Raw genomic sequence first — 57,671 nt, forward strand, 5'->3', positions numbered from 1 at the left:
GGAGCCTGAAACGCCGCGGCAGTCTTTTGCGCCCGTGGCCCCAACGGCGGTAATGACGCCGCCGCAGGTGCAGCAGCAGTCGGCGCCCGCGCCGCAGACATCGCCAGCGCCGCTGCCGGCATCTACCAGTCAGGTGCTGGCGGCGCGCAATCAGCTACAGCGCTCGCAGGGAGTAACCAAAACAAAAAAGAGTGAACCGGCAGCCGCATCCCGCGCGCGGCCGGTGAATAACTCTGCGCTGGAGCGGCTGGCCTCGGTTTCGGAGCGCGTACAGGCGCGCCCGGCGCCGTCTGCGCTGGAAACGGCGCCAGTAAAGAAAGAGGCTTATCGCTGGAAGGCCACCACGCCGGTAGTGCAAACCAAAGAAGTGGTGGCTACGCCAAAAGCGCTTAAGAAAGCTCTGGAGCATGAAAAAACGCCGGAGCTGGCGGCTAAACTGGCGGCGGAAGCGATTGAGCGCGATCCGTGGGCGGCGCAGGTAAGCCAGCTTTCTTTGCCTAAGCTGGTGGAGCAGGTGGCGCTTAATGCCTGGAAGGAGCAGAACGGCAACGCGGTTTGTCTGCATCTGCGCTCGACGCAGCGGCACCTCAATTCCAGCGGCGCGCAGCAAAAGCTGGCGCAAGCGCTCAGCGATCTGACGGGAACGACGGTTGAACTGACCATCGTTGAAGATGATAATCCCGCGGTGCGTACGCCGCTGGAATGGCGTCAGGCCATTTATGAAGAGAAACTCGCGCAAGCGCGTGAGTCAATTATTGCGGATAATAACATTCAGACGCTGCGTCGATTCTTCGACGCCGAGCTGGATGAAGAGAGTATCCGCCCCATTTGATCGTAAGCCCGGCTTGCGATTGTGAACCATCAAGAGAGAGAGCTTATGTTTGGAAAAGGCGGTCTGGGCAATCTGATGAAGCAGGCCCAGCAGATGCAGGAAAAAATGCAGAAAATGCAGGAAGAGATTGCGCAGCTGGAAGTGACCGGCGAATCCGGCGCGGGTCTGGTGAAGGTTACCATCAACGGCGCGCATAACTGCCGCCGCGTGGAAATTGACCCAAGCCTGCTGGAAGATGACAAAGAGATGCTGGAAGATCTGGTCGCTGCGGCCTTTAACGATGCGGCGCGCCGCATTGAAGAGACGCAAAAAGAGAAGATGGCCTCCGTCTCTTCCGGTATGCAACTGCCGCCAGGCTTTAAGATGCCATTCTGATGCAAACCAGTCCGCTGTTAACTCAGCTTATGGAAGCGTTGCGCTGCCTTCCGGGCGTCGGCCCTAAGTCGGCGCAGCGGATGGCGTTTACCCTGTTGCAGCGCGATCGCAGCGGCGGAATGCGCCTGGCGCAGGCGCTGACCCGGGCGATGTCGGAAATCGGCCACTGCGCCGACTGCCGCACCTTTACCGAGCAGGATGTCTGTAATATCTGCTCGAACCCGCGGCGTCAGGAAAACGGCCAGATTTGCGTGGTGGAGAGTCCTGCGGATATCTACGCCATTGAGCAGACCGGGCAATTTTCCGGGCGGTATTTCGTGCTGATGGGCCACCTGTCGCCGCTGGACGGCATCGGGCCGGATGATATCGGTCTCGATCGTCTGGAACAGCGGCTGGCGTCAGAAAAAATCAGCGAGCTGATCCTCGCGACCAACCCGACGGTTGAAGGGGAGGCTACCGCGAACTATATTGCCGAGCTGTGCGCGGAGGCCGGCGTCGAAGCCAGTCGTATCGCCCACGGCGTGCCGGTTGGCGGCGAACTGGAGATGGTCGACGGTACGACGCTGTCCCACTCGCTGGCGGGACGCCATAAGATTATTTTCTGAACAAACGGAGGCGGCATTCGCGGCCTCCGCTTGAAATCACACCCGCTTGTCCCCATCTCACCCTCAACGTATTTTTACCATTAAAAATGGCATTGTTGAGGTCTATCCACATGAAAGGACAAGAAACGCGTGGTTTTCAGTCAGAAGTTAAACAGCTTCTGCACCTGATGATCCATTCTCTTTATTCCAATAAAGAAATCTTCCTGCGTGAACTCATCTCTAACGCCTCAGATGCGGCGGACAAGCTGCGTTTCCGCGCTCTGTCAAACCCGGATCTGTATGAAGGAGATGGCGAGCTGCGTGTGCGCGTCTCTTTCGATAAAGATAAGCGTACGTTGACCATTGCCGATAACGGCGTGGGGATGAATCGTGATGAGGTGATTGACCACTTAGGCACCATTGCCAAGTCCGGCACCAAATCTTTCCTCGAATCAATGGGGTCCGATCAGGCGAAAGATAGCCAGCTCATTGGTCAGTTTGGCGTAGGCTTCTACTCCGCGTTTATTGTGGCCGATAAAGTGACCGTACGTACCCGTGCGGCAGGCGACAAGCCGGAAAATGGCGTGTTCTGGGAATCGGCAGGTGAAGGCGAATACACCGTTGCCGATATCACCAAAAATGACCGTGGTACGGAAATCACCTTACACCTGCGTGAAGGCGAAGATGAATTCCTTGATGACTGGCGCGTACGCTCGATTATCAGCAAATATTCCGATCACATCGCATTGCCGGTAGAGATTGAAAAACGGGAAGAAAAAGACGGCGAAACCGTGATTTCCTGGGAGAAAATCAACAAGGCCCAGGCGTTGTGGACCCGTAACAAGTCGGAAATTAAAGACGACGAGTACAACGAGTTTTACAAGCACATCGCGCATGATTTCACCGATCCGCTGACCTGGAGCCACAACCGCGTGGAAGGTAAGCAGGAGTACACCAGCCTGCTGTATATCCCGTCGCAGGCGCCGTGGGATCTGTGGAACCGCGATCACAAACATGGTCTGAAGCTGTACGTACAGCGCGTGTTCATTATGGACGATGCCGAGCAGTTCATGCCGAACTATCTGCGTTTCGTGCGCGGCCTGATTGATTCTAATGACCTGCCGTTGAACGTCTCCCGTGAAATCCTGCAGGACAGCACGGTAACGCGTAATCTGCGTAGCGCTCTGACCAAACGCGTTCTGCAAATGTTGGAAAAACTGGCGAAAGACGACGCGGAAAAATACCAAACCTTCTGGAAACAGTTCGGTCTGGTGCTGAAAGAAGGCCCGGCGGAAGATCACGCCAACCAGGAAGCTATCGCTAAACTGTTGCGCTTTGCCTCCACCCATACCGACTCTTCCGCCCAGACCGTGTCGCTGGAAGATTACGTCTCCCGGATGAAAGAAGGGCAGGAAAAAATCTACTACATCACCGCAGACAGCTATGCGGCGGCGAAAAACAGCCCGCACCTGGAACTGCTGCGTAAGAAAGGCATCGAAGTGCTGCTGCTCTCCGATCGCATCGACGAGTGGATGATGAACTACCTGACCGAGTTTGACGGTAAAGCATTCCAGTCGGTCGCTAAAGCCGATGAGTCCATCGAAAAACTGGCGGATGAAGTCGACGAAAATACGAAAGAAGCGGAAAAGGCGCTTGAGCCGTTCGTGGAGCGTGTCAAAACCCTGCTGGGCGATCGCGTGAAAGAGGTGCGTCTGACGCATCGTTTAACCGACACGCCGGCGATTGTCACCACCGATGCGGATGAAATGAGCACCCAGATGGCGAAACTGTTCGCCGCGGCCGGTCAGTCCGTGCCGGAAGTGAAATATATCTTTGAGCTCAACCCGGATCATGTGCTGGTCAAACGCACTGCCGATACCGAGGATGAAGCGCAGTTTAAAGAGTGGGTCGAGCTGCTGCTGGATCAGGCGCTGTTCGCTGAACGCGGTACGCTGGAAGATCCGAACCAGTTTATCCGCCGTATGAACCAGTTGCTGGTATCCTGATAACGCTCATCTGATTGCCGGATAGCGACGCGAAGCATCTTATCCGGCCTACGGACGGGTACTGTTTTGTGACTGCCGGATAGCGACGCGAAGCATCTTATCCGGCCTACGGGCGGGTACTGTTTTGTGACTGCCGGATGGCGACGCGAAGCATCTTATCCGGCCTACGGGCGAGTACTGTTTGTAGGCCGGATAAGCGCCAGCGCCATCCGGCATTTTTTATAATACCTTCTCTTTTCTGGATTTCTCTTCGTTAACCGTTTCAGCATCAGGCGGCTTCCTTGAGCGAAATGCGTGATGGTGGTATCGTTTAGCGCTTTTTAAAAAATATCGACAACCTTTGAGGGGATTTTCGTAATGCGTATTATTCTGCTTGGCGCTCCGGGCGCGGGTAAAGGAACTCAGGCTCAGTTCATCATGGAGAAATATGGTATTCCGCAAATCTCCACTGGCGATATGCTGCGCGCCGCAGTGAAATCAGGCTCCGAGTTGGGCAAACAGGCGAAAGATATCATGGACGCCGGTAAACTGGTGACCGATGAACTGGTGATTGCGCTGGTTAAAGAGCGTATCGCCCAGGAAGACTGCCGTAACGGTTTTCTGCTGGACGGTTTCCCGCGCACGATCCCGCAGGCTGACGCGATGAAAGAAGCGGGTATTGTGGTGGATTACGTGCTGGAATTCGACGTACCGGACGAACTGATCGTTGACCGTATTGTGGGTCGTCGCGTGCACGCCGCCTCTGGCCGCGTTTACCACGTTAAGTTTAATCCGCCGAAAGTAGAAGGCAAAGATGACGTCACCGGTGAAGATCTGACCACCCGTAAAGACGATCAGGAAGAGACCGTTCGCAAACGTCTGGTGGAATATCATCAGATGACCGCGCCGCTGATTGGCTACTACCAGAAAGAAGCGGAAGCGGGCAACACCAAATACGCTAAAGTTGACGGTACGCAGGCCGTTGCCGACGTGCGCGCAGCGCTGGAAAAAATCCTCGGTTAATTTTTTCGCGTAGTGAACCGCTTATCAGGCCTGCCATTATCCCGCAAGCCTGATAAGCGTAGCGCCATCAGGCAATCGGTGCCGGATGGCGGCCTGAACGCCTTATCCGGCCTGCTGGTATCGTTAGCGCCATTCGGCAAATTCTCGTCTTACCTCTCGCAGCAATTAGTTCTTCTTTATCGCTTTTCCGCTACAATTATCAACAATTTGAATAGATAAGAGGCGGCAATGCGTCAGACGAAAACCGGTATCCTGCTGGCTAACCTTGGCACGCCAGATGCCCCAACTCCCGAAGCGGTAAAGCGCTACCTGAAACAATTTTTAAGCGACAGACGCGTGGTGGATACTCCTCGTCTGCTGTGGTGGCCGCTGCTGCGTGGCGTTATTTTACCGCTGCGTTCGCCGCGCGTCGCGAAACTCTATCAATCTATCTGGATGGATGGCGGTTCGCCGCTCATGGTATATAGCCGCGAACAGCAACAGGCGCTGGCCGCGCGGTTGCCAGACACGCCCGTCGCGCTGGGGATGAGCTACGGCTCGCCCTCGCTGGAAAGCGCTGTCGATGAACTGTTAGCAAGCGACGTCGACCATATCGTCGTGCTGCCGTTGTACCCGCAATACTCTTGCTCAACGGTGGGCGCAGTCTGGGATGAACTGGGGCGGATACTGGCGCGTAAACGTCGTATTCCCGGTATCTCATTTATTCGCGATTACGCGGATGACGGCGCTTATATCGATGCGCTGGCGAAAAGCGCGCGTGAGTCGTTCGCCAGGCACGGCGAGCCCGATGTGCTTCTGCTCTCCTATCACGGCATTCCACAACGTTATGCGGATGAAGGCGATGACTACCCGCAGCGCTGCCGCGATACCACGCGCGAACTGGTTTCCGCATTGGGGCTGCCGCCGGAAAAGGTAATGATGACGTTCCAGTCGCGCTTTGGCCGTGAACCGTGGCTGACGCCGTACACCGATGAAACGCTAAAAATGTTGGGTGAAAAGGGGACTGGCCATATTCAGGTTATGTGTCCGGGATTTGCCGCGGATTGTCTGGAGACGCTGGAAGAGATAGCGGAACAGAACCGCGAGATTTTCCTTGAAGCGGGCGGTAAAAAATATGCGTACATTCCGGCGCTGAACGCGACGCCGGAACATATTGATATGATGCTGAAACTCACGGCGCCGTACCGTTAACGCGGCGTCTTCATCCTCGCCATAAAGAAGCGTGCGCCGTCCTGCAAGGCATCGTCGGCGATTGTCATCATTCGCGAATAGTGCAGAAAGGCGTGCAGCGTGCCGGGATACATTTTGTATTCGCAGGGCTGCTGGTGCGCCTGTAATGTCTGGTGCAGCAAGCGGCTGTCATCAATGAGCGGATCAAACTCCGCGCTGGCAATAAAGCAGGGCGGCACATCGCGCGTGAGATCGTTATTAAACAGACAATACCAGGGCGATTCCCGATCGTCTTCGTTACGCAGATAGGCCTTTTCGTACATGTCCAGATCTTCACGCGTCAGGCCGTCCCACGCGCCGCCGAACAGACGGCGGCTTACCGAATCCTGCAACCCATACAGCCCATACCACAACAGAATCGCGATAACGTTACCGCAGCGAATGTGCTTATCACGTAGCCAGAGCGCGCTGGCAAGCGCCAGCATGGCGCCTGTGGAATCTCCGGCGAAACCGATTTTCTCCACGTTGAGCGAGTATTCATCGGCATGTTGAGAGAAGTAGCTGCATACCGCGACGGTTTCTTCAATGGCCTGTGGATAACGCGCTTGCGGCGACAGCGAATAATCAATACCGATCACGGTGCAGCCGGTATAACGCGCCAGCAGACGCATTATCCGGTCATGCGTATCCAGGTTACCGAGGATAAATCCGCCGCCGTGCAGATAGTATAAGGTGGCCTGGCTGGTCGGCTGCGGCGAGTAGAGCCGGGTTGTTACATCGCCATAAGGCGTAGGGACGACGCAGGTGCTGGTGGTCATGGACGGCGCGTCGGCATTCCAGAAACGGCGCTCAAGAAGATAATACTGACGCTGGGTCTCAATATCGCCATCGGCAGGCCAGGGGGGAAGGCCTGGTTGCTGGAAGTTTACGACGGCTGTCATTTCGTCAGACAGTCGGGTGAGTACGGGAATTTTATTTTCCGGCTTCATAAAACGCTCCTTGTGAAAGTGAACCATTGTAAAAAACGCGGCTGGAGAAACTGCGATCTCGTCGTCCGATATTGAAACGCCATCGTCCGTCGCGCGCAGCAGGGGGAATGTGCTACCATGCAGCGCTCCGTTATTCATCCGTAAGCACAATCATGAAATTTCCCGGTAAACGTAAATCCAAACACTATTTTCCCGTCAATGCGCGTGACCCGTTGTTGCAACAAATTCAGCCAGAACAGGAAACCAACGCCTCCTGGGTCGTCGGTATCGACCAGACGTTGGTGGATATTGAGGCGAAAGTGGATGACGATTTTATTACACGCTATGGATTAAGCGCCGGGCATTCTCTGGTGATAGAAGACGAGGTGGCGGAGAAGCTGTATCAGGAACTGACGCGGGAAAATTTGATCACCCATCAGTTTGCTGGCGGCACTATAGGCAATACGATGCATAATTACTCGGTACTGGCGGATGACCGTTCGGTGTTACTGGGCGTGATGTGCAGCAACATTGAGATTGGCAGCTACGCTTATCGCTACCTGTGTAATACTTCCAGCCGTACCGACCTGAATTATCTGCAAGCGGTAGATGGCCCGATTGGCCGCTGTTTCACGCTGATTGGCGAATCCGGCGAGCGTACCTTCGCTATCAGCCCCGGCCATATGAATCAGTTACGGGCGGAAAGTATTCCGGAAGCGGTGATCGCTGGCGCTTCCGCGCTGGTGTTGACCTCATATCTGGTGCGCTGTAAGCCTGGCGAACCGATGCCTGACGCGACGATGAAAGCGATCGAATACGCGAAAAAGCATAACGTGCCGGTTGTCATGACGCTGGGCACCAAATTTGTGATCGCCGATAATCCGCAGTGGTGGCAGGCGTTTCTCAAAGAGAATGTCTCGATTCTGGCAATGAATGAAGAAGAAGCGGAAGCGCTGACCGGCGAAAACGACCCGCTGCTGGCGGCGGATAAGGCGCTGGACTGGGTCGACCTGGTGTTATGCACCGCCGGGCCGATAGGGTTATATATGGCGGGCTTCACCGAAGAGGAAGCAAAACGTAAAACCCAGCATCCGCTGCTACCGGGAGCTATTGCTGAATTTAACCAGTATGAATTTAGCCGGGCAATGCGCCATAAAGATTGTATTAATCCGCTGCGCGTTTATTCGCATATTGCGCCGTATATGGGCGGGCCGGAAAAAATCATGAACACCAACGGCGCGGGCGATGGCGCGCTGGCGGCGCTGCTGCACGATATTACGGCGAACAGTTACCATCGTAGCAACGTACCGAACTCCAGTAAGCACAAATTTACCTGGCTGACCTATTCGTCGCTGGCGCAGGTGTGTAAATATGCTAACCGTGTCAGTTATCAGGTACTGAACCAGCATTCTCCGCGTCTGACACGCGGGCTGCCGGAACGTGAGGACAGCCTGGAAGAGTCGTACTGGGATCGCTAATCTGGCTTGCCCGATGGCGCTGCGCGCATCGGGCCGTCCGGCAAACCCTTAACTGGCGACGACTTCACCCGCGGGCGGCGTTTCAAGCAGTTCCAGCATCGCCCGGGCAATTTCTCGCTCGCCCATCACTACCTGATTGGCTCCCCGCTCGGTAATATATTTCACTTCATCATCATAGTGCGCGCGGGCGATTATCTCGATATCAGGACTTTTTTCCCGCGCTGAGGCGACAATCTCACCGGCTTCGTAACCGTTGGGGATGGTCAATAACAGCCAGCGGGCGCAGTCCAGATGCGCCAGATTCATGATTTCTTCGTTAGCGGCGTTGCCCAGTACGGCGCGAATCCCGCGTTCGCGCAGTTCATCCACGCGGGTACGGGACGTTTCGATAACCACCAGCGGAATCCCCGCCGCCAGTAATTTTTCTCCCAGCAGACTGCCTACGCGGCCAAAACCCACCAGCAGGGCATGATTACAGATATCCACAGGAATTTGCTTCTCTTCTTCGATAGCCTCTTCCAGCGTTTGCTCTTCCAGCGTTTCGGTTTTCGCCAGATACTTCTCCAGCAGGGTAAACAGTACGGGATTAAGCATAATCGACAAAATAGCACCTGCCAGCACCAGGTTCTGTCCCGCTTGCGGCAGCAGGTTGAGCGCCATGCCGAGTCCGGCGAGAATAAAGGCGAACTCGCCGATTTGCGCCAGGCTGGCGGCAATGGTCAGCGCGGTTCGCGGCGAGTGGCCGAACATACGCACCAGGAAAAACGCAGCGATCGATTTGCCAAAGACGATAATGGCAAGCGTCGCCAGCACCGCCAGCGGCTGTTGAATCAAGACTAACGGATCGAACAACATGCCGACGGAAACAAAAAACAGGACGGCAAAGGCGTCGCGCAGCGGCAACGTATCGTGCGCCGCCCGGTGACTCAGTTCCGACTCATTAAGCACCATTCCAGCGAAGAACGCGCCCAGCGCAAAAGAGACGTCAAACAGTTCTACCGCGCCAAACGCAATGCCTAACGCCAGCGCCAGTACGGAAAGGGTAAATAATTCGCGCGAGCCGGTGGCGGCGCTGCGGGCCATAATCCACGGCACCAGGCGGCGTCCGACCAGCATCATGATGGCGATAAACGCCACCACTTTACCAATGGTTATCCCCATATCGACTGCCAGCGAGGCTATGCCGACATCGCCTTTTTCCACCATGCCGGCAACGGCGGGCAGCAAGACCAGCGTCAGCACCATCACCAGATCTTCGACAATCAGCCAGCCGATGGCGATTTGCCCGCGCTGACTATCAAGGAGTTGTCGCTCCTCAAGCGCGCGCAGCAGGACGACGGTACTGGCGGTAGACAGACAGAGCCCAAAAACGATGCCGGTCATTAATGACCATCCCAGCACGGCGGAAAGCGCCATACCCAGCAGCGTCGCCACCGCTATCTGAGCGACAGCGCCGGGAATGGCGATAGACTTTACCGCCATCAAATCCTTCAGCGAAAAATGCAGCCCGACGCCGAACATCAATAGAATCACGCCGAGCTCCGCCAGCTCCGGCGCCAGTTTGGTATCCGCAACAAAACCCGGGGTAAAAGGTCCCGCCAGAACGCCCGCTAACAGATATCCCACCAGTGGAGAAATACGCAATTTGTTGGCAATCATGCCGAGAATAAAAGCGAGCACAAGGCCGCCGACAATGGTGGTGATAAGCGGGGTAGCGTGATGCATTCCGTCTCCTTTGGTTGCTGGACTCCAAAACTCCGGGTAATAGTTTATGACAATTTCAATCAGGATGTTTATAAAAAATGGTTGTGTTTTATAAAAAGATACGATCTGAAGGTAAAAAGAGCACGGAACGTAAAAGTGATAAGTATGGGATGGACAAAGCATGATGGCATCGGGATGTACAGGCGGTTAAAGCGTACCTTTAACCGCCATAAAATCACGCTTTATGTCGATTATCAGGTAAGAATATGGTCAGTATCCCCAGAAGCGGCAGGAAAGCACATATTTTATAAACTAAATAGATACTGGTATGGTCGGCAATCAGCCCCAGCACCGCTGCGCCCAGGCCTCCCATCCCGAATGCAAACCCGAAAAACAGGCCGGAAACCATACCGATGCGTCCTGGCAGCAGCTCCTGGGCATACACCAGAATGGCGGAAAACGCCGACGCGAGAATAAAGCCGATAATCACCGTTAAAATCCCCGTCCAGTACAGCGTGGCGTAGGGTAAAACAAGGGTAAACGGCGCGACGCCGAGAATAGAGCCCCAAATCACATATTTCCTGCCGATTTTGTCGCCCACCGGCCCGCCGATAACCGTCCCGGCAGCCACCGCAAACAGGAAGGCAAACAGATGGAGCTGCGCGTTTTGTATTGATAATCCGAATTTTTGCATCAGATAAAAGGTGTAATAGCTACTGATGCTCGCCATATAGAAATATTTCGAGAAAATGAGTAGCAATAATACGCTGACCGCCAGCACGACTTTATTGCGCGGCAGCGGGTTAGCGATTATCGCTTTTGGCTTGCCTTTCGCTATCCGGTGCTGGGCTGCATACCAGCGGCTGATCTGCGCCAGCACCACGATCGCCAGCAGCGCGGCCAGCACAAACCAGGCGACATTCCCTTTGCCATAGGGCGCGATAATCACGGCGGCCAGCAGCGGACCCAACGAACTGCCGAAGTTACCGCCGACCTGGAAGATAGACTGCGCCAGACCATGACGTCCGCCGGAGGCCATGCGCGCCACGCGGGATGATTCCGGGTGAAAAACGGACGAGCCGGTACCCACCAGCGCCGCAGCGAGCAATACGCCGCCAAAACTTCCCGCCATTGCCAGCAGTACCAGCCCGCTCAGGGTAAAACACATGCCGACAGGCAGCGACCACGGCATGGGATACTTATCCGTCCAGTAGCCGACGACCGGTTGCAGCAGCGATGAGGCGAGCTGGAACGTCAGGGTGATCAAACCTATCTGGACGAAGGTCAGCGAGAACTCCGCCTGCAACAGGGGATAAATGGCTAAGATTAGCGACTGGATCATATCGTTCAGCAGATGGGAAAGACTGATCGCGCCCAAAATACCAAACGAAGTACGTGCTTTAGCGGCCGCTGCGGGCGCGCCGGCTAACGGCTGGGTTGGTTCACTCATGGCCATAGAAAGTCACTTAAAATTTATGCAATGTTGGAGATAGTAGGATGTGTAATTATTACTTGCCTAACATACCTGTGAAATGTGTTTGAAGGAAGTCTCAATTCTGAAAACATATTTGTCTATTATTGCAAGGAAAGGTAATTTCTGCGGTTGATATTGAGTCAGGGAGAGAAAGATGAAATTTTTGAAACGGGGTGTGGCGCTGGCGTTACTGGCGGCGTTCGCGCTGACGACTCAGCCTGCACAGGCTTACGAAAAAGATAAAACCTATAAAATTACTATCCTGCATACCAACGATCACCACGGTCACTTCTGGCGCAGCGAATATGGCGAATATGGTCTGGCGGCGCAAAAAACGCTGGTGGACAGTATCCGTAAAGAGGTGGCGCAAGTGGGGGGAAGCGTCCTGTTGTTATCCGGCGGCGACATTAATACCGGAGTGCCGGAATCCGATCTCCAGGATGCGGAGCCCGATTTCCGCGGGATGAATCTGATTGGCTACGACGCTATGGCCGTCGGTAATCATGAATTTGATAATCCGCTCACCGTATTGCGCCAGCAGGAAAAGTGGGCGAAGTTTCCCTTTCTTTCCGCCAATATTTATCAAAAAAGTACCGGCGAGCGTCTGTTTAAGCCGTGGGCTATTTTTACACGCCAGGATATAAAAATCGCGGTAATCGGCTTAACCACCGATGACACGGCGAAAATAGGCAACCCGGAATATTTCACCGATATTGAGTTTCGTAAACCTGCTGAAGAAGCAAAGGTGGTGATTCAGGAACTTAATATGAATGAAAAACCGGACGTGATTATCGCGACCACGCATATGGGACATTATGACAACGGCGATCACGGTTCGAACGTGCCGGGCGATGTTGAGATGGCGCGTAGTCTGCCTGCCGGTTCGCTGGCGATGATTGTGGGCGGTCACTCACAAGACCCGGTATGCATGGCGTCGGAAAATAAAAAACAGGTGAATTACGTACCGGGAACGCCCTGCGCGCCGGATAAGCAAAATGGCATCTGGATCGTGCAGGCGCATGAGTGGGGTAAATATGTGGGCCGCGCGGATTTCGAATTCCGTAACGGCGAGATGAAAATGGTTAACTACCAGCTTATTCCGGTAAATCTCAAGAAAAAAGTGACCTGGGATAACGGGAAAAGCGAGCGTGTACTTTACACGCCGGAAATCGCAGAAAATCCGCAAATGCTCTCGTTATTAACGCCGTTCCAGAATAAAGGTAAAGCGCAACTGGAGGTGAAAATTGGTAGCGTGAATGGCCTTCTTGAAGGCGATCGCAGTAAGGTCAGATTTGTCCAGACCAATATGGGACGCGTGATTCTGGCTGCGCAGATCGCGCGCACCGGCGCCGATTTTGGCGTGATGAGCGGCGGCGGTATTCGCGACTCGATTGAGGCGGGAGATATTACCTATAAAAGCGTGCTCAAGGTACAGCCGTTCGGCAACATTGTGGTGTATGCCGATATGAGCGGCAAAGAGGTGGTTGATTATCTCACCGCCGTAGCGCAGATGAAACCGGACTCCGGCGCCTATCCACAGTTCGCCAATGTGAGCTTTGTCGCCAAAGAGGGCAAGCTCACCGAGCTGAAAATCAAAGGCGAGCCTGTTGATCCGGCCAAAACCTACCGCATGGCGACGCTGAGTTTCAACGCCACGGGCGGCGATGGTTATCCGCGCATCGATAACAAACCGGGATACGTGAATACCGGGTTTATTGACGCGGAAGTGCTGAAAGAGTTTATTCAGCAGAATTCACCGCTGGATGCGGCGGCGTTTACGCCAAAAGGCGAGGTGAGCTGGCTGTAGCGGTACGGATAGCCATCACTGCCTGATGGCGCGCAGCCTTAAGGCCTACGGATTATGTCTGCTGTAGGCCGGATAAGGCGTTTGCGCCGCTATCCGGCAATGTATTTTACGCAGGCTTAATCCCGACGCGCGATATCAGCGAATTTAGCCCCCAGGATGGCGGCCAAATCGTCAGCCGCCAGTTCAATATCCAGCCCGCGTTTACCACCGGAAACATAAATAGTGGCAAACGTGCGGGCAGGCGCGTCAATCAGCGTGGGCAGCCGTTTCTTCTGTCCCAGCGGACTGATCCCGCCGACCAGATATCCCGTGGTGCGTTGCGCCACCATCGGGTCGGCCATATCGACCTTTTTCGCGCCCAGAGCTTTGGCGACTTTTTTCAAATCCAGCTGCCCGGCTACAGGCGTCACGGCGACGGCCAGTTGCTTCATATCGCCATTCACGGCAACCAAAAGCGTTTTATACACCTGATCGGCGTTTAGCCCGAGCTTACGCACCACTTCATCGCCAAAGTTAGTTTCATTCGGATCGTGATCGTAGGTGTGAATGTTAAACGGAATCTTGTTTTTTTCGAGTAACTTAACTGCGGGTGTCATAACGTTCCTTCTTACTACAGACGTGATTTGCCATCAGCATACGCCCGAAAGCGGACTAAAAAATAGTATAATCTTGTGCATTAGGTCTTGGCAGTTGCGGCAACTTTGAGCGACAATCTGAAGATCCGAAGCGAAAGCGTCGGGATAATAATAACGATGAAATTCCTCTTTGACGGGCCAATAGCGATATTGGCCATTTTTTTATTTCAATATTTGCGGTAGGTTGCCTTCGCCGTACAGATGTAGCGCCCCTACGGCTACCACGTAGCGTCCCGGCGGCAGTGCCAGCAGCGCGTCGCGCCAGGCTTCATTGCGTTTTACCATCAGTACATCATACAGCGGTTGGCTAAACGTTCTGGGGAGCGAAGCGCCGACGCTGGTCGGCGGCTGTTCAAGCCACCAGCCGATCATCACCTGCAAAAGCCGTGCGTTGGTGTGCCAGTGCGTCAGCGTGTCGTCGAGCAGCGCCATCCCGCCATCGGGCAGATCGCATAGTAGTTCGAGCTGGTGTTTCGCCCCTTCCAGCTCTTGCACCGGCAGCGACATTTCGCGGGCAGCCTGTAATAACTGATAATCAATGCCATAGTCCGGGCGCAATCCCAGCCGTTGCGCCTGCGTGGCCTGTAGCACCATAGCTATCTGCCATAAAGGTTGATTATCAAAATGGATCAGCGGCATACCCAACTCGCTGACCCGTTTTTCCAGTGCGCTTAGCTGCCCGGCGCTGAGACGTTCGACCAACGGCGGGCATTTGGGGAGATTGCTGAATGGCGTTTCGTTACCGGAAATATCCGCTTCAACGACCAGCGCATCGGCCTGACGTAGCTTTTTCACCAGCTTTGCTGGAAGAGGAGCCATATCGCGCGTTCCCATATGGATACTGCCAACCAGATGCAGATGACGACCGCCGGGCAGGGAGAGATCGATAGCAGGCCAACTATTTGGGGTACCACGCAGCGCGCGCCATAAACGTTTAAGTTGATTTAATAGCTCCATACGCGCTCCCTTTGAAAAAGCTCATGCTAGCGCGTTGGAGAAAAGGGCGCAATGCGCCCTGACGGGACGTCAACGATCGGTCGGGTTATTCGCTGCCGTCGAGATAGGCCGTTCTGGCGATGGTCATTTCAAGCTGGCATTTATAAATACTGATGCGCTTTTCAGCGGGTATGGCCTCGGATTTTGCATCGCTAAGTTTGCCGCACTGCTGCTCTTTTTTGGTCACCCAGACTCGCTGCTCTTGTTTTAATGCCGTTCGGGCAGAGGCGGGTAGCGATTTCCAGACCTGATTAAGCTCGCGATCTCTACTCTCAAATTTCTTTGCTGCGATTTCAATCAGTGAGTTATTTTTTTTCTTTATAATGCTATCACCAGATACCGTCATTCTTGCCATTACATAAATAGACCGCGCCAATTTATCGGTTTTTTGCACAGGGGTGACAACAATATCTTTGTTGTTGTCTGCTAGCTGAATATTGTAGTTAACCTGTTTCCAGGTCACCGTATTGTTTATTACCTGTCCATCCCCTTGTGAAATATAGAATAGAGTATTTGGTAAGTCTTTCATTAATTTAAATAATGGCTGAGGAATACCCATGGCGACGGTAGCCGAGCAAGTTCGTAGGTTGGCATTTTCTGCTTGAGGGTTCTGCGTGATTACATCACTGAATTGAACAGGAATAGCCCGGAGTTGCTGCTCGTATTGAGTCTGGGGGATATCGAAGAAAAGCGTGGAGGGCTCTTTAATATAGTCTTGCTGTAAACGACCTAATGCTTCATTATAAATCCACTCTTTTGCCGCCGTGACTGCATTATCGTTGCCACATTTTAACTCTGGAGTGGAATCAAATAACCCTGCATAACTGACGGCGGGAGAAAGCAGGAAAAGAAGCGTAACTGCTTTTCTAAACATAAATAACACATCCTTATGATTCAAAAAAACATTATAAAATGTTGATTTTTATTTTTCTACAGGATGTGCGGTTAAATTTTTATATATTGATACGGTAAATTACTGATGGCTTAATAATATATCAGGCAGCTGATGCTGCCTGATATAGCGTTTTTACGCTTTCGGTTTAAAGCGCAATAGCCGGTTGGCATTGCTGACGACGGTAATGGAAGACAGCGCCATTGCCGCGCCCGCTACTACCGGGTTTAACAAGGTACCGGTAAACGGCCACAGAATACCGGCGGCCACCGGGATACCAATGCTGTTGTAGATAAATGCGCCAAGCAGGTTTTGCTTCATATTGCGCAACGTTGCGCGCGAAATGGCCAGCGCATCCGCCACGCCCATCAGACTATGGCGCATCAGCGTAATCGCCGCGGTTTCAATCGCCACATCGCTGCCGCCGCCCATCGCGATACCGACGTCCGCCTGCGCCAGCGCGGGCGCATCGTTGATACCATCGCCGACCATCGCAACCTGACGACCCTGGCTTTGCAGACGTTTAATCGCATCGGCTTTGCCATCCGGCAGAACGCCCGCAATGACTTCGTCAATACCCGCTTCTTTGGCAATCGCGTTAGCCGTCGTTGGGTTATCCCCGGTGAGCATTACCAGACGGTATCCGGCGTTGTGCAGGTGTTCAAGCGCGGCAATACTATCGCTGCGCAATGGATCGCGTACCGCCAGTAACGCCGCCGCTTTACCGTCAATCGCCAGCAGGACCGGAGTCGAGCCTTGCGAGGCCTGCGCGGTGATTTCCGCCGTCATATCATCCGTGGCGACGTGCTGTTCGTTCAGCAACGCCTGGTTCCCCAGAAGCAGTTGATGACCTTCCGCTTCACCGCTGACGCCCAGTCCGCGCAGCGTTCTGAAACCGTTCACCTGCGGCAGTTTATCGTCGCCGGCTTTTTCCAGAATCGCATGGGCCAGCGGGTGGCTGGAGCCTTGTTCGAGCGCGGCAGCCAGACGTAATGCCTGAGCTTCCTCAACGCCGTTAAAGGTTTTTATCGCCACCACTTGCGGCTTGCCTTCCGTCAGCGTCCCGGTTTTATCAAAAACGAGGGTATCCAACGTACTGGCGCGTTGCAGGGCATCGGCGTCGCGTACCAGCACGCCGAATTCGGCAGCGCGGCCTACGCCGGAAATAATCGACATTGGCGTCGCCAGGCCTAATGCGCAAGGGCAGGCGATAATCAGTACGGTGGTGGCGATGACCAGCGTATAAACAATTTGCGGCGCCGGCCCGAAGAAATACCAGATAGCGGCGCTGAACAGCGCAATGGCCACGACGACGGGAACGAATACCGCGGAGATTTTATCGGCCAGTTGGCCAATTTCCGGTTTACTGCTCTGCGCCTGGCGTACCATGCGAATAATGCGTGACAGCGTGGTATGACTGCCCACCGCGCTGGCGCGGAACAGGACGCTGCCGTCCTGGACGACGGTGCCGGCATGAACGCTGTCGCCTTCGCCTTTTTGCTGCGGAATGGGTTCGCCGGTCAGCATGGCTTCATCAAGCCACGCTTCGCCCTGGGTAATTTCGCCATCCACCGGCACGCGATCGCCGGTAGTGAGCCGCAGCAACATCCCTGGCTGAACGTCCGCCAGCGGGACGCTTTTTTCGCCGTCTTCTGTCACTACGCGTGCGGTGGGCGGGGTGAGATCGAGTAATTTTTCCAGCGCTTTTGAGGAACGCTGACGGGCGCGCGCTTCCAGCATGTGTCCGAGATTAATCAGACCGATAATCATCGCGCTGGCTTCGTAATAGAGGTGCCGTGCTTCCATCGGGAACCACTGCGGCCACAGGTTGACACTCATGGAGTAGAGCCAGGCGACCCCGGTGCCGAGCGCCACCAGCGTATCCATCGTCGCCGTGCCGTTCAGCAGGCTTTTCCACGCGTTACGGTAAAAGTGACCGCCCGCAAAGACCATCACCGCAAGCGTGATCAGGCCAATAGCCAGCCACAGGCTGCGGTTGTCGCCGGTCACCATCATGTTATCGCCGATCATCCCCCAGACCATGACCGGTATACCGACCGCCAGGGCGACGATGGCCTGCCAGCGAAAACGTTTCATGGTGGCGATGGCGGTTTCCTGCTGGCGCTCGCGGCGTTTGATGTCATCTTCAATCGCCTCTGCGCCGTAGCCGGCTTTTTCCACCGCCTGCACTAAATCAGCGGCGGACGCGCTGCCCATCACCAGCGCAGTGCGTTCCGCCAGGTTTACCCGTGCCTGCGTGACGCCCGGTACGCTTTGTAGCGCATGTTGTACGCGGGTGACACAACTGGCGCAGCTCATGCCGCTTAACAGCAACTGTTGGCTTTCTTCATCGGCCGTCGCTACCGGAAGCTCATGAGGAACCGCTGCCAGTGCTTCCGACGGGATTGATGACTCCGTCAGCGGTTTAGCCTTTGGGTGGCTTAACGTCGCGCCATACCCGGCTTGTTTGATGGTTTCAATTAACGCGTCCGCACTGGCGGTACCGGTAACGTGCGCTTCGGTTACGGTGACGTCCGCCAGCTCAACATCCGGACGTTGTTCAAGACTTTCTTTCACGCGTTTAACGCAATGACCGCAGGACAAACCGTCCAGGGTCAGGTCGATAGTTTGAGACATAGTAAAAACTCCTTTATGATTGGTCATCAATTCATTGACCTTAGTAATTGTAGTGACTCACTGTGATAAAGGTTAAACCTTCCAGCAAGGTTAAGGTCAAGGGGGAAATATGAATATTAGCGATGTGGCGAAAAAAACCGGTTTAACCAGCAAAGCCATTCGGTTTTATGAAGAGAAAGGGCTGGTGACGCCGCCATTACGTAGCGAAAATGGTTATCGCACCTACACGCAGAAGCATTTAAACGAGCTGACGTTGCTGCGACAGGCGAGGCAGGTGGGGTTTAATCTGGAAGAGTGTGGCGAACTGGTCAATCTGTTTAACGATCCGCGACGCCATAGCGCAGATGTGAAAAAGCGGACGCTGGAAAAGGTCGCGGAGATCGAGCGCCATATCAGCGAGCTGCAATCAATGCGCGATCAACTGTTGGCGCTGGCGGAGAGTTGTCCCGGCGATGACAGCGCCGACTGCCCGATTATTGATAATCTTTCCGGCTGCTGTCATCACAAGGCGCAAAAGCCACGTTGATTAAACGGCACGAATGCGTAAGGTGATGCCTTCCACGGCGATCACTTCGACATGCGTACCTGCGCGCAGGTCTTCGTCAGCGCATACCGGCCACGAGCTGTCGCCGACACGCATATGACCCCGTCCGTTCACTAACGCGGCATCAAGCATAAACCGGCGGCCTACCAGTTGTTGTCCGCGTTGGTTAAGGCGGCTGTCGGTCGGCTTTTGTTCCCGCACGCGACGCGCCAGCCAGCGCCACCAAAGCCAGGCCGCCAGTAACGTTAAGGCCGCAAACAGCACGCCCTGCCATTCCCAGCCGAGCGGTAAGAGCCAGACGGTTAAGCCGGTAATCACTGCCGCCACGCCGCTCCACAGCAAATAGCCGTTACCGCCGAGCATTTCCGCAGCCAACAACAGGCCGCCGAGGCTAAGCCAGAAGATATGCGGATGCACCAGAATCATCGCTATCATGCTTTTTTCCGTTCGCTGGCGCTGTCCTTAACCAGCTCGCTGATCCCGGCGATAGCGCCCATCAGACTGCTGGCATCCAGCGGCATCATGACCACTTTGCTGTTATTCGCCGAGCCGATTTGCTGTAACGCTTCGGTGTATTTCTGCGCCACGAAGTAGTTTATCGCCTGAATATCCCCGGCGGCGATGGCTTCAGATACCATCTGCGTAGCGCGGGCTTCCGCTTCGGCGGAACGTTCGCGCGCTTCCGCCTGCAGGAAAGCGGACTGACGTTCGCCTTCGGCTTTCAGAATCTGCGACTGTTTTTCCCCCTCGGCTTTCAGGATTTCCGCCTGACGTACCCCTTCGGCCTCAAGGATATAGGCGCGTTTGGTACGTTCCGCTTTCATCTGGGCGTTCATAGAGGAGATCAATTCCGCGGGCGGGCGGACATCGCGAATTTCGATACGGGTAACTTTAATTCCCCACGGGTTGGTGGCTTCATCGACAATATGCAGCAGCCGCGTGTTGATGCTGTCGCGCTGGGAGAGCATTTCATCCAGCTCCATCGAACCGAGCACCGTACGGATATTGGTCATGGTCAGGTTAATGATCGCCAGTTCCAGGTTACTGACTTCATAGGCGGCGCGCGGCGCATCGATAACCTGAATAAAACAGACCGCATCGATAGTGACGTTGGCGTTATCTTTTGAGATCACCTCCTGCGACGGAATATCCAGCACTTGCTCCATCATATTGATCTTGCGACCAATTCTGTCCATAAACGGTACAACAAGGCTTAATCCCGGCTGCAGGGTTTTGGTGTAACGTCCAAAGCGCTCCACCGTCCACTGGTACCCCTGCGGAACGATTTTGACGCCCGCGCCGACGATCACCAGCGCGACGAAAATGAGAATAGGGATAAGAATGAGCATAGCTAAACCTCCTGTTGCGTTGTCCATAAACCGATTTTGCTGACGAATTAAGCGAATTATACCTGATTCAGTAAAGCATGTTCCCCCCTTATTAATTACAGGGATACACTATCGCTATAAAAATATGAACAACGGATGCGCAATAAATGACAGAACGTAGCATGTTGCTTGAGTTAAAGCAGGTCGGTTACCGGACTGCGACGACAAAAATAGTGAATAACATCAGTTTTACGCTGCAACGCGGCGAATTTAAGTTAATTACCGGTCCTTCTGGCTGCGGAAAAAGTACGTTGTTGAAAATGGTGGCCTCGTTAATAAGCCCTGATATCGGCGTGATTCTTTTTGAGGGGCAGGATATTACTACTCTGAGTCCGGAAGCCTATCGCCAGCAGGTTTCTTATTGCGCTCAGACGCCAGCGCTATTTGGCGATACGGTTTACGATAACCTGATTTTTCCCTGGCAAATTCGCCATCAGCGCCCGCAGCCGACAGCCTTCGCAGACGATCTGGCGCGTTTTGAACTGCCGGAGACGATTCTGCAAAAACCGATTGCCGCACTTTCCGGCGGGGAAAAACAGCGTATTGCTCTAATTCGTAATCTACAGTTTCTGCCGAAAATACTGTTACTCGACGAAATAACCAGCGCGCTGGATGAACATAACAAACGGAATGTGAATGATATTATTCATCGCTATGTTCGCGATAAGCAGGTCGCTGTCTTGTGGGTAACGCATGATAAAGATGAAATTCAACACGCGGATAAGGTGATAACGTTAACGCCATCTGCCGGAGAGATGCAGGAGGCGCGTTATGAACGAGCATAATATTACCAATACCTCGCTGGCGTTATCGATGCTGCTGGTGGTGGTCGCGATGCTCATCAGTCACAAGGAAAAGCTGGCGCTGGAAAAAGATATTCTGTGGAGCGTATGCCGGGCGGTGATACAGCTCATTATTGTCGGCTATGTACTGAAATACATCTTTGGCGTTAATCATGCCGCCCTGACGCTACTGATGGTGCTGTTCATCTGTTTTAACGCCGCATGGAACGCGCAAAAGCGCAGTAAATATATCGATAAGGCATTTCTCTCCTCGTTTATCGCCATCACCGTCGGCGCCGGGCTAACGCTGACGGTACTGGTGCTTACCGGTTCGATTGAATTTGCGCCGATGCAGGTGATTCCCATCGCTGGCATGGTCGCCGGTAATGCGATGGTAGCGGTAGGGCTGTGCTACAACCAACTGGGGCTGCGTTTTCATAGCGAGCAGCAGCAAATCCAGGAAAAGTTAAGTTTGGGCGCAACGCCGAAAATGGCCTCCGCCGGGCTTATCCGCGATAGCATCCGCGCATCGCTTATCCCGACGATCGACTCGGCAAAGACCGTTGGGCTGGTGAGCCTGCCGGGGATGATGTCCGGGCTGATTTTTGCCGGGATCGATCCGGTAAAAGCGATTAAATATCAAATTATGGTAACGTTTATGCTGTTGTCGACAGCCAGCCTGTCTACCATCATTGCCTGCTATTTAACCTACCGGAAGTTCTATAATTCGCGTCATCAGTTGGTAGTGATGCCGCTCAAGAAATCATGATAGTTGCCGGATGATGGCGCGCTTATCCGGCCTGAGGACGACAGGTAGGCCAGATAAGCGCGCCATCAGGCAAGAGAGGATTAATACAGTAGCGCGTACAACTGGCGGCGGTATTTCGACGCCAGCGCGTCGCCGGTGCCGAGCGCGGCAAGGATCTCCTGGAAGGTTTTGCGCGTTTGTCCCTCGGCGGCGGCAAGATCTTTTCTCAGATGGCTGAACAGCAATTCCAGCGCTTCTTCATTACGTCCGACCTGGTGCAACTGCAACGCCAGTTGCGTTGCCAAAGCCGCATCCTGCGGATTCTCCGCGACTTGCTGCTGAAGTTGCTGAATTTCCGGCGTATCCGCCGCCTGTTTAAGCAGTTCGATCTGCGCGACCAGCCCCTGATAACGGGTATCCTGATCCTGTAGCGGTATAGTTTTTAACACCGCTTCGGCCTCTTCAGAGCGGTTCAGCGCAATTTGCGCTTCCGCCAGTAACAGGCCAATCTCACCGTTCTGCGAAGAGAGCTGCCAGGCGTCTTTGAGCAACGGCAGCGCGTCAATGTAGTTGCCCTCCTGCATTAACTGCATCGCTTGTTGCGCTTTTAGCTCTTCTTCACGCGGCAGTACTTTATCCAGCAGAGCGCGGATCGCCTCTTCCGGCTGCGGCCCCTGGAAACCATCGACCGGTTGGCCATTCTGGAACAGATAGACTGTCGGGATGGCGCGCAGACCAAACTGAGCGGCGATCATCTGTTCGGCGTCGCAGTCCAGCTTTGCCAGAATAAACTGACCGTGGTACTGGGCAGCCAGACTTTCCAGCACTGGCGTTAATTGCAGACAGTGTTGGCTGCGTTCAGACCAGAAATAGAACAGTACCGGCGTGGTCATGGACTGCTCTAAGGTCTGCTGCAGGTTGGATTCATTAATATTGACAATGTTCTGTACGGACATGGCGTCGCTCTCTTTTGTCTGTGTCACGTTTACATGGGGGCTGACGGGCGCGCTTCAACTCAGCTTTGTAAAATTTTATCCAGCATCCGGCCCGGCAATATGCGTTTCAGCGCCATCACCGCCCAGGTGACCAGCGTAACGGGATAGCGCAGCCTGGGTTTATCGCTTGCAAAAGCATGACGTACTTTCGCTACTACCGCGTCAGGATCGCGGGTGAAACGTGCGGCGATGCCGGGATTTTCTACCGGTTGATCACGTTGCGTCTGGTTAACGTTATCGGTAAAACGGGTACGAATCGGCCCCGGTTCTATCAGACTCACTTTAATGCCTGTGTGCCGTAGCTCCATACGTAGCGCGTCAGACCAGGCTTCGAGCGCATATTTGCTGGCGGCGTAAGCGCCTCGCCCTGGGGTGGAAATCAGCCCCATCACCGATGAGGTCATCACAATGCGTCCTTCGCCATGCGGCAACATGGCGGGAAGTAAGCGCATGGTAAGCTGATGCGCGCCGAAGAAATTACTGGAAAACTGTTGCTCCATCTGCTCACGGCTGATGGTGGAAAGGGGGCCATACACGCCGTAGCCGGCATTGTTAAAGATCCCATACAGACGATTATCGGTCAGGGCGATCACTTCATCGGCGGCACGATCCACGCTTTCAGGGGAGTCGAGATCGATCAACACGCCGGTAAATCCCATACTGTTCATCCGGGCGACATCATCAGGTTTGCGGCAGCCCGCCAGGATTTGAAAGCCTTGGCGTTTAAGTTCAAGCGCGCTGTCCAGACCGATTCCACTGGAACATCCTGTTATTAAGACCGATTTTTGCATAACTTTACCTGTCAGGATCTCCGTTGATTTAAGAGTCGTGGTTAACTATATCCGTCATACTTCAAGTTGCCTGTGCGTTCGTTTACTCCAGTCACATAGGTATCTGTGCTTCTGGAAATTCTCTTACGTGCCGCCTTCATGCAACTCGAATGATTCAGGAGAGAAAAGGGGTCAACTGCTTCGCCATCCAGTCAGCAATAAACGGCTGGGCGTCGCGGTTGGGATGAATGCCGTCATCCTGCATCCACTGCGGTTTCAGATATACCTCTTCCATAAAAAACGGTAACAGAGGAATATCGAACTCTTTGGCGAGCTTAGGATAAATGGCGCTAAAGGATTCATTATAACGGCGACCGTAGTTAGCGGGCAGATGAATTTGCATCAGTAACGGTTGGGCATCGGCGGCTTTCACCGTCTGAATGATTTTACGTAGCGTCTGTTCGGTTTGCGCAGGCGCAAAACCGCGTAGGCCATCGTTGCCGCCAAGTTCCACCACTACCCAGCGCGGGTGATGCTGTTGCAACAGCGCCGGCAAACGCGCCAGTCCCTGCTGTGAGGTATCACCGCTTATACTGGCATTAACGACCGACGTTTTGTTTTGCCATTTATCATTAAGGAGCGACGGCCATGCCGCGCTGGCGGCCATACGGTAACCGGCGCTGAGACTATCGCCCAGAATTAATAAGGTGTCTGCGGCGGCGGCACGGAAAGTTAACAGGATCAAAAACAGGAAGGGCAAATGCCAGCGGAAAACAGTGTTGAAGTTCATCGTCTCAGGAAGTCCGTCGGTCAGGGTGAGCATGAGCTTTCCATCCTTACCGGAGTTGAACTGGTTGTCAAACGCGGCGAAACCATTGCGCTGATTGGCGAATCAGGATCGGGAAAATCTACGCTGCTGGCGATTCTCGCCGGACTGGATGACGGCAGTAGCGGAGAGGTCAGTCTGGTGGGGAAACCGCTTCACCAGATGGACGAAGAGGCGCGGGCGCAGCTTCGCGCTCAGCATGTCGGTTTTGTTTTTCAATCCTTCATGCTTATTCCTACGCTTAACGCGCTGGAAAACGTTGAGCTACCGGCCCTGCTACGCGGTGAAAACAGCGGTCAGAGTAAGGCGGGGGCGAAAGCGCTGCTCGAACAACTGGGACTGGGAAAACGGCTTGACCACCTTCCGGCACAGCTTTCCGGCGGCGAACAGCAGCGCGTAGCGCTGGCGCGCGCGTTTAACGGGCGTCCTGATGTGCTGTTTGCCGATGAGCCGACGGGCAACCTTGACCGTCAGACCGGAGATAAAATCGCCGACCTGCTATTTTCGCTTAACCGCGAGCACGGCACCACGCTGATTCTGGTGACGCACGACCCGGCGCTGGCGGCGCGCTGCGACCGGCGGCTGCGGTTGGTCAACGGTCAGTTACAGGAGGAGGCATGATAGCCCGCTGGTTCTGGCGCGAATGGCGCTCGCCGTCGCTGATTATTGTCTGGCTGGCGTTGAGTCTGGCGGTGGCCTGCGTACTGGCGCTCGGCAGTATCAGCGACCGGATGGAAAAAGGGTTAAGTCAGCAAAGCCGCGAGTTTATGGCAGGCGATCGGACGCTGCAAAGTTCGCGGGAGGTACCGAAAGCCTGGCTTGAAGAGGCGCGTAAACGCGGTCTTAACGTGGGCGAGCAGTTAACCTTTGCGACCATGACGTTTGCCGGCGATACGCCGCAACTGGCCAGCGTGAAGGCGGTAGATAGCGTTTATCCGATGTACGGCGAATTGCAAACCCGTCCTGGCGGAGTGAAACCGCAGCCGGGTAGCGTACTGCTGGCGCCGCGTCTGATGGCGCTGCTTAATTTGAAAACGGGCGATACCATTGATGTCGGCGACGTGACCTTGCGTATTGCCGGTGAAGTGGTGCAGGAGCCGGATTCCGGATTTAACCCTTTTCAGATGGCGCCGCGTCTGATGATGAATATGGCCGATGTGGCAAAAACCGGTGCGATACAGCCGGGGAGCCGCGTGATGTGGCGGTATAAATTCGGCGGAACGCCGCAACAGCTTGCTGGCTATGAAAGCTGGCTGTTACCGCAGCTTAAACCGGAACATCGCTGGTACGGGCTGGAGCAGGATGACGGGGCATTGGGGAAATCGCTCGAACGTTCGCAGCAGTTTTTGCTGCTTTCGGCGTTATTAACGCTACTGCTGGCGGTAGCTGCCGTCGCGGTGGCGATGAGCCATTACTGCCGTAGCCGCTACGATCTGGTGGCGATTTTAAAAACGTTGGGCGCGGGCCGGGCCCAGTTGCGTAAACTTATCACCGGACAGTGGTTGATGGTGCTGGGGCTTTCCGCCGTCACGGGAGGCGCGATTGGGTTACTGTTTGAAAACATATTGCTGGTGCTGCTAAAACCGGTATTGCCCGCCGATTTGCCGCCCGCCAGCCTGTGGCCCTGGCTGTGGGCGCTGGGCGCGATGACGGTCATCTCTCTGCTGGTCGGTTTACGGCCTTATCGATTGTTGCTGGCGACCCAGCCGCTACGGGTGCTGCGCCGCGATGTTGTCGCTCGCGTCTGGCCGTTAAAAATTTATTTGCCTGTTGCCTGCGCCGTCGTGGTGGCGCTGCTCGCCGGATTGATGGGCGGAAGCATGCTGTTGTGGGCGGTTCTGGCGGGCGCCGTGATACTGGCGCTGCTGTGCGGTCTGGTGGGCTGGATGCTGCTTAACGTGCTGCGCGGCATGACGTTGACGTCGCTACCGCTGCGTCTGGCCGTCAGCCGACTTCTGCGTCAGCCGTGGTCAACGTTGAGTCAGCTTTCGGCGTTTTCGCTTTCGTTTATGCTGCTGGCGCTCTTGCTGGTGCTGCGCGGCGATCTCCTTGATCGCTGGCAACAGCAGCTCCCGCCGGAAAGTCCGAACTATTTCCTTATCAATATTGCTTCAGATCAGGTCGCGCCGCTGAAAGCCTTTTTGGCGGAACATCAGGTGATTCCGCAGACGTTTTATCCGATTGTGCGGGCGCGGTTAACGAAGATAAACGGTAATCCGACGGAAGGTCAGCAGGATGAGTCGCTCAACCGTGAACTGAATTTGACCTGGCAGGATACGCGCCCGGCGCATAATCCGCTGGTCGCCGGTCACTGGCCACCAAAATCGGGCGAAGTCTCTATGGAAGTGGAAGAGGGGCTGGCGAAGCGGCTGAACGTCAAACTCGGCGATAGCGTAACCTTTATGGGCGATACCCAGGCATTTAGCGCTAAAGTCACCAGCTTGCGTCAAGTGGACTGGGAAAGCCTGCGGCCCAACTTTTTCTTCATTTTTCCTTCCGGGGCGCTGGACGGGCAACCACAAAGCTGGTTGACCAGTTTTCGCTGGGAGAATGGCAACGGCATGTTAACGCAGCTTAACCGCGAGTTTCCTACCGTCAGCCTGTTAGATATCGGGGCGATCCTGAAACAGGTGGGACAGGTGCTGGAGCAGGTCAGTCGGGCGCTGGAGGTGATGGTTGTGCTAGTCACCCTCTGCGGCATGTTGCTATTACTGGCCCAGGTACAGGTCGGGATGCGTCAGCGCCATCAGGAGCTGGTGGTGTGGCGCACGTTAGGAGCCGGAAAGAAACTGTTGCGTACCACACTCTGGTGTGAATTCGCCATGCTGGGGTTAGTTGCCGGGCTGGTCGCCGCGATTGGCGCGGAAACGGCGCTGGCGATCTTACAAATCAACGTTTTTGATTTCCCCTGGGAGCCGGACTGGCGTTTATGGGGCGCACTGCCGTTTTGCGGCGCGCTGCTGCTTTCCGTATGCGGCGGCTGGCTTGGCGTTCGTTTGCTGAAAGGCAAAGCGCTATTCCGCCAGTTTAGCGGATGATTCATGATGTGAATAATTTCGCGCCGGTTTTTAAAACGGCGCGTACTTTTTTAGTCGCACAAATTGATAACTCCTTGATTTTTAGTAGCACAAATCATTAAAAAATACACAACACGTAAGGTTTTATAACAGTTATTATTTGCCTGCTAAATGATTTGGATTGGCTATCTATCAAGGAAAATATAATGACAATTAAAATAACAGCGTTGGCGGCATCGATCGGCGCGGCAGTGGCTTTCATGCCTTTCGCTACTCAGGCGGAAATCACCGTTTTAAAACAAGATCCCCAGGCGGGTAATCCACTCAGCCGACTCAATTTCACCGTTGGCGGGAGTATTCGTCCGCAGTTCCAGAATATGACCGGCAATGACGGCGCGAACGGTTATAAACGTAATGGTTTTGATGGCGGGACGCGTTTCCGCTTCGCCGCGGATTATTATCTGTTTGATGATATCAGTTGGATTAGCTATTACGAGCTGGGCGTCAATATCCCTGCGGTATTTGACTGGGATAACCATTATGCGAAGGGCGCGACTGATACCACTCGCCGTATGCTGTATACCGGCTTCAAGAGCGCGACGTGGGGAACGCTGACCTTCGGTCAACAGAACAGCATTTATTACGATGTGGTGGGCGTAAAAACCGATATCTGGGATTACGACATGATAGGTCAGGCGCCGGGCAACGGGATTAACGGCGACTACGATGGTTCTTATCGCACGCGTAAGTCATTGAAGTATAAGAAAAGCATTGGCAATGTCGATCTCTACGCGTCTTATCTGTTCAGCGACGATTATAATGCCAATAACGGCCTGAATTACAAGCGTAAAGGCGGCGGTTCTTTAGGCGCGGATTACCATCTCACCGACGATCTGACCTGGGGGACGGCATGGAACTATACCCGTGCGGAGATGCGCGGCAACGGCAATAAAACTTACGATCAAAATATTGTCGGTACCGCGTTAAGCTGGACGCCGGAAAACTGGACTATCGCCGCAGGCGGCGGTTGGTATCAGAACTTTATGACAACCAAAAAAGTGTCTGTGAATGATTACTTTGCCGGCGATGCGTGGGGTCTGGAATATTTTGTCGGTTACGCTTTCCCGATTGGTCAGTATGCCGTGAAAGCTATTCAACCGTACTTTATGGGCGACCGCATTGAATATGTGAATGGCCGCGACTATCTGCGCACCGATAACGGCGTGGGGATCACCTTCCAACTGGATTATGGTTTCCGCGTTGATTATGAACATGTTTTCACCTCCAGCACTGACAATCTGGGCGATATGAACCTGGTGCGTCTGCGTTACGATTTCTAAAGCGTTTTCCTCTGCCGGATGTTGGCGTTAAGACCTCTTATCCGGCATTTCCCTTTACGCCATTCCCGCCTGACACACGCCTGAGCGCCTGCCTCGTACATTTAACGACACACCAGGAAACATCATGAAATAATTTCAAGGACAGCAGGCTGTGATCTGTGTCATGTTAAGAAATAGCCTTTCGTTTGGGCCAAAACAGACGATGCCGCATGAACGGCATCCGGCACAGCATCACACTATTTAAAATGGAGAAATTATGGGATTGCGTCAGAGTTTACGCATTGCGGCCAGCACGCTATTACTGGCCTGCGGATTACAGTTTGCCCATGCCGATGGTTCCCCGCAAACGATCGTATTTGGCGTCGCGCCAGGGCCGTATGGCGACATGGTGAAGCAGGCGATTGCGCCGACATTAAAAGAAAAAGGGTATAAGGTCGTGGTGCGCGAGTTTAGCGACTATGTCCAGCCCAATATGGCGTTAGCTAACGGCAGCATCGACGCCAACCTCTTTCAACATACCCTCTATTTTGACAAATTCACCGCTGACAAAGGGCTGAAGCTCAGCAAACTTATTGTGGTACCGACCGCTGGGATGGGCTTCTATTCACGTAAAATCAACAGTCTGGATGCGCTTAAAAAAGGGGACATTATTACTCTCTCCAACGATCCGACTAACCTGGCGCGCGGCCTTCGCTTCCTGCAATCGTTGGGGCTCATCACGATTAAGGACAATATCGATCCGACCAAAGCCTCTGAACGAGATATCGCCAGCAATCCAAAAGGACTGGTTTTCAAACCGCTGGAAGCCGCACAGCTACCGCGCACGCTGGATGGCGTGACCGGCGCGCTGGTTAACGGGAACTTTGCGGTGGCGGCAGGACTCGATCTCTCCAGCGCGATTAAGCAGGAACACCTGGATGAGAATCTGAAAAATATCATTGCGGTACGCAGTGAAGATGCCGATAAGCCGTTTGCCAAAGATATTGTCGAGGCGGTGAAATCGCCGGCTTATCGCGCGGTTATCGACGATCCAAAGAATATTTATAGCGCCTTCCAGAAACCGGAATGGATGACCGCGACACCCTGATCGCAGCGGTAGCCATCCCCAATTTCTGAGGTGAATATGATTGAAATAGAAAAAGTCTGCGTCGATTTTACCGCCGGTCGCGGTACCCCCACGCGCGCGGTGGATGATGTGAGCCTGCATATCGCCGCGGGCGAGATTTTTGGCATTGTTGGTACCAGCGGCGCAGGAAAAAGCACTCTGCTGCGTACCCTGAACGCCTTAACGCGTCCCAGCCAGGGGCGCGTCAACGTCAACGGCGTGGAAATTTCGGCGCTGGACGGAAAAGCGTTACGCCAGGCGCGGCAGCGTATTGGTATGATTTTCCAGCATTTTAACTTAATGCATACCCGGACAGTGGCGCAAAACGTTGCGTTTAGCCTGAAAGCGGCTGGCTGGGAACGCAGCAAAATCGCGCCACGGGTGGCGGAAATTTTAACGCTGGTGGGCCTTGCCGATAAAGCGAACCGTTTTCCGGTACAGCTCAGCGGCGGGCAAAAACAGCGGGTGGGGATAGCCCGCGCCATCGCTAACCATCCGGATGTTTTGCTGTGTGACGAACCGACTTCCGCTTTGGATCTGGAAACTTCCGCCACGATTCTGGCTCTGCTCAGACAGATCAACGCACAGCTCGGGATTACTATTGTGCTGATCACCCATGAAATGAACGTGATCAAATCTATTTGCGATCGCGTGGCGGTGATGTCGGGCGGTAAGGTTGTGGAATCGGGCGAGGTGTTTGATGTGTTTGCCCACCCGCAACACGCTTTCACACAGCAACTGGTGTCTCATACCCTTAATTTGACCCTGCCGGAACGTTTACGGGAACACCTGCCCGGGCAGTTGCTGAAAATTTTGTTTATCGGCGATTCGGCGGAGCAGCCGGTACTGTCGGAGGTGGCGATCAAGTTTGGCGTCGCGGTCAATATCCTGCATGGCAAGATTGAATATATCGGCGAACGCGCGTTGGGCATTCTGGTGGTGCAATTAACCGCGCCGCATAATCCAACGGCGGTGGCCGCCGCCGTGGAGCATATCCGTCAACGTACCGCACAGGTGGAGGTGATCCGTGGATGATTTATTGCCGGATTTAACGCTGGCGTTCAATGAAACTTTCCAGATGTTGAGTATTTCAACGGTGCTGGCGATTCTTGGCGGTCTACCGCTCGGTTTTCTGATTTTTGTCACCGATCGTCATCTGTTCTGGCAGAACCGTTTTATTTATCTCGTCGCCTCGGTTCTGGTGAATATTATCCGCTCGGTGCCATTTGTTATTTTACTGGTGCTGTTACTGCCGCTAACGCAGCTTTTGCTGGGCAATACGATTGGCCCGATTGCAGCCTCCGTCCCGCTGTCGGTGGCCGCAATCGCGTTTTATGCACGCCTGGTAGATAGCGCGCTCCGTGAAGTCGATAAAGGGATTATTGAGGCGGCGCTGGCATTCGGCGCTAGTCCGATGCGTATTATCTGTACCGTACTGTTGCCGGAAGCCAGCGCAGGGCTGCTGCGCGGCCTGACGATTACGCTGGTAAGCTTAATCGGCTACTCGGCGATGGCCGGGATTGTCGGCGGCGGCGGGGTAGGCGACCTGGCGATTCGCTATGGCTACTACCGTTACGAAACCGAAGTGATGGTTGTTACCGTAGTGGCGCTGATTGTGCTGGTTCAGGTCGTTCAGATGCTGGGCGACTGGCTGGCAAAACGTGCCGACAAGCGCGACAGACACTAAGCCGGCTCAATGTAGCGTCAGCCGGCAATAAAAATAAGCTATTGCGCTTTTAGCCAGTTGGCAACGTCTTGCCATGTGCCGCGAAAAACGATATTCGCGGCTTTTTTCTCCAGTTGATAGCGATACATTGGGTCGTAATATTCGTTAAGTAGCGGAACCAGCCATGCCATATGGCCGTCGGTGCTGCCGCTGGATAATTGTTCCGCCAGCGCCCTATCCAGCGTGTCCGTCAGTTCGGCAAAGCGTTGCAACCCCAGACGGCGGCGAATAGCGAACAGTCCATGATGAAGATATTCACTATACGCCTGCCAACCGGCTTCATCGCCGTAGGCGTAGGTGAAGTCGTGATGCATACGGATGAAATACTCTTCACGCAGTCGTTCCAGACGAAGCGCAAACGGATCTTCCACTACCGCAATGGGGGCCTGCGCCATTCTTTCGCGTAAACACTCAGGCAGATGGTTGGCGCCGATCGTTCGCCCTTCATCTTCCAGTACCCACCTTTTTAGCGTCTGACGCGCGTTAATTTTCAGCAATTCAACGGCAAGTTTGTTTTCAAAACTGGCCTGGCTGAGCTGGGGTTTCAGCGTGCGGCCAAAAGAGGAGCCGCGATGACGCGCGAGACCTTCCAGATCCACGCCGTTGGGCTGTTGTCGTACCAGTTGCGTTTTGCCGCTGCCCGTACAGCCGCCAATTAAAAGTATCGGTTTTTGCGCCAGTTGCCAGGTCGCCTGAATTGCTGTCTGGCGCAGCGCTTTATAGCCGCCTTCAATAAGCGGGCAGTCAATCCCTGTTTCTTGCAGCCAACGTTGTACGATATGTGACCGCTGACCGCCGCGCGCGCAGCACAGATACCCGTTGGGGAAACGTTGATACGCGGCTTTCCAGGCCTCAAGCCGCTGCTGGCGAATGTCGCCGCAAACCAGCCGATGCCCCAGCGCTAACGCCGCATCCGCGCCCTGACGTTTGTAGCAGGTGCCGACGGCGGCCCGCTCGTCGTCCATCATCAATGGCAGGTTGATAGCGCCCGGCATGGCGCCCTGTTCAAACTCAATCGGCGCGCGTACATCAATTAAAGGCGTATCGGCAAGGAGGAGCGCGCGATAGTCCTGTGCTTTTTGTCTGTCTTGCATAACGTAAAACGTAACCTTAAATCATCCTTTGCGCTATTTTACGCGCCAATTCGCAAAGTGGCTTGATTTTTAACAGCGTACCGTGTTGAAAATGGATAAAAAACCGGCTATTTCGGGTTGTCGTTGGGTAAATAATTTCACAATGTCTTCTACCGCTTTGCCTCCGCCAAATTTATGCCAGGCGAGGCTTAACGGTGAGGGCGGACGCATCGTCGGGATGGTACAGCTCACCAGTTCGTTTTTGTCGATCAGCGTTTGACAGAGCGGCTGCGGGACAAAACCGATACCGACGCCTGCCAGATGAGCGGCGATTTTGGTTTCCATATCAGGCACGATAATTTCCTTCTGCCCCGGAAGGCGCCAGGCTACCCGCTTGGTCAGCGTACGCGCGCTGTCTTCGATATTAATTGCCGGGAAACGGCGCAACTGCGCTTCTGTTAGAGGCCCGCTGACGTGAGCTAAAGGATGATCCGCAGACATCACAAAACGCCATTGTACGGAACCTAAAGGGTCGAGCATAAAGGTATTAGCCAACGGCTCGGTGCCAGTTACGCCAATCGCCAGCGAAAAACCTTCATACAGGAGCGAATCCCAGACGCCCATATAAATTTGCCGGGAAAAGTGAAACTGAGTGAAAGGGTAACGCGCATTAAGCCACGATAAGAGACTGGCGACCGCTTGCGGGCTATAGAGCAGGTTATTCACCACAATATTGACCTGACGCTCTACGCCGTCGTTAACCTGGCGTAGCTCGTCAGGCATGCTGTCCAGCCACGCAAGCCAGTCTTTTGCCTGAGAGAGAAGGTGAGAGCCCGCCGCCGTCAACGAGACGCTTCGCGTTGTGCGAAAGAACAGCCCTACGCCGGTATTTTCCTCCAGCAGTTTGATGCGGTAGCTAATGGTTGCCGTGGTTTTACACAGGCGCTCCGCCGCTTTGGAGAAACTCCCCGTTTCGGCAACGCTGATAAAGGTACGCAGTGTTTCCGGGTCAAACATCGTCAGACGCCTCCTTACGATCCTGATAAAACCAGAATTGTTTTCCTATGATTTTTAAGTAGTTTTACATAATAGCCATGTTTGATTTGTGGTCTAAATCTACTTTTGGAAAAATATTCCAACTTTTATGTTGATGTTAAATCCCGAAGGTTTTAGATTGCATGGTATTGAAACCGGACAGAGTCCACACCGCGGTTAAACGGAATCGAGCTACAAGGGAAAAATAATGAAACTTGAGGTATTACCGTTAGATCAGAAGACGTTCAGCGCTTATGGCGATGTTATTGAGACGCAGGAACGTGACTTTTTTCATATAAACAACGGGTTAGTTGAGCGATATCACGACCTGGCGAAGGTTGAAGTTCTGGAGCAGGATCGCACGCTGATCAGTATTAACAGGGCGCAACCGGCCGCGATGCCTATTGTGGTACATGAACTGGAACGTCATCCTTTAGGTACGCAGGCGTTTGTGCCGATGAACGGCGAGGCTTTTGTCGTTATTGTGGCGCTCGGCGATGATAAACCCGATCTCTCCACGCTGCGGGCGTTTATTAGCAATGGACGGCAGGGCGTCAATTATCACCGTAATGTATGGCATCACCCGCTGTTTGCGTGGCAGACGGTTACCGATTTTCTGACGGTGGATCGCGGTGGCAGCGATAACTGTGATGTTGAAAGTATCCCGACACATGAACTCTGTTTTGCGTGACGCTATTGGCCTTCTTGCATAAGATGAACATATTGTTCATTGTTTATGCTCATATTTTGGGCCGGAGTTAACGTAAATATGACGGAAGTAAGACGACGCGGCAGGCCAGGACAGGCAGAGCCGACTGCGCAGAAAGGCGCTCAGGCGCTGGAGAGGGGCATAGCGATATTGCAATATCTCGAAAGAAGCGGCGGCAGTTCATCAGTTAGCGATATTTCCGGCAGCCTGGATTTACCGCTTTCTACGACGTTTCGCCTGTTAAAGGTACTGCAAGCGGCTGATTTTGTGTACCAGGATAGCCAGCTTGGCTGGTGGCATATTGGTTTAGGCGTATTTAATGTGGGCTCTGCGTATATTCATAATCGCGATGTCCTCTCGGTGGCCGGACCCTTTATGCACCGACTTATGCTGCTTTCTGGCGAGACGGTCAACGTAGCGATTCGCAACGGTAATGAAGCGGTGTTAATCGGTCAAAAGGAGTGCAAATCGATGGTCAGAATGTGCGCGCCCTTAGGGAGTCGTCTGCCATTACATGCTTCCGGCGCCGGAAAAGCGCTGCTTTACCCGCTCACCGAAGAAGAGCTGGTGGGGATCGTCGTCAATACCGGTTTGCGGCGGTTTACGCCGACCACTCTGGTGGATTTACCTATCCTGCTTAAAAATCTGGAGCAGGCGCGTGAACAGGGCTACACCGTCGACCAGGAAGAACATGTTGTCGGGCTGAATTGTATCGCCTCCGCTATCTATGACGATGCGGGCAGCGTGGTTGCCGCTATCTCAATATCGGGACCGGCTTCCCGGCTGACGGAAGATCGCTTTATCAGCCAGGGGGAACTGGTACGGGATACCGCGAAAGACATCAGTACGGCGCTTGGGCTAAAACCCCCTGTAGCCTGAGCCGCATCCCGCTCGCTGGAGCGGGACTTTTTTAAAATTTTTAAAAGTTGGAAACTTTTTCCAATAAAAAGAGGTAGCAATAAAATGGCAAAAATGAGAGCCGTGGATGCGGCAATGTATGTGCTGGAAAAAGAAGGTATCACCACAGCATTCGGCGTTCCTGGGGCTGCAATCAACCCCTTCTATTCTGCAATGCGTAAGCATGGAGGCATTCGCCATATACTGGCGCGTCATGTGGAAGGCGCTTCGCATATGGCTGAGGGCTACACACGTGCGGCGGCAGGTAATATTGGGGTTTGCCTGGGCACTTCCGGCCCGGCGGGAACCGACATGATCACCGCGCTCTATTCCGCTTCTGCCGACTCTATCCCGATTTTATGCATTACTGGTCAGGCGCCACGAGCGCGTCTGCACAAGGAAGATTTCCAGGCAGTCGATATTGAAGCGATTGCAAAACCAGTCAGCAAGATGGCAGTGACGGTTCGTGAGGCGGCGCTGGTGCCGCGCGTATTACAACAGGCTTTTCATCTGATGCGCTCAGGCCGCCCAGGTCCTGTGCTGGTTGATTTACCGTTTGATGTCCAGGTTGCGGAGATCGAATTCGATCCGGATATGTATGAGCCGTTGCCGGTATATAAGCCAGCCGCCAGCCGCGTACAGATTGAAAAGGCGCTGGAGATGCTGATTCAGTCCGAGCGTCCGGTAATTGTCGCGGGCGGCGGGGTTATTAACGCCGACGCCGCGCCACTGCTGCAGCAGTTTGCCGAACTGACCAGCGTACCGGTGATCCCTACTCTGATGGGCTGGGGCTGTATCCCGGACGATCACCCCTTAATGGCGGGGATGGTCGGCCTGCAAACGGCGCATCGCTACGGCAACGCCACTCTGCTGGCATCTGATATGGTTTTTGGCATCGGTAACCGTTTCGCCAACCGTCATACGGGGTCCGTTGAGAAATATACTCAGGGGCGAAAAATCATCCATATCGATATTGAACCGACGCAAATTGGCCGCGTGTTGTGCCCGGATCTGGGCATCGTTTCGGACGCCAAAGCGGCGCTAACGTTGCTGATCGATGTCGCGCAGGAGATGCAAAAGGCGGGGCGTTTGCCATGCCGGAAGACCTGGGTGGACGAATGCCAGCAGCGTAAACGGACTTTGCTGCGTAAAACCCACTTTGACAACGTGCCAGTGAAGCCGCAGCGCGTCTATGAAGAGATGAACAAAGCCTTTGGTCGCGATGTGTGCTATGTCACCACCATTGGATTGTCGCAAATCGCGGCAGCGCAGATGCTGCATGTGTTTAAAGACAGACACTGGATCAACTGCGGCCAGGCGGGGCCTCTTGGCTGGACAATCCCGGCGGCATTAGGGGTTTGTGCTGCCGATCCGCAACGCGATGTGGTGGCGATTTCCGGCGATTTCGACTTCCAGTTCCTGATTGAAGAGTTAGCCGTCGGCGCGCAGTTTAACATTCCGTATATCCATGTGCTGGTTAACAACGCTTATCTTGGTCTGATTCGCCAGTCGCAACGCGCATTTGACATGGACTACTGCGTACAGCTTGCCTTTGAAAATATCAACTCCAGCGAAGTGAATGGCTATGGCGTTGACCATGTAAAAGTGGCGGAAGGGTTAGGCTGTAAAGCAATTCGTGTCTTTAAACCGGAAGATATTGCGCCTGCATTTGAACAAGCCAAAGCGCTAATGGCGCAATATCGCGTTCCGGTGGTGGTGGAAGTCATTCTGGAACGCGTAACCAATATTTCCATGGGCAGCGAACTGGATAACGTAACCGAGTTTGAAGAGGTTGCGGATAGTGCGAAAGATGCGCCAACAGAAACCTGTTTTATGAAATATGAGTAAGGGAGGTAATCGATGTTACGTTTCTCTGCCAATCTTTCTATGCTGTTTACGGAATATGATTTCCTGGAACGCTTTGATAAAGCGGCGTTGTCGGGATTTCGCGGCGTGGAATTCATGTTTCCCTACGATAACGACATCGAAGTGTTAAAACGTAAGCTCAGGGATAATAATCTGGAACATACGTTACATAATTTACCTGCTGGCGACTGGGCGGCTGGCGAACGTGGAATTGCCTGTATTCCTGGGCGCGAAGAAGAGTTTCGCGATGGCGTAGCGGCCGCAATCCGCTATGCACGTGCGTTAGGCAATAAGAAAATAAATTGTCTGGTGGGTAAAACGCCGTCAGGATTCTCCGCAACGGAGATCCACGACACGTTGGTCGAAAACCTGCGCTATGCGGCAAATATGCTGGCGAAAGAAGACATTTTATTACTTATCGAACCTATTAATCACTTTGATATGCCGGGATTCCATCTCACCGGCACTCAACAGGCGTTAGCATTAATTAAGGATATCGGCAGTGATAATATCAAAATTCAGTATGATATTTATCACATGCAACGCATGGAAGGGGAATTAACGCAAACCATGACGGCATGGGCCGATAAAATAGGCCATTTACAGATTGCTGATAACCCGCGTCGCGGCGAGCCGGGGACCGGGGAAATTAATTATGACTTTATTTTTAATGTCATTAAACAGTCTGGTTATGATGGCTGGGTTGGTTGTGAATATAAACCACTGACTACCACGGAAGCGGGATTATCGTGGATTAATCAGTACCGTTAAAACGCAGAATAATTCGGGCAGCGCTTTTTTTCCACTGTGTTGGAAGGGGATTGTGTTGCCTGAATCTGGAAACACCGAAAGCAATAAAAGAGGTTGTATATGAAACTGGGATTTATTGGCCTGGGAATTATGGGCTCGCCGATGGCTATCAATTTGGCACGCGCCGGTCATCAATTACACGTTACGACTATTGGTCCGATCGCGGACGAACTGCTCTCGCTGGGGGCGGTAAATGTTGAGACTGCACGTCAGGTAACTGAATTTGCAGACATTATCTTCATAATGGTGCCGGATACGCCGCAGGTTGAAGACGTGTTATTTGGCGAACACGGTTGCGCCAAAACATCGCTTCAGGGAAAAACCATCGTCGATATGAGTTCTATTTCTCCTATCGAAACCAAACGTTTTGCCCAGCGCGTTAATGAAATGGGCGCTGATTACCTGGATGCCCCGGTTTCCGGGGGAGAAATCGGGGCGCGTGAAGGCACTCTGTCGATTATGGTCGGCGGCGAGCAGAAAGTCTTTGACCGCGTTAAACCGCTCTTTGACATCCTGGGAAAAAATATCACCCTGGTGGGCGGCAATGGGGATGGGCAAACCTGTAAGGTGGCTAACCAAATTATTGTTGCGCTGAATATTGAAGCGGTTTCTGAAGCCTTAGTGTTTGCTTCAAAAGCAGGTGCCGATCCGGTACGCGTGCGCCAGGCGTTAATGGGCGGGTTCGCCTCTTCACGCATTCTGGAAGTTCACGGCGAGCGGATGATCAACCGGACGTTCGAGCCTGGTTTCAAAATCGCGCTTCATCAGAAAGACCTTAATCTTGCATTGCAAAGCGCAAAAGCGCTGGCGCTGAATTTACCGAATACGGCGACCTGCCAGGAATTATTCAATACCTGTGCGGCAAATGGCGGGAGCCAGCTTGACCATTCGGCAATGGTACAGGCGCTGGAATTAATGGCCAATCATAAATTGTCCTAATTATGTGTATCGCTGCGGCTGCAGCGATACCTGTTCACAAGGAACACTCTGTAAAGGTGAAGAACATGAGTGAAACTAAAAAATCCGGAATTGATTACTGGAAACAAATTGTTGTCGTAATGAGTCTGGGCTGGGTAGCGATTTGGATCTATCGCACCGTGCTTACGCCAATTTATCCAGAAATTCAGGCATCTTTAGACAATGTAAGTAATGCAGAAATAGGCGCCATTGCAAGTTTTTACTTTTTTGCTTACTGCAGTATGCAAATCCCTTGCGGAATATTGGTCGATAAATTCGGTCAAAAAATCATGCTGATGGCCGGATTTACGCTTTTTATTATTGGTACACTCTGTATCGCGAAAGCCAATGGCCTGGCCATGATCTATACAGGGTCGCTAATGGCAGGCGGAGGATGCGCTTCTTTCTTTAGCTCGGCTTATTCACTCTCTTCGGCAAACGTGCCGCAGGCCCGTCGGGCATTAGCCAACGCGATTATCAACAGCGGGTCGGCTATAGGGATGGGGATTGGCTTAATCGGTTCCAGCATATTAGTAAAAAACATGAGCATGGCCTGGCAGAATGTACTGTATATCGTGGCCGCGATATTAGTAATCATGCTGTGCGTTTTTACGCTGGTCATTCGTGGTAAAGCCAAAAGCGACTCTGCGCAAGCGGAAAAGCAAACCCAAACCGTTACGGAAGATGAGAAACGCGCGCCTTTATTCTCTGGTTTATTGTGTAGCGTTTACTTCCTCTATTTCTGTACCTGCTACGGTTATTATTTGATAGTGACCTGGCTGCCTTCTTATCTCCAGACTGAAAGAGGATTTGATGGCGGAGCTATCGGGCTGGCATCAGCGCTGGTAGCGGTGGTTGGCGTACCGGGAGCGTTATTTTTTAGCCATCTGTCAGATAAATTCCGTAACAGTAAAGTTAAGGTTATTCTCGGTCTGGAAATTGTGGCGGCAGCAATGTTGGCGTTTACGGTTTTGTCCCCGAATACCACGATGCTGATGGTCAGTCTGACGCTATACGGCTTGCTGGGGAAAATGGCAGTAGACCCGATCCTGATCTCCTTTGTATCTGAACAGGCTTCGGCAAAAAGTCTGGGAAGAGCTTTCAGCCTTTTTAATTTCTTTGGCATGAGCTCGGCGGTTGTCGCCCCAACGTTGACCGGATTTATTTCGGATGTAACGGGGTCGAAGGAGATCAGTTTTGTGATTTCAGCATGTTTAGTGGTCACCGGAACGCTGATCTTTGCTGTCGTCACTTTATATAAAAAGAAAGCAACGCAACGTATTGCTTCAGCTTAAAAATAATTATATCTACTAATTCTTTATTTTATATTTATTTGTTCCTCATAGCTAAACCCATAACAACGTTATCCGATGCGTGAAAAGAGGGATTTATGGAACATCAAAGAGAGCTATACCAGCAGCGCGGTTATAGCGAAGACTTATTACCTAAAACAGAAACCCAACGAAACTGGAAGGCATTTAACTATTTCACCTTATGGATGGGATCTGTACATAACGTGCCAAATTACGTTATGGTCGGCGGTTTTTTTATACTGGGGCTATCAACATTTAATATCATGTTGGCCATTATTATCAGCGCATTATTTATTGCGGCGGCGATGGTAATGAATGGCGCGGCAGGCAGCAAATATGGCGTTCCTTTTGCTATGATATTGCGAGGTTCTTACGGCGTCCGCGGCGCGCTATTCCCTGGATTATTGCGAGGGGGAATCGCGGCAATTATGTGGTTCGGCTTACAGTGTTACGCGGGATCGCTGGCATTTCTTATTTTGATTGGGAAGATCTGGCCAGGATTTCTGACATTAGGCGGAGATTTCAAGCTGCTGGGTCTTTCACTGCCAGGACTAATTACTTTTCTAATTTTTTGGATTATTAACGTTGGCATCGGTTTTGGCGGTGGTAAAGTATTAAATAAATTTACCGCTATTCTCAATCCATGTATTTACATTGTCTTTGGCGGCATGGCTATTTGGGCAATATCGCTGGTCGGCATTGGCCCGATTCTGGACTATCTGCCTTCAGGCGCGCAAAAAGCAGAGCACAGCGGCTTTCTGTTCCTGGTGGTGATTAACGCCGTAGTCGCCGTCTGGGCTGCGCCAGCAGTGAGTGCGTCCGATTTCACGCAAAACGCGCATTCATTTCGCGCTCAGGCATTGGGACAAACACTGGGGCTTATCGTAGCGTATATATTATTCGCCGTAGCCAGCGTGTGCATTATTGCCGGAGCCAGTATTCATTATGGTATGGATACCTGGAACGTGCTGGATATTGTGCAGCGCTGGGACAGCCTGTTTGCTTCATTCTTTGCGGTGCTGGTGATTCTGATGACGACAATTTCAACCAACGCCACCGGTAATATTATACCTGCGGGGTATCAAATTGCGGCGCTTGCCCCGACAAAGCTTAACTATAAAAATGGCGTAATGATTGCCAGTATTATCAGTCTACTGATTTGCCCATGGAAATTAATGGAGAATCAGGACAGTATTTATCTGTTCCTCGATATTATCGGCGGTATGCTTGGCCCGGTAATCGGCGTAATGTTAGCTCATTATTTTGTGGTAATGCGTGGAAAAATTAATCTTGATGAGCTGTACACCGCCAGCGGTGATTACAAATATTATGATAATGGATTTAACCTGACTGCATTTTCAGTCACCCTGGTCGCAGTCATTCTGTCATTAGGCGGCAAGTTTATACCATTTATGGAGCCTTTATCCCGCGTGTCCTGGTTTGTAGGCGTAATAGTTGCGTTCGTTGCTTATGCGCTATTGAAGAAACGCACGCGTTTTGAAAATACAGGAGAGCAAAAACTCGTAGGTTAAATATTGAAAAAGCATTAAGCGTATTTAATGAAGTGTGCGCTATTTAAAAACTATCTGTATCCATACAAGGAGTTTGTTATGTCTTTTGATTTAATTATTAAGAACGGTACTGTCATCTTAGAAAACGAAGCGAGAGTTATCGATATCGCCGTCCAGGGCGGAAAAATCGCCGCGATTGGCGAAAACCTGGGGGAAGCGAAAAATGTGCTGGATGCGACGGGATTGATCGTTTCGCCGGGCATGGTTGACGCGCATACCCACATTTCTGAACCGGGCCGTACCCACTGGGAAGGCTATGAAACCGGTACGCGCGCGGCGGCGAAAGGCGGTATTACCACGATGATTGAGATGCCGCTCAATCAGCTGCCGGCGACGGTCGATCGTGAGACGATTGAACTCAAGTTTGACGCGGCAAAAGGTAAATTGACCATCGACGCCGCGCAGTTGGGCGGTTTGGTCTCTTATAACCTGGATCGGCTGCATGAGCTGGACGAAGTGGGCGTTGTCGGCTTCAAGTGCTTTGTCGCCACCTGCGGCGATCGTGGCATCGATAATGATTTTCGCGACGTTAATGACTGGCAGTTTTACAAAGGCGCGCAAAAATTGGGGGAAATGGACCAGACGGTACTGGTACATTGCGAAAATGCTCTGATTTGCGATGAGCTGGGTGAAGAAGCTAAACGCGAAGGACGCGTAACGGCGCATGATTATGTCGCCTCACGTCCGGTATTTACTGAAGTGGAAGCCATTCGTCGCGTGCTGTATCTGGCGAAAGCGGCAGGTTGCCGTCTGCACGTTTGCCATATCAGCAGCCCGGAGGGGGTAGAGGAAGTAACGCGCGCGCGTCAGGAAGGTCAGGATGTCACCTGTGAATCGTGCCCGCACTATTTTGTCCTCGATACCGATCAGTTCGAAGAGATTGGCACCCTGGCAAAATGTTCTCCGCCAATTCGCGACCAGGAAAACCAGAAAGGGATGTGGGAAAAACTGTTTAACGGCGAAATCGACTGCCTGGTATCCGACCACTCTCCATGCCCTCCGGAAATGAAAGCAGGCAATATCATGCAAGCATGGGGTGGAATTGCCGGACTGCAAAACTGCATGGACGTCATGTTTGATGAAGCGGTGCAAAAACGCGGTATGTCGTTGCCGATGTTTGGCAAATTAATGGCGACCAACGCTGCCGATATTTTTGGTCTGAAACATAAAGGACGTATTGCCCCCGGCAAAGATGCTGACCTGGTCTTTATTCAGCCTGACAGCAGCTATGTTCTGAAAAATGAAGATCTGGAATATCGCCATAAAGTCAGTCCGTATGTTGGCCGTACTATTGGCGCGCGTATTACCAAAACGATTTTGCGCGGCGATGTTATTTATGACATCGAGCATGGCTTCCCTGTGCCGCCAAAAGGTCAGTTTATCCTTAAACATCAGCAGTAATCCGGTGTGATTTAATGCCCGTCGTCACGACGGGCATTCTCTATTTTAAGGTGTGGATATGTTCCCTGTTATTAACCGCGAAAGTGTATTGTCCGGCTTTCAGTGGTTTTTCTTTATTTTCTGTAACACGGTTGTGGTTCCCCCTACCTTGCTGTCCGCTTTTCATCTTCCCGCTGATAACCTGTTAATGCTCACACAATACGCTTTTTTGACCACCGCGTTGGCCTGCCTGGTTCAGGCATTTTGCGGCCATCGCCGGGCCATTATGGAAGGGCCGACAGGGCTGTGGTGGGGCGCTATTCTTACGATTACGCTTGGCGAGGCGTCTCGCGGCACGCCGCTGAACGATATCGCCTCCAGCCTGTCGGTCGGGATCGCGATCTCCGCAATGGTGACGATATTTATCGGCATTAGCGGCTTAGGACACCGTCTGGCTCGCCTGTTTACGCCGGCGGTAATGGTTTTTTTCATGCTGCTTTTGGGCGCGCAGCTGACCTCAATATTTTTTAAAGGCATGCTGGGGCTGCCTTTTGGCATTGCCGATACCAGCGCCAGAATCAAATTGGCCCCCTTTGGGCTGGCGGTCGCGGTGATGTGTTTTATCCTCGCGATGATTATTTTCCTGCAGCAGCGTATCTCCCGTTACGCGTTACTGGTAGGGACCGTGGTCGGGTGGGGGCTATGGCGGTTATGCTTTCCTTCATCACACTTACCGCCGGGTGAATTAAGCTGGCGATGGTTTCCGCTGGGCAGCCACGGCACGCTGATGCCGGGTATTATTGTGACGGCGGTGATGACGGGGTTAGTCAACATCAGCAACACTTACGGCGCCATCCGCGGTACCGATATCTTTTATCTGCATCAAGGGTCGGGCAGTTCTCGTTATCGCCGAAGCTTTATGATTTCCGGACTGATGACGTTAGTGACGGTGCCTTTTGCGGTCGTGCCTTTTTCGCCTTTTGTATCTTCCATTGGTTTATTAACGCAAACCGGCGACAGTTCTCGCAAATCCTTTATCTGCGGTAGCGCGCTGTGTCTGCTGGTTGCCATTATAACGCCGTTAACCCGCTTATTTTGCGCTATTCCACTGGCGATCAGCAGCGCCGTTATGCTGGTCTCTTATTTACCTTTACTTTATTCCGGTTTGGTTTTTAGCCAGCAAATTACGTTTACCGCGCGGAATATTTATCGCCTGGCATTACCGCTTTTTGTCGGCATTTTTTTGATGGGGCTTCCTCCGGTCTATTTACAGGATCTTCCACTGATGATTCGTCCTCTGCTTAGTAACGGATTACTGGTGGGAATCTTACTGGCAGTGCTTATGGAAAATCTTATTCCGTGGGAACGCATTAAATAACGTGAGAAAACAAGGAGACATGATGAAGATTGTAATTGCGCCAGATTCATTTAAAGAGAGCTTAAGCGCTGATAAATGCTGTCAGGCTATTAAAGCGGGATTTTCAACCGTATTTCCTGATGCGCGCTATGTTTGTTTACCGATCGCCGATGGCGGAGAAGGAACCGTGGACGCGATGGTGGCTGCGACCGGCGGGAAACGGGTTTCTGTGGACGTTAGCGGGCCGATGGGGGAAAAAGTAAACGGATTTTATGGCCTGACCGGCGACGGCAAAACGGCGATTATTGAAATGGCGGCGGCGAGCGGATTGATGCTGGTGGCGCCAGAGGCGCGTAATCCGTTGCTGGCATCCAGTTTCGGCACAGGCGAATTGATTCGTCACGCCCTGGACGCGGGAATTCGCCATATTATTCTGGGTATCGGCGGCAGCGCCACGGTGGATGGCGGAATGGGAGTAGCGCAGGCGCTCGGTGTGCGTTTTCTGGACGCGCAGGGAACGCCGCTTGGCGCCGGAGGGGGCAATTTATCGCGCCTGGCGAGCATTGACCTGCAGGGGTGCGATCCGCGAATTTCAGAGTGTCGTATTGAGGTCGCCTGTGATGTTGATAACCCGTTGGTGGGGCCACGCGGCGCGGCGGCGGTATTCGGTCCGCAGAAAGGGGCGACGCCTGAAATGGTCGAGACGCTGGAAAATGGATTACGTAATTATGCCCGTGTCTTACATGCCCTGACCGGACGCGACATGTCTCAAATACCGGGCGGTGGAGCGGCCGGAGGAATGGGGATTGCCGCTATCGTCTTCCTGGAAGCGGAAATGAAGCCCGGTATTGAGATTGTTATGCAGGCGGTGAAGCTGGAGGAGGCGGTAAAAGAGGCCTCGCTGGTGATTACCGGAGAAGGGCGAATCGACTCGCAAACGGCGGGAGGAAAAGCGCCGATAGGCGTCGCGTCAGTGGCGAAACGGCATCATGTCCCGGTTATCGGCATTGCTGGCGTACTGGGCGATGGCGTGGAAGTGGTCCATCGCCACGGTATTGATGCCGTATTCAGTATTTTGCCGCGGCTGGCGCCTTTGCCGGAAGTTCTGGCGAACGGTGAACAAAATCTCTACCACAGCGCCTGTAATATTGCCCGCGTCATCAAACTTGGCCAGGACATCGGGACTCGTTAAGCATAAAAAAAGCCACGGTTCTCACCGTGGCAAAATCCAACATAGCTAAATAAAAAATAATCAGGAGGGCTGCCCGCCGTTAAATCATAACGTCGCGGTTACAGTCTTTGGAGTAGATGTAGCTGAATGCTTCGCCACGACCTACACCGTATCCGGCCTGCAGGGAATAAGCACCCATGAAGATGTAGTCGCCTTTTTTCACCGGCACCCAGTTGTTGTCGAGGTTATAAACTCCCTGGCCGGAAAGGATATAAGCGCCATGTTCCTGGACGTGGGTTTCAATATAGCCGTGGCTGGCGCCCGGTTCGAACGACAGAATATGCATATTCATATCGAAGCCCAGCTCTTTAGGCAGGAAATCCAGCAGAATAACATCTTCCATGCCTTCATAATGAATACGCTCCAGCTGGCTGGCATTGCCGGAAACCAACCACGGGGCATGCCCCTCGACAGGAGTATAGCGGCGTTTATATAAAAATAGCTGGCTGTCTTCCGTTTGAGCGTTGCTAAAGGTCATCATCTCGCCCGGTGGACAATAGAGGTATCCGCCCTGGGTTAAAGAGAATGTTTTTCCTTCTGCTTTAGCTTCAATATTTCCCGCAATGACATAGAGAAAAGTTTCAATCCCCTCGCCGCCAAAGCCCTGCTGGTTGCCGCCATTCTGATGTAAGGTGACCAGATAATCGACGAAAGAAGCACCCAGCTTCGGCGTCGAAAGGATGGTGACGTCACAGTTTTCAAAGCCGGGAATAATATTTTTCACCAGACCGTCCGGCGTTAAGAGCGCATAGTTACCGTGTTTCACAATGGCGCGGTTCGCCAGTAAATCATCGCGGTAACCCGTGACGTTATTCAGATATCCCATTGATGGCTCCTTATTTTTGCCAGGCAAGTTGATGCAGCATTAATGCCAGAGTTTTGACCCCTTCAGCAAGGTCATTAATGTTGGTACGTTCCGCCGGGTTATGGCTGATACCATTAATGCTGGGGACGAAAATCATACAGGTAGGGACGCGCGGCGCGAAAATTTGCGCGTCATGACCTGCGCCGCTATGCATTATGCGATAGTTCAGTTGTTCGGTTTCACACAGCCTGGTGAGGGCCGCGACCAGTTCGGCGTTCATCGGCACCGGCGCTTCGTCCATCCACAAATCGATATCGATGCTGATATCCATTTCATCGCAGATGGCGCGCATATCGTTTTCCAACTGTTCGGTAAATTCGCGAAGTACCGCGGCGTCCGTATGCCGGCAATCGATTGTAAATGTGGTTTTTCCAGGGACAACATTGACCGTATTCGGCTGCGGCTCAACTTTGCCGAACGTTAATACCAGGGGATCGCCATGCTGTTTGGCTTTTTCAATGGACTGACTGCAAATACGACTGAAGGCATGCACCGTATCGCGACGATAGCCCATTGGCGTTGTGCCTGCATGGTTGGACTCGCCGTTGAGCGTCACCGTGTAGCGACGTTGCCCGACGATGGCGTTGACGACGCCAATCGACTGTCCGTTGCTCTCCAGAACGCAGCCTTGCTCAATATGCAATTCAACAAAGGCGCGGATATCGGTTCGCGCAGCGAGCGGCGCGGCGGGAAGGGTAAATCCGCACGCCTGCATAGCGTCGACAAAGCCTGTGCCTTTGGCGTCCTGGATATGGCGTACCTCTTCAGGATTCGCCAGGCCAAAAATGTTCTTGCTGCCCCAAAAAACGTAAGGGAAACGGCTGCCTTCTTCCTCAGCCATTGATACTACCTCGACGGTGCGCAGCGGCGCGCCGTAGGTCGCTTTTAGCCAGTCGAGCGCCAGCCAGGCGGCAAGCGCGCCGAATTGCCCGTCCAGATTGCCGCCGTTGACGACCGTATCAATATGCGAACCGCTTAAAATCACCTGCTCCGGAAATTGTGTGCCGCAAAGGCGGCCATATAAATTTCCGACGTCATCAAAGCGTGTCTCCAGACCGCTTTCTGCCATTCGCTTTTTAAACTGCTGCTGTGTTTCCAGCCACTCAGGCGAATAAAGTAAACGCGTCATTCCGCCCGTAGGATCGGCTCCAATGGAAGAGAGCCAGGGCAATGTTTCTTCTATCGCGTGGCGAAAATGCTTTATCATAGAAAATTCCTGTTTCAATAATTATTGGGCAAAGGGATTTTTTGTTTCGTATGACTTGAGATAGAGGGCATCGGAAATCAGATATTGATAAATATCATCAACAATATCGATACCATTCATATCGGCATTTTTCTGTTTAATATCCTGATCCTGTCCAGGATAATAAACCTGTTTAAAACCGGGGGCGGGCTTCACGGCATTGAGTTCCTGCATGGTCTGACTAATATGTTTGCGGAATAATTCACAGGAAGAAAAGAACGCCGGATTAATGACCAGATGAAGTTGTCCTAAATTGCGTCCGGCGTGTAAATCTTCATACATCGAACTGACCTGGCGGCCAAACGGCAGCCCCAGCAGAATGCCGGACAAAATATCGATCATCATCATCAGGCCGTAACCTTTCGGGCCTGCGGCGGGTAATAACGCATTGACGGCAAAAGGATCCTGTGTCGGCGCGCCGTTTTTATCGACGGCCCAACTCTCCGGAATGGACTCATTGCGGGACCGTGCATCGAGGACTTTTCCCCAGGCCTGCACGGTGGTGGCCATATCAAAGGTAATGATGTCATCGCCTTCGCCCGGCGCGGCAAAGGCCAGCGGATTAGTGCCATAGTAAATATCCGCCCCGCCAAACGGCACGACCATAGGATCGGACTGACAGATAGACAGACCAATCAGGCCTTCGCGAGCAGCCTGGCGGACGAAATAAGAGATGGCGCCGCTATGGCCCATTCTGCTAATGCCGACAACCGCGACGCCATTTTTTTTGGCTATTTCAATAGCATGCTCCATTCCCATTTTGGCTGCGACCTGTCCGGCAGCATTATCGGCATGCAGTATCGCCGTACAGGGACCGGTATTCTCAATGCGGAACGTCGGCTCCCGGTTGGTGCCGCCTTTTGAAATTCGTTCGGCATAATATTCAACGCGTACGGCGCCATGTGAGTGAATACCTCTGGCATCTGCATAAACCAGTACGTCGGCGACGGTGGCGGCGTGCTCACGTTTTAGTCCGGCTTTATAAAGCTTATTTTCGATAAGCTGATGGAGTGTTTCCCGACTGATTTTCATCTGTCTTCCTTTTTAACGACGGTGTGAAGCATGACTGCGATTAACATACCGGGAAAATAAAATGATTATGTGATCCAGACAGGCAAAAAAATATAATTAGAATTTATTTGATAATCAGGCGGGTTTTATCTTTTTGCTTAAATAAAAAGCTTTTTTAGAAAATCATAACTAATCCTTTAGCTGTTGTTTGAATTCTTTTGTTAATAAATTTGATGTGACGTTAATCACTCTATTTACCCTCCCGGATATATACCGTGAAGCGCACATTAACACTGCTCGTGCAATTGCAATGGGTGCAATTATTAAGGAGTTGTTATGATCCACGCCTTTATTAAAAAAGGGTGTTTTCAGGACTCTGTCAGCTTAATGATTATTTCTCGAAAGCTGAGTGAGTCCGAAAATGTTGATGATGTATCGGTAATGATGGGAACGCCTGCGAATAAGTCGCTGCTGGAAACTACCGGTTTCTGGCATGACGATTTTCATGGCGCTACGCCCAATGACATTTGCGTGGCGATTCGTACCGAAGCGGTAGATGACGGCATTACGCAAGTGATTGTGCGACAGCTCGAAGAAGCATTGCAGCAGTTGGCGCAGGGAAGCAGCGGCAGCCAGTCGTTAATCCAGGTCAGACGCTGGGAAAGTGCCTGTCAGAAACTGCCAGAGGCGAATCTGGCGCTGGTATCGGTGGCCGGCGAATATGCGGCGGAACTGGCGGAGCAGGCGCTGGATCGTTCGTTGAACGTGATGATCTTCTCCGATAATGTCACGCTGGACGATGAAATCAGACTAAAACGCCGGGCGCGTGATAAAGGACTGCTGGTCATGGGGCCGGATTGCGGCACCGCTATGATCGCCAATACGCCGCTGGCTTTCGCTAACGTCATGCCAGAGGGCAACATCGGGGTGATTGGCGCTTCCGGCACCGGTATTCAGGAGCTCTGTTCACAGATTGCGCTGGCGGGGGAAGGGATTACCCATGCCATCGGGCTTGGCGGACGCGATTTGAGCGCCGAGGTCGGCGGGATCAGCGCGCTAACGGCACTGGAGATACTCAGCGCGGATGAAAAGAGCCAGGTGCTGGCCTTTGTCTCCAAACCGCCTGCCGATGCGGTTCGTCAGCATATTATCGCGGCGATGAAAGCCACCGGGAAACCCGTTGTAGCGCTGTTCTTAGGGTTTTCCTCCCCCGTTGCGCGTGAGGAAAACGTCTGGTTTGCCTCGACGCTGGATGAAGCCGCCCGACTGGCATGTTTATTGTCTCGCGTGACGTCGCAGCGTAAAGAAATGGTTTCAACAGGCGGCGTGATTCGTGGTCTCTATACCGGCGGAACGCTGGCGGCGGAAGCGGCGGGGCTGCTGGCCGGCTATCTGGGCGTCGCGGCGGATACGGAACATCACCATGGCATGATGCTTGACGCTGACGGCCACCAGATTATCGATCTGGGCGATGACTTTTATACCGTTGGGCGACCACATCCAATGATCGACCCAGCGTTACGTAATCAGCTTATCGCCGGGCTTGGCGCGCAGCCGCAGGTACGCGTGTTATTAGTAGACGTCGTTATTGGTTTTGGCGCGACCGCCGATCCCGCCGCATCGCTGATTCAGGCCTGGCAGAAGGCATGTGCCGCACGCGCCGGCGACCAGCCGCTGTTCGCCATCGCAACCGTCACCGGAACGGAACGCGATCCTCAGTGCCGCTCGCAACAAATCGCCGCGCTCGAAGATGCCGGCATCACGGTAGTGGATTCTCTTCCCGAAGCCACTCTGTTGGCCGCGGAACTGATTCGACCACCCCTCTCTTCAACTCATCCATCAGCTCCCCGGTTACTGGAAGCGGTAGCGGTGATTAATGCCGGGTTACGTAGCTTCGCGCTGGATTTACAGGCTGCCGGTATGCCCGTGGTGCACTACCAGTGGGCGCCTGTCGCTGGCGGTAATAAAAAACTGGCTCGTCTGTTAAACGTTTGCAATAAGGGGTTCCCATGTTTACATCAGTGGCGCAAGCCAACGCTGCAGTCATCGAACAAATTCGTCGCGCACGTCCGCACTGGCTGGATGTGAAGCCAGCTTCTTCATTAATTAGCGTGCTCAATCAGGGGAAAACGCTTCTTCATGCCGGGCCGCCGATGCGTTGGCAAGAGATGACCGGCCCGATGAAAGGCGCCTGTATCGGCGCATGCCTGTTTGAAGGATGGGCCAAAGATGAAATGAGCGCGCTCGCGCTGTTAGAGCAGGGAAAGGTCAACTTTATTCCCTGCCATCACGTTAACGCCGTGGGGCCGATGGGCGGTATTACGTCAGCCAGTATGCCGATGCTGGTCGTGGAAAATATCACCGACGGCAATCGCGCGTACTGCAATCTCAACGAAGGGATCGGCAAAGTGATGCGTTTCGGCGCCTATGGCGAGGATGTTCAGCAACGTTTGCGCTGGATGCGTGATGTGCTGATGCCGGTATTAAGCGCGGCGCTGGGACGTCTGGAGCGGGGGCTCGACCTGACCGCAATGATGGCGCAGGGCATTACGATGGGAGATGAATTCCACCAGCGCAATATCGCTTCTTCCGCATTGCTGATGCGCACGTTGGCGCCGCATATCGCCCGTCTGGAACATGATAAGCAGCAGATAGCGGAAGTGATGGATTTTCTGAGCGTCACCGATCAATTCTTCCTTAATCTGGCGATGGCCTACTGTAAAGCCGCCATGGACGCGGGCGCGCAGATTCGCGCCGGCAGTATTGTGACGGCGATGACCCGTAATGGCGATATGTTTGGCATTCGGGTTAGCGGTCTGGGCGACCGTTGGTTCACCGCGCCTGTTAATACGCCGCAGGGGCTATTTTTTACCGGTTTTTCGCAGGATCAGGCCAACCCGGACATGGGCGACAGCGCCATTACTGAAACGTTTGGTATTGGCGGCGCTGCGATGATTGCCGCGCCTGGCGTAACGCGTTTTGTCGGTGCCGGGGGAATGGAAGCGGCGAAATCTGTTTCTGAAGAGATGGCTGAAATTTATCTCGAACGCAACATGCAGCTACAAATCCCCGGCTGGGATTTTCAGGGGGCCTGTCTGGGACTGGATATCCGCCGCGTGGTCGAGACCGGAATTACGCCGCTGATTAACACGGGTATCGCGCATAAAGAGGCGGGGATTGGCCAGATTGGCGCGGGAACCGTCCGTGCGCCGCTGGCCTGTTTCGAGCAGGCGCTGGAAGCGCTGGCGGAAAGCATGGGCGTAAGTTAAGAGTGCGTCTCATGAAACGTATCCATCCTCTTATGGCAAGCCGACAATCGGCGGATTATCGGCAACCCTGGCAGATGTCAGGGGTATGGCGTCGCTCTATTAATTTTGTGGCGAAAAGCGGTGAATTATTAACGCTTCACCGTCGGGGGAGCGGCTTCAGTCCGGGAGGGTGGATACTGCGCGGCGGCGATTTTGACGCCTTGCGCGATGTGCTCACCGATGGCGAAAAACCGCAGTCAACCGCTGCCGGTATTCAGATTGGCGAGTTTCTTTTATGCGAGCCGGAGAGGCGCTGTTTACTGCGGGTTCCACGCTATCTTGCGTCGCCGCGTCTTAACGCGACGTACATGCAGCGTAGTGAGGAGACGGGGCTGTTTGGGCCGTTAACTGTCGCCGCAGCTCAGCCTCTATGTCCGGAACTTCGCCAGTTTTGTCACTGCTTTCAGTCGGCGCTTGCAGGTGCTGCGACTGACTGGCGGCTATGGCTGGGTAAAGGGCCGGGCTTAACGCCCAGTCATGACGACACGCTGACGGGAATGTTGCTGGCGGCCTGGTATTTTGGCGCCATAGATGAACGCGCCGGGCGTAATTTTTTTGCCCAATCCGGCAGCCTTGATCGGGCGACGACGCTCGTGAGCGTTAGCTATTTACGCTATGCGGCTATGGGTTATTTCGCGTCGCCTTTACTCCACTTTATTCATGCGCTGCGACGAGATGTTCGCACAGAAACGGCGATTGATGGACTGCTGGCGCTGGGGCACACCTCTGGCGCGGATACGCTGCTGGGGTTCTGGCTTGGACAACAAATAGTAAAAGGATAGGGAATGAAAACGTTGGTAGTTGCTCTTGGCGGCAACGCATTATTGCAGCGCGGAGAAGCGCTAACGGCAGAGAATCAATATCGCAATATTGCTGACGCGGTGCCTGCGCTGGCGCGACTTGCCCGCTCGTATCGGCTGGCGATAGTACATGGCAACGGCCCCCAGGTCGGCCTGTTGGCTTTACAGAACCTTGCCTGGAAAGCCGTTGAGCCTTATCCGCTGGATGTGCTGGTGGCGGAAAGTCAGGGAATGATCGGCTATATGCTGGCGCAACGTCTGGCGCTTGAACCCGATATGCCGCCGGTGACTGCGGTATTAACGCGAATAAAGGTATCGGCGGACGATCCTGCTTTTCTTGAACCGGAAAAGTTTATCGGTCCCGTTTATTCGCCAGAAGAGCAAATGGCGCTGGAAGCGACTTATGGCTGGCATATGAAACGTGATGGAAAATATCTGCGCCGTGTCGTCGCTTCCCCGGCGCCGCGTCAGATTATCGAAAGCGCCGCTATTGAGTTATTGCTAAAAGAGGGCCATGTGGTGATTTGCAGCGGCGGTGGCGGGGTACCTGTTGCTGGCGAGGGCGAAGGGGTCGAGGCGGTGATAGATAAAGACCTGGCGGCGGCATTGCTGGCGGAGCAGATAGCGGCCGATGGTCTGATCATTTTGACGGATGCGGATGCGGTGTATGAACATTGGGGAACGCCGCAGCAGCGCGCTATTCGTCAGGCTTCGCCCGATGAGCTGGCGCCGTTTGCCAAAGCCGATGGCGCGATGGGACCGAAGGTGACCGCGGTAAGCGGGTATGTGAAGCGGTGCGGAAAGCCGGCATGGATTGGCGCGCTGTCGCGTATTGACGATACCCTGGCGGGCAGGGCGGGAACCTGCATCTGTCTGTGATCGCGACGGGCGGCAACAGAGAATGCGCCGCCCACGCTGTTTATTTAAGCTTACTTTGCGCCCAGATAATGCCGCTGGCGTATTCGCCCGGCAGGAGCGGAGAGAGCGCTTCCAGGGTGGCGCTAAGACGTGACGTATCGCTGTCGGTCAGATTCAGATGGCCGACTTTTCGCCCCGGACGTACCGCTTTATCATACCAGTGCAGATGTACCAGCGGCAGCTTCAGCCAGTCGTAATTCAGCTCGCTGCCGATCAGGTTGATCATCACCGACGGGGCGTTAATCACCGGCGCGGGCAACGGCAGGCCGGTAATCGCGCGCAAATGCAATTCAAACTGACTGATGCTGGCGCCATTTTGCGTCCAGTGTCCGCTGTTATGCACGCGCGGCGCCAGTTCATTGATTAACAGGCCTTCCGGCGTGATAAAACATTCCATCGCCATTACGCCGACGTAGTTCAGCGCCTGCATAATTGCTGACAGCATCGATTCCGCCTGCTCCTGCTGTTCGGCGTTCGCCTGTGGGAACGCGACGCTGGTCCGCAAGATGCCGTCCTGATGCAAATTGTGCGTTAGCGGGTAAAACACGGTACTGCCGTCATGAGCGCGCGCGCCGACTAACGACACTTCGCCGGAAAAATGGATACCGCGCTCAACAATACATTCGCCATAGCAGTCATCCGGCAGTTGCCCGGTTTCGTCCGCGCGTAGACGCCACTGCCCGCGACCGTCGTAGCCGCCAACGCGACGCTTAATAATCGCCAGTTCGCCCAGGCGGTCAAAGATGCCGGACCACTCGTCGGTGCTGGTCAGCAGCTGCCACGGCGCGGTCGCGAGTCCCAGTTTATCGAAAAGCTGTTTTTGTGTCAGACGGTCGGCGATGATCGGAAATACATCGCGATTGACGAAGGCCGGGTGGCGCGCCAGCTCGCGGGTAAGCGCGGTTTCCGGCCAGCGCTCAATCTCTGCGGTAATGACGCTCTGCTGTACCGGCACGGCGGTAGGCTCTGCATCCAGACCAACCGGCCAGACGGCGATACCCAGCGGTTCGCCCGCCTGGCGCAGCATTCGGCCCAGTTGCCCGTTGCCGAGAACGCAAACTTGCTTCATAGCGTTCTCCGCGGATCGGGATTTTCCAGAACTTCATCGGTTTGCGCTTTGCGCCAGTCAGCGATGCGCTGATGCAGTTCCGCGTCGTGTTGCGCCAGAATCTGCGCGGCGAGCAGGGCGGCGTTAGCGGCACCGGCTTTACCGATCGCCAGCGTACCCACCGGAATGCCGCGCGGCATCTGCACGATGGAGTAGAGGCTATCCACGCCGCTTAGCGCAGCGCTTTGTACCGGCACGCCGAGTACCGGGACCAGCGTTTTTGCCGCAATCATTCCCGGCAGGTGCGCCGCGCCGCCCGCGCCGGCAATAATCACTTGATATCCGTTCTCTTCCGCCGTTTCGGCGAAGCTGAACAGTTTATCGGGGGTGCGATGAGCGGAAACCACTTCTACATGGTGCGGGACATCCAGAATTTCAAAAATTTCGGCGGCGAATTGCATGGTAGCCCAGTCGCTTTTGGACCCCATCACGATGGCGACACGCGCCGGATTATTGCGGGAAGACATGCGTCTTAAAACTCCTGTGGTGCGGGACACGCTGCTTTTGAGGTGTCAAAGAATAGCATGATAATCAGGCAAGGAAAACGGTTGCGTGTGCGCCGTAACGGACGATTCGACGAACATTTACAGGGGGAAGGCGATTAACTCAACGTTGTCCGGCGTGACTTTTACCATTGAACCTTCATGATGCCATGCGCCTAACACCACGCGGAACGCGGGCTGGTCGTTGACGGAAAGTTCATGCACCGCCGGGCGGTGGGTGTGACCGTGAACCAGCCACTGTACGCGGTGTTTTTCCATTTCGGCGACGACGGTCTGCGCATTGACGTCCATAATATCCAGCGATTTGCTGCTGTTGGCGGCTTTACTGCCGGCGCGCATTCTGGCGGCGATACGGCGGCGGATAAACAGCGGCAGGGTAAGGAATAGTCGTTGAACCCACGGATTATGGACTTTGGCGCGAAACGCCTGATATCCGGCATCATCGGTACAGAGCGTATCGCCGTGCATAATCAACACATTGCGGCCATACAGGTCGAGCACTTTTTCCTGCGGCAGTAGAATCATGCCGCTTTCGCGGGCAAAGCGTTTGCCAATCAGGAAGTCGCGATTACCATGAATAAAGAAGCAGGGGACGCCGGAATCAACCAGCGATTTAATGGCAACGGCCATTTCACGATGTAGCGGGTTGGGGTCGTCGTCGCCAATCCAGGCATCGAAGAGATCGCCAAGAATATACAGCGCGTCGGCCTGGCGGGCTTCTACGGCTAAAAAACGCAGAAAACCGGCGACGATCGCCGGTTCTTCCGTTTGCAGATGCAAGTCTGCAATAAACAGTGTCGCCACGATTACTCGCTGACGGTCACGTTTTCAATGATGACGTCTTCTTTTGGTACGTCCTGGTGCATACCGCTACGGCCAGTGGCGACGCCTTTGATTTTATCTACCACGTCCATACCTTCTACAACTTCCGCAAAGACGCAGTAGCCCCAGCCCTGCAGACTTTCGCCGGAGAAGTTCAGGAAGTCGTTGTCTGCCACGTTGATGAAGAATTGCGCGGTAGCCGAATGTGGCGCCTGAGTACGTGCCATTGCCAACGTACCACGGGTATTTTTCAGACCATTGTTGGCTTCGTTTTTGATCGCCTCTTTGGTGGCTTTCTGTTTCATGCCCGGCTCAAAGCCGCCGCCCTGAATCATGAAACCGTTAATCACACGGTGGAAAATGGTGTTGTTGTAAAAACCTTCGCGGCAGTAGTCCAGGAAGTTTTTAACTGTTTCAGGCGCTTTATCATCAAAGGTTTTGATTACGATATCGCCGTGATTAGTGTGGAAAGTAACCATTTTTGCATCCTGTTCCAAGAGAGTGGTGCTTTAGCCCGCAATGGGGCACATATAGGGGCTTGTTATAGCATAACCGTAAGCTGCGATCACCTTGCAAAGTGTGCTGCTTCAAGGTTGAATTATGAGTATTATACACACCTAATTACCCACACACGTCTATACGGAATCTTCGATGTTAAAAATTTTTAATACACTGACGCGCCAAAAAGAGGAATTCAAACCCATTCATGCCGGGGAAGTCGGCATGTACGTGTGTGGTATCACCGTTTACGATCTCTGCCACATTGGCCACGGACGCACGTTTGTCGCTTTTGACGTTGTCGCGCGCTATTTGCGTTTTCTCGGTTATAAGCTGAAGTATGTGCGTAACATTACCGATATCGACGATAAAATTATTAAACGTGCCAATGAAAACGGCGAAAGTTTTGTCGCGCTGGTCGACAGAATGATTGCGGAAATGCATCAGGACTTCGACGCGCTGAATATTCTGCGTCCGGACAGCGAGCCGCGTGCGACGCACCATATTCAGGAAATTATCGAACTCACCCGCACCTTAATCGAGAAAGGGCACGCCTATGTGGCGGATAACGGCGATGTGATGTTTGATGTAC

General features: G+C 53.4%; 52 protein-coding genes, 1 pseudogene and 1 other annotated feature (2 of these 54 cut by a window edge). Of the genes and pseudogenes, 32 read left to right on the forward strand and 21 right to left on the reverse strand.

The window, feature by feature from the left end; genetic code table 11:
* From dnaX to hemH, 6 genes are all read left to right on the forward strand, one after another.
* Positions 1-832, forward strand: partial view of a DNA polymerase III subunit gamma/tau gene (gene dnaX / locus J4728_RS04025; RefSeq protein ID WP_208211245.1) — the end only. 1,097 nt of this gene lie to the left of the window's left edge; the window shows 832 of its 1,929 coding nt (coding positions 1,098-1,929); the start codon falls outside the window, past its left edge; its stop codon occupies positions 830-832.
* Positions 165-229 (forward strand) — a sequence feature (DnaX frameshifting element). (Overlaps the previous gene by 65 nt.)
* Before the next feature lie 45 nt (positions 833-877).
* Positions 878-1,207 carry a YbaB/EbfC family nucleoid-associated protein gene (locus tag J4728_RS04030; protein ID WP_000467098.1) on the forward strand — a complete coding sequence of 110 codons (330 nt, stop codon included), beginning with the start codon at positions 878-880 and terminating at the stop codon, positions 1,205-1,207.
* Entirely contained in the window at positions 1,207-1,812 is a 606-nt protein-coding gene (gene recR, locus J4728_RS04035; RefSeq protein WP_001195023.1) for a recombination mediator RecR, read from the forward strand. The genes J4728_RS04030 and recR overlap by 1 nt, the downstream gene beginning before the upstream one ends.
* 110 nt (positions 1,813-1,922) lie before the next feature.
* Positions 1,923-3,797: a molecular chaperone HtpG gene (htpG, locus tag J4728_RS04040; RefSeq protein WP_023261511.1), complete on the forward strand. Its 1,875-nt coding sequence runs from the start codon at positions 1,923-1,925 to the stop codon at positions 3,795-3,797.
* 357 nt (positions 3,798-4,154) lie between these two features.
* Positions 4,155-4,799 (forward strand): adenylate kinase, encoded by a 645-nt coding sequence (gene adk, locus J4728_RS04045; RefSeq protein ID WP_001220237.1) that lies wholly within the window; start codon positions 4,155-4,157, stop codon positions 4,797-4,799.
* A gap of 228 nt (positions 4,800-5,027) precedes the next feature.
* The gene (hemH, locus tag J4728_RS04050; protein WP_001250078.1) at positions 5,028-5,990 is read left to right on the forward strand and encodes a ferrochelatase; all 963 of its coding nucleotides are present in this window, start codon (positions 5,028-5,030) and stop codon (positions 5,988-5,990) included.
* Here hemH and aes read toward each other — a convergent pair.
* On the reverse strand, positions 5,987-6,958 hold the full coding sequence (aes, locus tag J4728_RS04055; protein ID WP_208211248.1) for an acetyl esterase: 972 nt from the start codon (positions 6,956-6,958) through the stop codon (positions 5,987-5,989). The genes hemH and aes overlap by 4 nt on opposite strands.
* A gap of 152 nt (positions 6,959-7,110) precedes the next feature.
* On the opposite strand from aes, the gene gsk reads away from it, so the two are divergent.
* The gene (gene gsk, locus J4728_RS04060; protein WP_000671592.1) at positions 7,111-8,415 is read left to right on the forward strand and encodes an inosine/guanosine kinase; all 1,305 of its coding nucleotides are present in this window, start codon (positions 7,111-7,113) and stop codon (positions 8,413-8,415) included.
* A gap of 48 nt (positions 8,416-8,463) precedes the next feature.
* Here gsk and ybaL read toward each other — a convergent pair whose 3' ends face one another.
* Positions 8,464-10,140 (reverse strand): YbaL family putative K(+) efflux transporter, encoded by a 1,677-nt coding sequence (gene ybaL, locus J4728_RS04065; protein WP_000546202.1) that lies wholly within the window; start codon positions 10,138-10,140, stop codon positions 8,464-8,466.
* 214 nt (positions 10,141-10,354) lie between these two features.
* On the reverse strand, positions 10,355-11,575 hold the full coding sequence (locus J4728_RS04070; RefSeq protein WP_001251593.1) for an MFS transporter: 1,221 nt from the start codon (positions 11,573-11,575) through the stop codon (positions 10,355-10,357).
* Between the two features lie 172 nt (positions 11,576-11,747).
* Between J4728_RS04070 and ushA the strand changes: the two genes are divergently transcribed.
* Positions 11,748-13,400, forward strand: coding sequence for a bifunctional UDP-sugar hydrolase/5'-nucleotidase UshA (gene ushA, locus J4728_RS04075; protein WP_208211251.1), 1,653 nt, complete (start codon positions 11,748-11,750; stop codon positions 13,398-13,400).
* Positions 13,401-13,516: 116 nt separating this feature from the next.
* Here ushA and ybaK read toward each other — a convergent pair whose 3' ends face one another.
* The 4 genes from ybaK to copA all read right to left on the reverse strand — a co-directional run bounded on the left by ybaK (position 13,517) and on the right by copA (position 18,560).
* A complete protein-coding gene (ybaK, locus tag J4728_RS04080; protein WP_000186618.1) occupies positions 13,517-13,996 on the reverse strand; it encodes a Cys-tRNA(Pro)/Cys-tRNA(Cys) deacylase YbaK in 480 nt (159 codons plus the stop codon).
* Between the two features lie 201 nt (positions 13,997-14,197).
* Complete coding sequence (locus tag J4728_RS04085; protein WP_000421861.1) at positions 14,198-14,992, reverse strand: TraB/GumN family protein; 795 nt, start codon at positions 14,990-14,992, stop codon at positions 14,198-14,200.
* An 85-nt stretch (positions 14,993-15,077) separates the two neighbouring features.
* The gene (locus tag J4728_RS04090; protein WP_000488545.1) at positions 15,078-15,905 is read right to left on the reverse strand and encodes a lysozyme inhibitor LprI family protein; all 828 of its coding nucleotides are present in this window, start codon (positions 15,903-15,905) and stop codon (positions 15,078-15,080) included.
* Positions 15,906-16,058: 153 nt separating this feature from the next.
* Positions 16,059-18,560, reverse strand: coding sequence for a copper-exporting P-type ATPase CopA (gene copA / locus J4728_RS04095; RefSeq protein WP_208211254.1), 2,502 nt, complete (start codon positions 18,558-18,560; stop codon positions 16,059-16,061).
* 109 nt (positions 18,561-18,669) lie between these two features.
* Between copA and cueR the strand changes: the two genes are divergently transcribed.
* Positions 18,670-19,086: a Cu(I)-responsive transcriptional regulator gene (cueR, locus tag J4728_RS04100; protein WP_001026760.1), complete on the forward strand. Its 417-nt coding sequence runs from the start codon at positions 18,670-18,672 to the stop codon at positions 19,084-19,086.
* Here cueR and J4728_RS04105 read toward each other — a convergent pair whose 3' ends face one another.
* Together J4728_RS04105 and J4728_RS04110 are read right to left on the reverse strand one after the other, a co-directional pair.
* The gene (locus J4728_RS04105; protein WP_000561177.1) at positions 19,087-19,539 is read right to left on the reverse strand and encodes an NfeD family protein; all 453 of its coding nucleotides are present in this window, start codon (positions 19,537-19,539) and stop codon (positions 19,087-19,089) included.
* Positions 19,536-20,453, reverse strand: a complete 918-nt coding sequence (locus tag J4728_RS04110; RefSeq protein ID WP_000906146.1) for an SPFH domain-containing protein — start codon at positions 20,451-20,453, stop codon at positions 19,536-19,538. Before J4728_RS04110 ends, J4728_RS04105 begins: the two co-directional genes overlap by 4 nt.
* A 146-nt stretch (positions 20,454-20,599) precedes the next feature.
* Between J4728_RS04110 and fetA the strand changes: the two genes are divergently transcribed.
* Positions 20,600-21,277: an iron efflux ABC transporter ATP-binding subunit FetA gene (gene fetA / locus J4728_RS04115; RefSeq protein ID WP_000140192.1), complete on the forward strand. Its 678-nt coding sequence runs from the start codon at positions 20,600-20,602 to the stop codon at positions 21,275-21,277.
* The gene (gene fetB, locus J4728_RS04120) at positions 21,264-22,043 is read left to right on the forward strand and encodes an iron efflux ABC transporter permease subunit FetB (RefSeq protein ID WP_001002130.1); all 780 of its coding nucleotides are present in this window, start codon (positions 21,264-21,266) and stop codon (positions 22,041-22,043) included. Before fetA ends, fetB begins: the two co-directional genes overlap by 14 nt.
* A gap of 80 nt (positions 22,044-22,123) precedes the next feature.
* Here fetB and cnoX read toward each other — a convergent pair whose 3' ends face one another.
* The 3 genes from cnoX to tesA form a co-directional block, all read right to left on the reverse strand.
* On the reverse strand, positions 22,124-22,978 hold the full coding sequence (gene cnoX / locus J4728_RS04125) for a chaperedoxin (protein ID WP_000116055.1): 855 nt from the start codon (positions 22,976-22,978) through the stop codon (positions 22,124-22,126).
* A gap of 59 nt (positions 22,979-23,037) precedes the next feature.
* Positions 23,038-23,808, reverse strand: coding sequence for an SDR family oxidoreductase (locus J4728_RS04130; RefSeq protein ID WP_001172806.1), 771 nt, complete (start codon positions 23,806-23,808; stop codon positions 23,038-23,040).
* 154 nt (positions 23,809-23,962) lie between these two features.
* The gene (gene tesA / locus J4728_RS04135) at positions 23,963-24,577 is read right to left on the reverse strand and encodes a multifunctional acyl-CoA thioesterase I/protease I/lysophospholipase L1 (protein WP_001010574.1); all 615 of its coding nucleotides are present in this window, start codon (positions 24,575-24,577) and stop codon (positions 23,963-23,965) included.
* Here tesA and ybbA point away from each other — a divergent pair.
* The 6 genes from ybbA (at position 24,548) to J4728_RS04165 (ending at position 31,762) form a co-directional block, all read left to right on the forward strand.
* Positions 24,548-25,234: a putative ABC transporter ATP-binding protein YbbA gene (ybbA, locus tag J4728_RS04140; protein ID WP_001110598.1), complete on the forward strand. Its 687-nt coding sequence runs from the start codon at positions 24,548-24,550 to the stop codon at positions 25,232-25,234. The two genes, tesA and ybbA, sit on opposite strands and share 30 nt — an antisense overlap.
* A complete protein-coding gene (gene ybbP, locus J4728_RS04145; protein ID WP_208211257.1) occupies positions 25,231-27,651 on the forward strand; it encodes a putative ABC transporter permease subunit YbbP in 2,421 nt (806 codons plus the stop codon). The genes ybbA and ybbP overlap by 4 nt, the downstream gene beginning before the upstream one ends.
* 185 nt (positions 27,652-27,836) lie before the next feature.
* Complete coding sequence (locus J4728_RS04150; protein WP_000152869.1) at positions 27,837-28,970, forward strand: porin; 1,134 nt, start codon at positions 27,837-27,839, stop codon at positions 28,968-28,970.
* A gap of 256 nt (positions 28,971-29,226) precedes the next feature.
* Positions 29,227-30,057 (forward strand): MetQ/NlpA family ABC transporter substrate-binding protein, encoded by an 831-nt coding sequence (locus J4728_RS04155; RefSeq protein ID WP_000524311.1) that lies wholly within the window; start codon positions 29,227-29,229, stop codon positions 30,055-30,057.
* 36 nt (positions 30,058-30,093) lie between these two features.
* Positions 30,094-31,110 carry a virulence-associated ABC transporter ATP-binding protein SfbB gene (sfbB, locus tag J4728_RS04160; RefSeq protein WP_000569660.1) on the forward strand — a complete coding sequence of 339 codons (1,017 nt, stop codon included), beginning with the start codon at positions 30,094-30,096 and terminating at the stop codon, positions 31,108-31,110.
* The gene (locus tag J4728_RS04165; protein WP_000342247.1) at positions 31,103-31,762 is read left to right on the forward strand and encodes a methionine ABC transporter permease; all 660 of its coding nucleotides are present in this window, start codon (positions 31,103-31,105) and stop codon (positions 31,760-31,762) included. Before sfbB ends, J4728_RS04165 begins: the two co-directional genes overlap by 8 nt.
* A gap of 38 nt (positions 31,763-31,800) precedes the next feature.
* Here J4728_RS04165 and mnmH read toward each other — a convergent pair whose 3' ends face one another.
* Both mnmH and allS read right to left on the reverse strand, forming a co-directional pair.
* Positions 31,801-32,895: a tRNA 2-selenouridine(34) synthase MnmH gene (gene mnmH / locus J4728_RS04170; RefSeq protein WP_079787609.1), complete on the reverse strand. Its 1,095-nt coding sequence runs from the start codon at positions 32,893-32,895 to the stop codon at positions 31,801-31,803.
* Between the two features lie 69 nt (positions 32,896-32,964).
* A complete protein-coding gene (gene allS, locus J4728_RS04175; RefSeq protein WP_000460169.1) occupies positions 32,965-33,891 on the reverse strand; it encodes an HTH-type transcriptional activator AllS in 927 nt (308 codons plus the stop codon).
* A 226-nt stretch (positions 33,892-34,117) separates the two neighbouring features.
* On the opposite strand from allS, the gene allA reads away from it, so the two are divergent.
* The 10 genes from allA (at position 34,118) to glxK (ending at position 45,961) form a co-directional block, all read left to right on the forward strand.
* Entirely contained in the window at positions 34,118-34,600 is a 483-nt protein-coding gene (allA, locus tag J4728_RS04180) for an ureidoglycolate lyase (RefSeq protein WP_000764659.1), read from the forward strand.
* A 78-nt stretch (positions 34,601-34,678) separates the two neighbouring features.
* Complete coding sequence (gene allR / locus J4728_RS04185) at positions 34,679-35,497, forward strand: HTH-type transcriptional repressor AllR (RefSeq protein ID WP_000141265.1); 819 nt, start codon at positions 34,679-34,681, stop codon at positions 35,495-35,497.
* Between the two features lie 84 nt (positions 35,498-35,581).
* On the forward strand, positions 35,582-37,363 hold the full coding sequence (gene gcl / locus J4728_RS04190; protein WP_208211260.1) for a glyoxylate carboligase: 1,782 nt from the start codon (positions 35,582-35,584) through the stop codon (positions 37,361-37,363).
* Between the two features lie 12 nt (positions 37,364-37,375).
* Complete coding sequence (gene gip, locus J4728_RS04195; protein WP_000943591.1) at positions 37,376-38,152, forward strand: hydroxypyruvate isomerase Gip; 777 nt, start codon at positions 37,376-37,378, stop codon at positions 38,150-38,152.
* Between the two features lie 99 nt (positions 38,153-38,251).
* Complete coding sequence (gene glxR / locus J4728_RS04200; RefSeq protein ID WP_208211263.1) at positions 38,252-39,130, forward strand: 2-hydroxy-3-oxopropionate reductase; 879 nt, start codon at positions 38,252-38,254, stop codon at positions 39,128-39,130.
* Between the two features lie 65 nt (positions 39,131-39,195).
* Positions 39,196-40,443, forward strand: coding sequence for an MFS transporter (locus J4728_RS04205; RefSeq protein WP_000005060.1), 1,248 nt, complete (start codon positions 39,196-39,198; stop codon positions 40,441-40,443).
* A 95-nt stretch (positions 40,444-40,538) separates the two neighbouring features.
* Complete coding sequence (locus tag J4728_RS04210) at positions 40,539-41,993, forward strand: allantoin transporter (RefSeq protein WP_208211266.1); 1,455 nt, start codon at positions 40,539-40,541, stop codon at positions 41,991-41,993.
* Positions 41,994-42,071: 78 nt separating this feature from the next.
* Entirely contained in the window at positions 42,072-43,433 is a 1,362-nt protein-coding gene (gene allB / locus J4728_RS04215; protein WP_000006865.1) for an allantoinase AllB, read from the forward strand.
* A gap of 58 nt (positions 43,434-43,491) precedes the next feature.
* Complete coding sequence (locus J4728_RS04220) at positions 43,492-44,790, forward strand: uracil/xanthine transporter (protein WP_000484505.1); 1,299 nt, start codon at positions 43,492-43,494, stop codon at positions 44,788-44,790.
* 22 nt (positions 44,791-44,812) lie between these two features.
* Positions 44,813-45,961: a glycerate 3-kinase gene (gene glxK / locus J4728_RS04225; protein WP_000706331.1), complete on the forward strand. Its 1,149-nt coding sequence runs from the start codon at positions 44,813-44,815 to the stop codon at positions 45,959-45,961.
* A gap of 79 nt (positions 45,962-46,040) precedes the next feature.
* Here the strand turns inward: glxK and allE are convergent, their stop codons facing one another.
* Genes allE through allD form a run of 3 tightly spaced genes read right to left on the reverse strand, consistent with a single transcriptional unit; the run spans position 46,041 to position 49,143 of the window.
* The gene (allE, locus tag J4728_RS04230; protein WP_000540981.1) at positions 46,041-46,826 is read right to left on the reverse strand and encodes a (S)-ureidoglycine aminohydrolase; all 786 of its coding nucleotides are present in this window, start codon (positions 46,824-46,826) and stop codon (positions 46,041-46,043) included.
* A gap of 10 nt (positions 46,827-46,836) precedes the next feature.
* Positions 46,837-48,072: an allantoate deiminase gene (gene allC, locus J4728_RS04235; protein WP_000589769.1), complete on the reverse strand. Its 1,236-nt coding sequence runs from the start codon at positions 48,070-48,072 to the stop codon at positions 46,837-46,839.
* Between the two features lie 21 nt (positions 48,073-48,093).
* Positions 48,094-49,143: an ureidoglycolate dehydrogenase AllD gene (gene allD / locus J4728_RS04240; RefSeq protein WP_020438191.1), complete on the reverse strand. Its 1,050-nt coding sequence runs from the start codon at positions 49,141-49,143 to the stop codon at positions 48,094-48,096.
* A 315-nt stretch (positions 49,144-49,458) separates the two neighbouring features.
* On the opposite strand from allD, the pseudogene J4728_RS04245 reads away from it, so the two are divergent.
* From J4728_RS04245 to J4728_RS04260, 4 genes and pseudogenes are all read left to right on the forward strand, one after another.
* Positions 49,459-51,108, forward strand: a pseudogene (locus tag J4728_RS04245) (acyl-CoA synthetase FdrA); the annotation flags it as partial.
* Between the two features lie 23 nt (positions 51,109-51,131).
* Positions 51,132-52,391, forward strand: coding sequence for a DUF1116 domain-containing protein (locus J4728_RS04250; protein ID WP_000495330.1), 1,260 nt, complete (start codon positions 51,132-51,134; stop codon positions 52,389-52,391).
* A gap of 11 nt (positions 52,392-52,402) precedes the next feature.
* Positions 52,403-53,212 (forward strand): DUF2877 domain-containing protein, encoded by an 810-nt coding sequence (locus J4728_RS04255; protein WP_001523274.1) that lies wholly within the window; start codon positions 52,403-52,405, stop codon positions 53,210-53,212.
* A gap of 3 nt (positions 53,213-53,215) precedes the next feature.
* The gene (locus J4728_RS04260; RefSeq protein WP_000855337.1) at positions 53,216-54,109 is read left to right on the forward strand and encodes a carbamate kinase; all 894 of its coding nucleotides are present in this window, start codon (positions 53,216-53,218) and stop codon (positions 54,107-54,109) included.
* Between the two features lie 40 nt (positions 54,110-54,149).
* Here the strand turns inward: J4728_RS04260 and purK are convergent, their stop codons facing one another.
* The 4 genes from purK to ppiB all read right to left on the reverse strand — a co-directional run bounded on the left by purK (position 54,150) and on the right by ppiB (position 57,060).
* On the reverse strand, positions 54,150-55,217 hold the full coding sequence (gene purK / locus J4728_RS04265) for a 5-(carboxyamino)imidazole ribonucleotide synthase (protein WP_000815603.1): 1,068 nt from the start codon (positions 55,215-55,217) through the stop codon (positions 54,150-54,152).
* Complete coding sequence (purE, locus tag J4728_RS04270; protein WP_064047292.1) at positions 55,214-55,723, reverse strand: 5-(carboxyamino)imidazole ribonucleotide mutase; 510 nt, start codon at positions 55,721-55,723, stop codon at positions 55,214-55,216. Before purE ends, purK begins: the two co-directional genes overlap by 4 nt.
* 117 nt (positions 55,724-55,840) lie before the next feature.
* Positions 55,841-56,563, reverse strand: coding sequence for a UDP-2,3-diacylglucosamine diphosphatase (gene lpxH / locus J4728_RS04275; protein ID WP_208211269.1), 723 nt, complete (start codon positions 56,561-56,563; stop codon positions 55,841-55,843).
* 2 nt (positions 56,564-56,565) lie between these two features.
* Positions 56,566-57,060 carry a peptidylprolyl isomerase B gene (ppiB, locus tag J4728_RS04280; protein WP_000255991.1) on the reverse strand — a complete coding sequence of 165 codons (495 nt, stop codon included), beginning with the start codon at positions 57,058-57,060 and terminating at the stop codon, positions 56,566-56,568.
* A gap of 172 nt (positions 57,061-57,232) precedes the next feature.
* Between ppiB and cysS the strand changes: the two genes are divergently transcribed.
* Positions 57,233-57,671: the start of a cysteine--tRNA ligase gene (cysS, locus tag J4728_RS04285; RefSeq protein WP_208211272.1), read on the forward strand. It continues 947 nt past the right edge of the window; only the first 439 of its 1,386 coding nucleotides appear in the window; it begins with the start codon at positions 57,233-57,235; its stop codon lies beyond the right edge, outside the window.

This window comes from Salmonella sp. 32070601201500089SM (genome assembly GCF_017573605.1).
GTDB lineage: Bacteria > Pseudomonadota > Gammaproteobacteria > Enterobacterales > Enterobacteriaceae > Salmonella > Salmonella enterica.

Bases quoted from the DNA above. Each gene is read 5' to 3' on its own strand.
- J4728_RS04030 (WP_000467098.1), top strand. From the start codon at position 878: ATGTTTGGAAAAGGCGGTCTGGGCAATCTGATGAAGCAGGCCCAGCAG.
- recR (WP_001195023.1), top strand. From the start codon at position 1,207: ATGCAAACCAGTCCGCTGTTAACTCAGCTTATGGAAGCGTTGCGCTGC.
- htpG (WP_023261511.1), top strand. From the start codon at position 1,923: ATGAAAGGACAAGAAACGCGTGGTTTTCAGTCAGAAGTTAAACAGCTT.
- adk (WP_001220237.1), top strand. From the start codon at position 4,155: ATGCGTATTATTCTGCTTGGCGCTCCGGGCGCGGGTAAAGGAACTCAG.
- hemH (WP_001250078.1), top strand. From the start codon at position 5,028: ATGCGTCAGACGAAAACCGGTATCCTGCTGGCTAACCTTGGCACGCCA.
- aes (WP_208211248.1), bottom strand. From the start codon at position 6,958: ATGAAGCCGGAAAATAAAATTCCCGTACTCACCCGACTGTCTGACGAA.
- gsk (WP_000671592.1), top strand. From the start codon at position 7,111: ATGAAATTTCCCGGTAAACGTAAATCCAAACACTATTTTCCCGTCAAT.
- ybaL (WP_000546202.1), bottom strand. From the start codon at position 10,140: ATGCATCACGCTACCCCGCTTATCACCACCATTGTCGGCGGCCTTGTG.
- J4728_RS04070 (WP_001251593.1), bottom strand. From the start codon at position 11,575: ATGGCCATGAGTGAACCAACCCAGCCGTTAGCCGGCGCGCCCGCAGCG.
- ushA (WP_208211251.1), top strand. From the start codon at position 11,748: ATGAAATTTTTGAAACGGGGTGTGGCGCTGGCGTTACTGGCGGCGTTC.
- ybaK (WP_000186618.1), bottom strand. From the start codon at position 13,996: ATGACACCCGCAGTTAAGTTACTCGAAAAAAACAAGATTCCGTTTAAC.
- J4728_RS04085 (WP_000421861.1), bottom strand. From the start codon at position 14,992: ATGGAGCTATTAAATCAACTTAAACGTTTATGGCGCGCGCTGCGTGGT.
- J4728_RS04090 (WP_000488545.1), bottom strand. From the start codon at position 15,905: ATGTTTAGAAAAGCAGTTACGCTTCTTTTCCTGCTTTCTCCCGCCGTC.
- copA (WP_208211254.1), bottom strand. From the start codon at position 18,560: ATGTCTCAAACTATCGACCTGACCCTGGACGGTTTGTCCTGCGGTCAT.
- cueR (WP_001026760.1), top strand. From the start codon at position 18,670: ATGAATATTAGCGATGTGGCGAAAAAAACCGGTTTAACCAGCAAAGCC.
- J4728_RS04105 (WP_000561177.1), bottom strand. From the start codon at position 19,539: ATGATAGCGATGATTCTGGTGCATCCGCATATCTTCTGGCTTAGCCTC.
- J4728_RS04110 (WP_000906146.1), bottom strand. From the start codon at position 20,453: ATGCTCATTCTTATCCCTATTCTCATTTTCGTCGCGCTGGTGATCGTC.
- fetA (WP_000140192.1), top strand. From the start codon at position 20,600: ATGACAGAACGTAGCATGTTGCTTGAGTTAAAGCAGGTCGGTTACCGG.
- fetB (WP_001002130.1), top strand. From the start codon at position 21,264: ATGAACGAGCATAATATTACCAATACCTCGCTGGCGTTATCGATGCTG.
- cnoX (WP_000116055.1), bottom strand. From the start codon at position 22,978: ATGTCCGTACAGAACATTGTCAATATTAATGAATCCAACCTGCAGCAG.
- J4728_RS04130 (WP_001172806.1), bottom strand. From the start codon at position 23,808: ATGCAAAAATCGGTCTTAATAACAGGATGTTCCAGTGGAATCGGTCTG.
- ybbA (WP_001110598.1), top strand. From the start codon at position 24,548: ATGCCAGCGGAAAACAGTGTTGAAGTTCATCGTCTCAGGAAGTCCGTC.
- tesA (WP_001010574.1), bottom strand. From the start codon at position 24,577: ATGAACTTCAACACTGTTTTCCGCTGGCATTTGCCCTTCCTGTTTTTG.
- ybbP (WP_208211257.1), top strand. From the start codon at position 25,231: ATGATAGCCCGCTGGTTCTGGCGCGAATGGCGCTCGCCGTCGCTGATT.
- J4728_RS04150 (WP_000152869.1), top strand. From the start codon at position 27,837: ATGACAATTAAAATAACAGCGTTGGCGGCATCGATCGGCGCGGCAGTG.
- J4728_RS04155 (WP_000524311.1), top strand. From the start codon at position 29,227: ATGGGATTGCGTCAGAGTTTACGCATTGCGGCCAGCACGCTATTACTG.
- sfbB (WP_000569660.1), top strand. From the start codon at position 30,094: ATGATTGAAATAGAAAAAGTCTGCGTCGATTTTACCGCCGGTCGCGGT.
- mnmH (WP_079787609.1), bottom strand. From the start codon at position 32,895: ATGCAAGACAGACAAAAAGCACAGGACTATCGCGCGCTCCTCCTTGCC.
- allS (WP_000460169.1), bottom strand. From the start codon at position 33,891: ATGTTTGACCCGGAAACACTGCGTACCTTTATCAGCGTTGCCGAAACG.
- allA (WP_000764659.1), top strand. From the start codon at position 34,118: ATGAAACTTGAGGTATTACCGTTAGATCAGAAGACGTTCAGCGCTTAT.
- allR (WP_000141265.1), top strand. From the start codon at position 34,679: ATGACGGAAGTAAGACGACGCGGCAGGCCAGGACAGGCAGAGCCGACT.
- gcl (WP_208211260.1), top strand. From the start codon at position 35,582: ATGGCAAAAATGAGAGCCGTGGATGCGGCAATGTATGTGCTGGAAAAA.
- gip (WP_000943591.1), top strand. From the start codon at position 37,376: ATGTTACGTTTCTCTGCCAATCTTTCTATGCTGTTTACGGAATATGAT.
- glxR (WP_208211263.1), top strand. From the start codon at position 38,252: ATGAAACTGGGATTTATTGGCCTGGGAATTATGGGCTCGCCGATGGCT.
- J4728_RS04205 (WP_000005060.1), top strand. From the start codon at position 39,196: ATGAGTGAAACTAAAAAATCCGGAATTGATTACTGGAAACAAATTGTT.
- J4728_RS04210 (WP_208211266.1), top strand. From the start codon at position 40,539: ATGGAACATCAAAGAGAGCTATACCAGCAGCGCGGTTATAGCGAAGAC.
- allB (WP_000006865.1), top strand. From the start codon at position 42,072: ATGTCTTTTGATTTAATTATTAAGAACGGTACTGTCATCTTAGAAAAC.
- J4728_RS04220 (WP_000484505.1), top strand. From the start codon at position 43,492: ATGTTCCCTGTTATTAACCGCGAAAGTGTATTGTCCGGCTTTCAGTGG.
- glxK (WP_000706331.1), top strand. From the start codon at position 44,813: ATGAAGATTGTAATTGCGCCAGATTCATTTAAAGAGAGCTTAAGCGCT.
- allE (WP_000540981.1), bottom strand. From the start codon at position 46,826: ATGGGATATCTGAATAACGTCACGGGTTACCGCGATGATTTACTGGCG.
- allC (WP_000589769.1), bottom strand. From the start codon at position 48,072: ATGATAAAGCATTTTCGCCACGCGATAGAAGAAACATTGCCCTGGCTC.
- allD (WP_020438191.1), bottom strand. From the start codon at position 49,143: ATGAAAATCAGTCGGGAAACACTCCATCAGCTTATCGAAAATAAGCTT.
- J4728_RS04250 (WP_000495330.1), top strand. From the start codon at position 51,132: ATGTTTACATCAGTGGCGCAAGCCAACGCTGCAGTCATCGAACAAATT.
- J4728_RS04255 (WP_001523274.1), top strand. From the start codon at position 52,403: ATGAAACGTATCCATCCTCTTATGGCAAGCCGACAATCGGCGGATTAT.
- J4728_RS04260 (WP_000855337.1), top strand. From the start codon at position 53,216: ATGAAAACGTTGGTAGTTGCTCTTGGCGGCAACGCATTATTGCAGCGC.
- purK (WP_000815603.1), bottom strand. From the start codon at position 55,217: ATGAAGCAAGTTTGCGTTCTCGGCAACGGGCAACTGGGCCGAATGCTG.
- purE (WP_064047292.1), bottom strand. From the start codon at position 55,723: ATGTCTTCCCGCAATAATCCGGCGCGTGTCGCCATCGTGATGGGGTCC.
- ppiB (WP_000255991.1), bottom strand. From the start codon at position 57,060: ATGGTTACTTTCCACACTAATCACGGCGATATCGTAATCAAAACCTTT.